This is a genomic window from Paraburkholderia sp. RL17-337-BIB-A (assembly GCF_046025895.1).
GTDB classification, from domain to species: Bacteria; Pseudomonadota; Gammaproteobacteria; order Burkholderiales; family Burkholderiaceae; genus Paraburkholderia; species Paraburkholderia fungorum_C.
In genome coordinates this window covers 3,560,776-3,618,446 of the sequence record NZ_JARESY010000001.1, presented here as the reverse complement: position 1 = coordinate 3,618,446, position 57,671 = coordinate 3,560,776, and the positions used below count along the sequence as shown (strand labels likewise).

Sequence of the window (57,671 nt, the reverse complement as noted above, 5' to 3'; positions counted from 1 at the left end):
TGGCAATTCGCACGCTCGCGTCAAAACATGACTGACGTTATGCGTTTCGGGCCGGATTTTCGCTCTCTGGATATCGAAGGGGTGACGGTCCTATTGAACGCCACAGTCTGTTCCGTGAACACGGACGCCGATGGGGTGACAGGGGTGGAAGTTGTATCGACGTTGTCGGCAAAAAGACGCTTCGTCATCAAAGCGACGACCGTCGTGCTGGCTGCCGGTGCAATAGAAAACGCTCGGCTGCTTCTCATATCGAAGAACAAGACAGGGCATGCGCTGGGCAATAGTCACGACACAGTCGGGCGATATCTTATGGATCATCCAAGCATGGCGATAGGTGCCTTTTCAACGGAGTCGCAAGAACGGGCCGCTGGCATCCTCGGCTTCTTTGCATTGCAACAGAACTATCGTGTGTATATGTATTCTCACGGCTTGTGTCTCCGACCGGAAATACAGAGAAAAGAGCGCTTGCCGAATATGGCGGTCTACACGAACATTCACTTCTCCGATGACGATCCGTTACTCTCGTTTCGGCGACTGGTGACGGGTCAGAGCAAACAGCATATTGCTGACTTCGTACGCGTGCTAAAAAGTTGGCGCTTGGTGATCAGTTACACGGGACGCAAAGTGCTGGGCTCGCCTAAACTGCCGACGCGCGTCAGACGTTTTATTGTCGATGCCACGGTGAAACTCAGCCCCAATTTTGCCGCGCGGGATTACGCAGCTAAAGGGACCGGCCGCAAAATCAAGAAAATCACCTTGAACGTGATTTGCGAGCAGCCGCCTTCTCCTGAGAACCGCGTGATCCTTTCGGACCAACGTGACCGGCTCGGGTTACCAATTGCACATGTGATCTTCGATGCTGGCGAGTCCCTGCGCCGGGACGTGTTGACGTTTGCGCGCCTGCTGGATGAAGACCTGCGCGCGGCGGGAATCGAAGGATTCTGCGTCGCGCCCGAAATCGTCGCCGGCAACACCTCCGCAATCGATCTGTACGACATGGCGCATACCGCGGGGACTACTCGCATGGGACGCGAACCTGTAACGAGCGTCGTGAATGAGAGGTGCCAGGTGCACGGCATTTCCGGCCTGTACATTGCGGGGGCATCCGTGTTTCCCACCGTTGGCCATGCAAATCCCACCATGGTAATAGTGGCCATGGCGATCCGTCTGGCTGACCATCTGAAGTCGAGGATGATGGCACAACGGCTGTCCGAGTTGGCGGACCCCGCGATGCGACAACCTGTTCAAGAGAAGGCCGAGAGTCCGCTTGTCCTTGTCACCGGTGGCACCGGCAATCTGGGAACGGCCGTTATCGAGAACCTGCTGAAAGGCGGTTTTCGCGTACGTGGGCATTTTCACAGGAAGATCCCGTCAGATCCGCGAGTTCAATGGGTCAACGCTGATTTCGCGGATGACAATCTGGCTGACGAGGTCCTCGACAAACTCGTTGAAGGCGTCACGGCTGTGATTCACTTGGCGGCGAGTCTTCCTGGCATGCCGCACATGCTTACCACCAATGTGACCAATCTCGAGCGCCTGGCCGCGGCCTGCGTTCGCAATGGCGTGAAGTATTTCGGACAGGCTAGCTCAATGGTAGTTTATGGGTCACCTTGTCGTCGGCTTGTGGCGGAAAGCACGCCGCTGATCGACGTGAATTTGCCGCTGCAGAAGCAGTATTTTGCAGCGCGTGCAATGCGAGAGTATGCGCGTAGCAAACGGCTGGGCGAAGAGATCCTCGGTAATTATTCCAACCGGATGCACGTCGATCTGTACCGCATCGCGCTGGCACAAAAATCTGGCTATCTCGAGCAGTCGCTGAACTGGAGCCGTAAGAAGCGCTTTTTCGTACTCTACAGAAACAGTCACTTCATTTCGACCGGCAATGTCGCCAGAGCCATCACGCACTTGCTTCGCGTCTCGGCAAAAAACGACTACCAGACCGGAGCAGAAGCATTCAATGTCGCCGATACGAATTCGCCTACCTACAGCGAATTTTACAGGCATGCCGGTCTGAATCCGGGTATTCATTTGCCATTACTGTTCGACGTATTGAAAGATTTCGCAGTGGGGCGATCTTTTTTCACCAGGTACCCAATGGGCTTTTTCCGTCTCGACAATAGCAAGCTTAGGTCGACAGGTTTCGATATTCGTGCGGATAACTAGCCAAGGTTACGCCTTTCGATGTCTGGCGTGGCGCTACCCGGGTTAGCATATCAATGCGAATTGCGTCTTATGGGCCGAACTCGCAAGCGAGGCAATTGCCCCGCGCGCAATCGTATCGAATAGCCCGTCATCGGCATGACTGATACTGTTATTTGACGCTGCGGAGCTGTGAGCAAACTCGGATCGACTGCTGGATTGTGACAATTCGTCCATGACCGTATAGACCCTGCATCCCTGACGCCATGCTTGCCCTTGGACACAAATGTCACTGTGTGCAGAAACGAAATCATGGACACAGTCGCCGAACTCACAGAAACTAGGGCCGTGCGCAAGTACTGTCGGCGCGCGACCGGGGAGAAACGTGGGATTGTCGAGGAGACGTTGTCCTGTGGGCGTTCAGTCGCGGAGATCGCCCGCGCACATGAGGTGAACGCCAACCCGGTCTTCGACTGGCGCCGACAGTATCACGTGGGTCGTCTCGGATCGGCTGTGCACGACTGTACATTGCTGCCGGTCATCGTGCACGATCCGGAGGACAGCGCCGTTGACGCAACTGGCGCGGCACGCCGAGCAAACCTCGAAAAGGACGATGCGCAGGCCGACCCGAACACCCTATCGGAAAAGGCTGATGCGACTGGGCGAATGAGCCGGCAGGATGCCCAGTCGCTGCGCCGTGGTGGTGGCGACGGCATGTACACAAGGAAAGCGAACGCAACACGGGAAGTCCCTTGGCGTGGCCAGGAATGACCAATCGGATGCCCGTGAGGGACAGGCCGGGCGTCTTGGGATGACGGAGAGGCCCGTAGTGCCGATGAAGTCGGGTATTCAGCGAGTCCATTTTTCTGCGGAGTGGGATGGCACAAGCAAGGAAAATCCTGTCGCGCACCACTTTTCCACTCCGCATAATATTGCGTGCGCCTACTCCGTCCTCAGAAGTTCAATGAGTTGATCGGGTGCGCGAAAGTGTCCCTTCCGGAGGGTCGGCGGGACAGTTGAGTTCATGGTTTCGAGCAGTGTCGTTGTATCGACCCGCAAATACTGATCCGTCGTTTGGGTACTGGCGTGCCCCAGCCACAACGCGACTTTGCGAATGTCACCCGTCGATTCCAGGATTGAAAGGGCGCATGAATGTCGAAGGCAATCGTCCGCCGATAAGTATTGAGAGTCGTGTCCCGCATCCCGTGATGCCGGCGCATCCACTCGCAAAACTGCAAGAACAGCGGTGGCATCGTCGATCCAGTCGCGGTTTGCTCCACCGCGGAGATCACGCTCGCCTCTCGGAGGTGTCGCAGAAATGCGCGTGCTCCGCGCAAATCACAGTCGCTTACACGCTTGAACCGTTTGCACTCACAGGCGTGCAAGTGTTCCTTAGAGGTCAGTTCAAAAACCCCTGAGGGGGCTGTTTACTTTCTCGGCAAGCTGTTAACCTTGGATGTCTGAACAAGGGAACCTAAGGGATGGAAGCGCCGATCATTGATGACGAGTTGTGGACACTGATCGAACCGTTACTGCCGCCGCCCAAGCATCGGCGCAAAGAGCATCCTGGTCGCCCACGCGTATCGGATCGGGCGGCGTTGAATGGCATCCTGTTCGTGTTGAAAACCGGTCTGCGATGGAACCACCTGCCGACCGTATTGGGCTTTGGCTCCGGCGCGACCTGCTGGCGACGACTGAACGACTGGCGCAAAGCAGGAGTATGGGATCGACTGTACGAACTGCTGCTCGACAAGTTGCGCGAGGCCGGGCAGATCGATCTTTCATACGCTGCCGTCGATTCCTCGTCGGTACGCGCTGTTGGGGCGGGCGAAAAACTGGCCCGAACCCCACGGATCGCTCGCGACCCGGTTCCAGGCACCACATGCAGGGCCTGGCGATATGCGCCAGATGCGGTGAGCGAATGACGGTGCGCTATCACGTCCAAGGCACCCGCAGGGTGCCGGACTACATGTGCCAGCGTCACGGCATCGAACATGGGCGGCCGGTATGCCAGCATGTTCACGGTGGCGAGCTTGACGATGCTGTTGGCAGGTTGCTCGCGGAGACAGTCACGCCGGTCACGCTTGAGGTCGCGCTGGCGGTACAGGAAGAACTTGACAGCCGTTCTGAAGAGCGCGACCGACTGCACCGCCAGGAGTTCGAGCGGGCACGCTACGAGGCCGATCTGGCGCGTCGCCGCTATATGCAGGTGGATCCAGCGATTCGATTGGTTGCGGACTCGCTTGAATCGGAATGGAACCATGCGCTTCGCGATCTCGCCGAAGCTCAGGATTGCTACGAAAAGAAGCGTGAGGCTGATCATGCCGGACTTGACGACAAACAGCGTGCGCGCATCATGGCACTAGCCAGAGACTTCCCTCGTCTGTGGAACGATCCGCGCACACCTGATCGCGAGCGAAAGCGCATGGCGCGACTGCTCATCGCTGACGTGACTTTGCTCAAGGGTGCAGACATCTGCGTTCAGATACGCTTTAACGGCGGCGCCACGCATACGCTACATGTGCCGCTATCCATGCCAGCGTGGATATTACGGCAGACCCCACGCGCAGTCGTTGCCGAAATGGACCGGCTTCTCGACGAGTACACCGAGGGTGAAACGGCGGAGCAGCTGAATCGTCAGCAGCTCATCTCCGGCTGGGGTAAGCGGTTTACTCATAAGTCAGGGATTTAGCGGACATATGGTCTATGCTTGAGCGAGGGCTACTGACAGGATCGCTCATGAAACGAGATGGCCGGAGCCTGGCTCACAACACGCTGGAGGAGATGCGCATCCTGGCAGTTCAACGCATGGCTGAGGGAGAACATCCAGGCGATGTTGCAGCCTCGTTTGGAATGCATCGCTCCTGGGCATACAAGATCCGGGCTCAGGCGCGCGGTCGCGGTCGTGGGGTGCGTGTGCTGCTCTCGACCAAAGGCACGGGCCGCCCTCGTAAGCTTACGCAAGCACAGGAACGACAGGTACTGCGCTGGATCAATGGCAAGAATCCAATGCAGTATGGATTTGACTTCGGCCTGTGGACGCGCAACCTGGTTCGCGAACTGGTGCAGCGGGATTTCGGTGTCACGTTGAGCCTTGCGTCGATTGGCGCGATGCTCGCGCGCTTAAACCTGACGCCGCAAAAGCCATTGCAGCGTGCTTACCAGCGAGATCCGGACGCAATCGAGCGCTGGCAGCGTGACACGTATCCGGCTATTGTCAGACAGGCTCGCGAGGAAAGTGCCGACATCTTCTTCTGGGACGAATCCGGCTTTCGGGCCGACTCGGTGCACGGCAGGACCTGGGCGCAACGCGGCGAAACGCCGGTCGTTGAACGCCCCGGCCAGAGGCAAAGCATGAGCGCGGCGTCCGCCGTCAACTCAAAAGGGGCGTTCTGGTTTGCAACTTACGAAGGTGGGCTCAGCGGTGAGTTGTTCGTGACGCTGCTCAGGAAGTTAATGTTCAATCGCAGGAAGGCTGTTCATCTGATTGTCGACGGATTGCCGGCGCATAAGAAAGCTGTCGTCAAGGACTACGTCGCAAGCACCCAGGGCAAGCTGACCTTGCACTTCCTGCCGGGTTATGCACCAGACCTCAATCCGGACGAACTGGTGCGGAGTCACGTCAAGCGCACCGGCGTTGCGCGACGTCCTCTGCAAAAAGGCGAAAAGCTGGGTCCGCGAATTCACGAGCAGCTTGCTCAAATTGGACGAGACCCAACTCTCGTGCGCTCCTTCTTCAGGCACCCATCTGTCCGCTATGTTTCTGACCTATGGTGCGACACGTGTCGCCGTCAGCCGCGCGTCAAGCGGCATGTAGTTGGCGGTAAAGCTCGTTTTTGTCTTGTCGCATTTGATCGTCGAATCATGGCGGTTGAAGCTGCGACCTGTTGTGCGACCAACAGTTGCCTAGTCGGGCATGCGCGATTGGCAACGATCGAGTGTGAAGCCCCGGGGACAAAGTACTCCGCAGAAGCAAGTCCTTCTCGGTGACGAGGGAGGTCCGACACTGCCAGCAGCCGCGCGGTGTGGGGGCAAGGCAAATTCCGTATGCACAACGTAAGTGAACTGCTGTTAAACCTCGTAAGAAACGAAGAGCCAAAGCTGCTGAAAGGCTCTAACCAAAAGGTGGGTGGCCGGTTGTGTTCCTCATGGTTGAACGCACGTTGCCAGAGCGCCACCGGGGGATAGGCAGGTGCTAACCGGATAGGCTCAGGTTGTTGCTGGGTCGGCAGAAACGGGAACGTGGTAAGCCCGACCCCTCGCCACTGACTCGGGACGTCGGGTCAGCGGCAGGTCACCCGCGAGGGAAGCTGTTGAGGGAGCGGGTAAGAGAACGCGGAGAAAGCGAATGGCATGCTGTAATGGTGTGTATAGGCGGGCGGATTCAACCGGTCAATGCAACACCCAACGTTTCCGCCAGTTTCTCGGCAGGGTTCATAAATTGCAAGGTCTGACGGGGTCGACCGTTCAGTTGCGCGGCGATCTTGTTCAGGTCTGCCTGCGAATAGCCGTCCACCGGCTTGCCTTTAGGGAAGTACTGACGCAGCAGGCCATTCGTATTCTCGTTGCTGCCTCGTTGCCATGGGCTTCGCGGATCGCAGAAATACACCTGTACGTCCGTGGCAATCGTGAAGTTCCTGTGGCTCGCCATCTCGGTGCCCCGGTCCCATGTCAGTGACCCACGCAGTTGTTTCGGCAGTTTGTTCACCTGTTTGATCAGCGCCGACACCACACTTGCAGTGTCCTTGCCTGCCACCTTGACCAGCATCACATAACGCGAGTGCCGCTCCACCAGGGTGGCAATGTAGGTGTTGTTCGAGCCCGCCAGCAGATCGCCTTCCCAATGGCCGGGTACCGCACGGTCCTCCACCTCGGCCGGCCTTTCGCTGATCGACACTGCCCCGACTATCGTGCCCCTGTTCTGTCCGCTTGCCGAGGCACTCTTCGCCTGGCGCATCGTACGGTTCGTACGAAGATGCTCGACGAGCTCCTTTTTGAGCACCCCGCGCGCCTGGATGAACAGGCTCCGGTAGATCGTCTCGTGTGATATCTGCATGTCCTTGTTGACCCGGAACTCGCGCCTGAGCCACCCTGCTATCTGTACATGAGCCCATTTTAATTTGAGTTTGGCTGCCACCAGCCGGCGCAGGCGCCCATTGCCGGACAACGCACACACCTTGGGCCGCCGCGCACGCTCCCAGGTGTCCGCATCGGCCTCGTGCGCCCGATACCTGTCGCTGCCGCCATTGCGCCCGATCTCCCGGCTGATGGTCGATTTCGAGCGCCCCAGTTGCAGTGCAATCTGCCCCATCGTTCTGCCTGCGACAAGGCCCCGCGAGATCTCCTCGCGTTCGGCCAGCGTCAGCGCTCGCGCAGATCGTGTGCGCGCGGGCGGGGAAATCCCGCCATTCCTGTGCACAACATGATAAACGCCACTCGGCTGGCGCTCGAGCATCCGCGCAATTGCACTAAGCGACTCGCCCTCGCGCCATAGCTTCCAGATTCCAGCCTTCTGCGCGGTGTTCAACCACGGTCTTCTTTGTCGTCCCATCGTGCTCCACTCTCCATTTCCGTATTGGAACAGAGGTGTTGCAACGACCGGTTGAATCCGCCGGTTCAAACTTTGCCCCAGCCTGAAAGGGCGCAGACTTTCGCGAGGTGTGGCTGTCGGGGGCGATTATTTGCGGTTCGACGTAGGGAAGCTTGGAAGAGGCTGCCTTGTTGCAGCTCAGCGCCCTCGGCCCAGCAATGGGATGAACCAACGTGTGGCGCGACAATCTGGATGAGAGACGCGCGACAATCAGGATGAGAATGTCGCGGCGGGGTTGATGATGCCGATGTTGATTGGCGCTGACAAGCGTTTATTGATTGACGCGCAGTTTTTGATTGACGCTGGCGCGCGTGTGCCGCGCGACAATCAGGATGAGAACGGCGCCCGAGCCGGTGAGGACGATTGCGTAATGCGTGGCGATGGCCTGGAGCACACGCTTTACGCTGTCGCGTTTGATCTCGATGAGCATCGTGGAATGTCGCCGGCGTCCAATGCCGCCAAGCCGTCGCCGGGCAGAGCCTGCAGCGCAACGCGTTACGCTGCAGGCATTCTGTGCCGCGCGACAATCAGGATGAGAACAGCGCGTCAGTCGGTGAGATCGATTGCGTAACGCGTGACGATGGCCTGGAGCACACGCCTTACGCAGTGGCGTTTGCTCTCAATGAGCCTTGTCGAAGTGTCGCTGTTATCCAATGCCGCCAAGCCTTCGCCGAGCAGGGCCAGCATCGTAACGCGTGACGCGCAGGCTTCCTCACCAATGGCGTCTATAACGGCCCGTTTGCGGCGTAAGCGGTATGCGCGTTGCCGTTGTGCGGCCGTGCGTGCGATGGGCTTCGTCGTCGAACTGTCGGATGTATCGTCACGCGTTACGAGCTGCAGATGTGCGTTGTGCTTCATTGCTGATCCTCCGGGCGCGGCGGCACGCCGACGTTGTTTGGTGTCGCGATACTGGCCGGGCGTCCCGGTCCCTGCTGCTTGCGCTCGAGGGCGGTACGCCTACGGTAGCTTTCGACGTTCAGTTCAAAGATCGTGGAGTGATGGACCAGCCGGTCGACGGCGGCTACCGTCATGGCCCGGTCGGGGAAGATACGGTCCCATTCGCCAAATGGTTGATTTGCAGTTAGCAAAAGAGAGCGGTGCTCATACCTGGCGCTGATGAGCTCGAACAGCACCGACGTCTCGGCCTGATCCTTGCTGACGTATGCAAAGTCGTCCAGAATAAGGAGATCGAATCGATCCAGCCGGTTGATGGCGGACTCCAGCGACAGCTCGCGGCGTGCGACCTGCAACCGCTGCACGAGATCGGTGGTACGGGCGAACAGGACCTTCCAGCCGTTCTCCAGCAGGCTCAGTCCAATGGCCGACGACAAGTGCGACTTGCCGCCTCCGGACGGCCCCAGAAGAATCAGGTTGGCGCCGTTGCGCAGCCGGCCGTCGCCAGCGCAAAGCGCCGAGACGTGCGCTCTCGACACCATCGGCACCGCGTCGAAATCGAAGTTCTCCAGCGTCTTGCCCGGCAGCAGCCTGGCGTCCCTGAGGTGACGTTCGATGCGACGTCGATCGCGCTCGGCGATCTCGTGTTCGGCCAGCGCCATGAGCAGGCGCGCCGCGGGCCAGCCTTCCGTGTCGGAACGCTCGGCAAAGCTCGACCAGATCTGCTTGATGGCGGGCAGCCGCAAATCGTTGAGCAGCAGCGACAGGCGGGTGGCGTCGAATTCGTGATTCATGCTGCCACCTCCATTTGCAGGCCAAGCAGGGCCTCGTAGTCGCGCAACGAAGGCAGCTGGACGTTCACCTGCGGCAGGCTCGCGGGTTTCGCTTCGAAACGGGAACTCAGCGCGTGCAGATCGGGCAGTTGCCCGTCGGCCAGGCACTGCTCGAGTGCCTGCGCCAGTTGTGCCTCGCAGTTGCGCTCGTGGGCCAGGCTGAGCAGTTCAACCATGGTCTTGCATGCCGCACGCTCAGGCAGTTGCTCGCACAGGCGTTCGAAGGTCAATCGATAGGCCTCACGCGGAAAGACCTGATCGCGGTAGACCAGGTTGAGCAGCGCCATGGGCTTGCGGCGCAGCGCGTGGATGATGTGCCGGTAGTTGACGATGTGGCCGTGCTTGCCACTGGGACCCGGACGGCCGCGCTGCAGCGTCATCAGGGCGGTGCTGCCCAGGAACAGTTCCCGGTCGGTCGTCATACAGCCGCACGCGCAGTCGATGACCGATCAGCCGGGACGGGACGGTATAGAACACCTTGCGCAGGACAAAGCCGCCGGTGGAGCTGACGTACACACGTTTGCTCGTAGTCCGTCGTGCGCTGCGGCGGCAGTGGCTGAAGCTGCGGGCGCTCGGCCTCAATGCGCTTGCCATTGCGCGCGTTGATGCGACAGACGTGCTCGTCGATGAAGCGGCGATAGGTATCGAGGTCGTCGAAGTCTTTACTGCCGCGCAAAAGCAACGCATCACGCACCGCGTTCTTGAGGTGGCCGTGAGGGCTCTCGATGGAGCCGTTCTCATGGGCAACGCCGCGGTTGTTGCGCGTAGGCTGCATTCCGTAGTGAGCACAGAGCGCTTCGTAACGCGTGGTGAGATCGTCGCGCGCTTCGCGTTCGAGATTGCGGAACGCCGCCGACAGGCTGTCGCTGCGGTGCTCGCGCGGTGCGCCACCGAGCACCCACAACGCGTTCTGCAGCCCTTCGGCCAGCGCGACATAGCTCTCGCCGCCGAGGATGACGTGAGCGTGCTCAAAGCCCGAGCAGGCCAGCCGGAAATGATACAGACGGTGGTCCAGCGCGACACCCGCCACGGTGACGCCCAGGCTGTCCATCTCGGTGAAGTCGGACAATCCGAGGCGACCGGGCTCGTGCACCTGGCGGAACATGACGTCACGCTCCTCGCCATGGAGTGCCCGCCAGTCGCGAATACGCCGCTCGAGCGTGCGACGCACGTTGCCCGGGAGGTCTGGATGGCGCCGAAGCATCTCGTCCAGTACGGCCACGGGCCGGATGCCGGGAGCGGACTGGAGCAGCGGGACGATCTCGGCGTCAAAGATTGCTGCCAGGGGATCAGCACGGCGACGCGTGCGTGGCGCTCATCTGGTGGTCGTTGACGTGACGCCCGGGCACCGTAGCCTCCCGTGAAATGGAAGGTTCCTTCATACCCGATCCACCGCGACCACCGACAAGGCTCCCCGACGACGGGGGGACTGTTCGGCGCGGCGTGGCGGCAGCGGTTTCCGGGCTACGCCCTCCACCGCTGCCGCCACGCCAGTTCTCATCCTGATTGACGCGCTGTTCTCATCTTGATTGACGCGCGATACCAACGATATGACGCTAGCGAAGGGCTTGCGCAGGTTGGCAAGACCGGTATCGGTTGCGGATGCTTTAGCCATGCCTGAGCCGTCTGCGGTGAAAGTCGCTTGGGCGGTTCTTTGGGGAGGGAGCAGCGGAGACGCTGCTCTCTTACCCGCTAGTAATTCCAGAATGATCACGCGGATTCGGCTGTCCCACGGGCTACCGAGTCATCATGACAGGCTGCGCGCACGTGGAATGCTTACACAAGACGAGATCGCAGAGCGGTTGGACGTGGCGCCGACGACCGTCAAGAGCTGGCGTCGTGCGGGCCTGCTTGTAGCGCACCGTTACGACGACAAGGGCGGATATCTCTTCGAACCCCCGGGCGCCGACGCACCAGTAAAGTTCCAGCACCAGGGAAAGACCCGTGGCCGACGCTCGGCCGCATAAACACCAACGCAACCGACATATGAGGTGCACTATGCAGCGTAGCCCTTCTCGTTGCCTCGCGCAACGGCCACAGGACGGGGCTCATAGCGATGATGGGCGGCGAACGCGAGGAGTTGGGGATTGAACCGGATTGCGTCACCGTGCCGCTCAAGGACGGCGCTCTTGAGGTTGTCATAGAGCAGGACCCTGGGCAGACCGGACCATGCCTCGAAGGCGCCTGCATGGCCGGCCAGAAAGCTGTCCATGCGGGCATCAAGGAAGAAGCGCAGGTAAATCTGCCGTGACCACGACAAGACCATCACGAACGCCATCAACGGTCGGCGTGCGCGACCAATCTGCAGGTGATCGAAATGGGCCCAGTCGACCTGTCCTTGCTCACCGGGCAGTGTTCGTAGGCGCAAATAGGCCTCGGTGATCGGCCTTGGACGGTGCACCGAGATCAAATGCCTGAAGTGGTGGTGATTGCCCCGGTAGCCGCGCTCGCACACCATCGCATAAAGACGGCTGGCCGTGAGTGACGGAAACTTCTTCAGCGTCTCGTGGATGAACGGCAGGTATGCGTCGATCTGTGAGGGTCGTTGCAGGCCACCGATCCTGGGAAGTCCAGCTTGCGCCAGCACCCGATGAACCGTTCCGTGGTGAACATGCAATTGGCGCGCGATGGTGCCGGCACGCCACTTCTCGACGTGGTAATAGCGCAGAATTTGCGCCTCAAGTTCTGCTCCGATGGTCATGGGTCGTGTCCTGTGTTGTGCATCGCACTGCGAACATTAAGGAAGACCCGGCCACGCAGCGGTCCGAGGCGCACCAACGCCGAGCAGGCACGGTGACAGAAGTGACAGTGGGCGGGCAAACGCCTGGCGATACCAGGCGTCGTTGCTTTGGCCGATGTTGTCGGGGTCGCTTGCAGTAGAGCATCGGCGGCAGGCGCCGCGGAACCCTGATGTGTCACTTTATTTAAGCGACCGCGATAGCGGCGCATCCGTTCGGCATGCGCCAGACGGCCATTGCGGCTGCGTTGGTATCGGCGCCCAGCCTCCCGAATGCTGCTCTGGCGAGCGACCAACGAGCAGTCGCCGTCGCAGTAGATCTGGCCACGGTCGCAACGGCGACAAACGATGACCTGCACCCGGCAACGCACGCACACGAAGAAGCGACCTGAGGCCGGCATCGAAGAATCCCGTCGTTGCCGAGGCGATATCGACAGAGCCGGCGGAGCGTGCAATACTCATTGCACACCCATGCTCCGTGCACGCGGTGGGGTCTGACATCGGTGTGAACTTGGCGGTTTGCGCCGGTGTCGGGCCGTTTCTTCGGCGGTGAACTGTTCTTCTATCCTATCTCGTATCCCTGCGTCACTCCCTGAGCAAAAACGAGTCTGCGCTGCGGCGCGTCTGCATTCGCCCTTCGGGGTCCTTACGACGCACCGCAGCGCAGTCCGATTACGCCTCAACAAGCGATTCCCGAGCAAACAGCAAATACGTCTCGTTCAAGATTGCAAGTCGCCGCCGCCGTCTAATTGCGCTTTCTGACCGCCGCTCACACCGTGCGAGCGCCGTACCGTCTTGCCGTCAATTGCCACCACCTGGCCCGCGACTGCAGGACAAATGCCGCTTACCCATCGCACAAAGCACGCCTCGAACTGCCGCGCATCAAGCGCCGCGAATACGCGCCCGAACGTGTCATGCGAGGCAATCCCGTTGCGCAGCGGCAGGTACCGGCGCAGCCACTCCAGTTGTCCATGCGCCCACAACGCAATCCCAACCCAGGTGTCGGCACCCGACAGGATCGCCGCCAGTGCAACCACCAGCATCTCCGTCAGATAATGCTCCGGAGTGCGTACACGCGGATCCGTCAGGTCCCCAAACGCGTCTTGCAAACTCAACGGCTCGTATTCGTCGTCCACACCACTCTCGGCTCTTGGCAAAACCAAGAGTTAACGCTTCTTCGCAGCAGTTTACAACCCCCATTCGTAACCCATTGTGTGTAAACAATTTTTCGTGCGATTGCCCTGCGTACCGATTGAGGAGAAGGAAAGCTACCCTTGGCTCGAGAACATGCGCGAGTCGAGCGCGCTGCTGGGCGAGCCCGGGCGCTGTATCCATGTGGGTGATCGGGAAATCGACATCTACGAGCTGTTCTGCACGGCGCGCGATCTCGGCACACACTTCCTCGTGCGCACATGTGTAGATCGCCTGGTAGGAGATGGTCGGCATACGATCGACGGCGAGATGCGCAACGGAAGGGTCAAGGGGCTAGATCGAGTTGAGCTTCGCGACGCGAAAAGGGGTTCCATTGGTGGCCGACCTTGAGCTTCGCTATCAGCGCATGACGGTGCTACCGCCCATCGCCATGCAGAGCCGATATCCGGCACTGCCGCTCTCAGTCATTCACGCTCGGGAGCGTGACGCTCCGGGCACACGCGCTCCAATAGAATGGAAGCTGATTACGGATCTGCCAGTCAGCTCGCGTGCACAGGCCGTAGAAAAGCTCGACTGGTATGCGATGCGCTGGAAGATCGAGACGTTCCACAAGATCCTGAAGTCGGGGTGCAAGGCCGAGGAAGCACGGCTACGTACGGCAGACCGGCTGGCCAACCTCATCTCCGTACTCTGTATCCTGAGCTGGCACATCTTTTGGCTCACGATGATCAGCCGCGCAGTTTCGCGATAGGGCCCCGCTCGAAGCTGTATTCACCCAAACGGAAATCGAGTTACTGGATCGCGTGGTACAGGAAGCAGCCCGCACCGCACCTGCGCTACCGCTCGTGCGCGACGTGTTCAAACTCGCGCAGCTTGGCGGCTATCTGGCTCGTGCCGGCGATCCTCCTCCTGGCAACACGGTGATGTGGCGAGGCATGAGAAGGCTGACGGACATTCAACTCGGTTACGAACTCGCAATGAAAAGAGGTGGGTAATTGCAAGGCAGCCATGACGATTGCGATAAACGTTCGTTATCCGGATGGTATTTTGGTGTGGTGGTTACGGAGGCCGAAATTGGCAGATAAGCCAGATGGTCGATTGCCGTTTGAGTTTGCATCGGTATGCAAACTAGGATGCAAAAACAGGCAAAACCTGCCTGGCGGTTTGAACGACTATGAACCTCGAGCGAATCACGGCACAGGTGCGTCCATGATGCCAAAGTGCGTGGAAAGACCTACTGCAAGGACACCATAAGCAAGAGAATCTAACCAATTGCGTCGCAAGTCCGCATCCCGAATTTAAGCCGTAGTCTGTCGACGAAGCCGGCGGCTCGGACTTGCATAATTCATCTTCAGTAAAGATCGTTGGCTTCGTGTTTTCGAACCGGAGCTTGTCCGCTCTGATCGGATGTCCGCTCGGCGGCACGGAGCATGTACGCTAATTCTGCCTTCATCGATGAAAGCCTTCAACGTGACCTGGGTTGGCGTGGACGACGCTCACTTTGAGCGTGAATTTGGCGACCTCCATCCGTTGAGTCGAATCCGTTGTGCGCGCAATCGGGTCGTTGTCTTATGGACCAACTGCCTCGTGAACAGGTCTCGCACCTTCAGATGGTTCGTTGAGATATCGCGGGCAGAGCCCCGATCAGGTGCCCTGTTTTACAAAAGCCTCAATCCTCCGGCCGACCCCACCGTATGGCGCAGATCGTGTCGAGGCACCAGCACGATGCGTGCCGCGTCGAAGGTTTTGTTAAGTAAGCATAACAAAGCATCGGGTTAACCCAAGCACGGAGCAATCGCTTAAAACGCCGTCCGACGTAGTAAAACTTTCATTAATCAGACAATTAAAAGGTGTCGTTTCTACGCTTTTGCACGGTCGGCTAGATGTCTTCTGTCACTATTTGAAGTAAGCGAGGGGAATGTTTCATTTTTCCGCTAAGAGAAGGATAAATTGTCTTATGACGATTGGATGCAGGGAGCTATCGCTTTTTTCCGCAAATTTCGGTCTGTTTCAAGATTGAAACATTTTTTTGCGAATATAATTCGTTCCCATGGAATCTCATGTAGAAAGGTCTACCGCACACTTCGATGCCGTTCGATTGAAGCGCGCGGTGTGAGTGCCCTTGTCTCTGTTCGCACGACTGGTGGTTGCGTAGCGCCAATGGTCGCGTGCATGTTCGTGGCAGGTCGCGGCGACGAATAAGTGAACAAGCTGTGCCGGCGCGCTCGCAATGCGCAACCTAGTTGCGGTACCGCTGCGTGACCGGCTAAGGTTGGTGGCATGCGCAGCGGGTCGAATCGCTCGACAAAGAATCGCAGTCCTTAGTGTCTGTGATTTGACTTCAGGTGCACCACACCTGTATTTCCGGTATTTTTTTGGCAACGAAAGAGGGCAGGAAATGTCTTTCGTATTAGTAATTCGCACTGCGAATAAATATATAGAGTCTTCCGGAAAATCGCTTGTGCGTTAGGGGCTAGCGAAGACGAGTGATGAGAATTGCGTTCGCTACATCAGGTGGCGAGCGGGCATGAACTCGTCTCGCACCTGGCCAAAGCGCGCACTGCGCCGCGTGTGCAGATATCGCCTGGTTCCAACGTCGAACAGACGCAGGATGAGCGGGCGTGAATCTGTAGCAGTGCGGTGTTAACGCAGGATTAATCGCAACTCGAAGGAGGGCTTTCAGCATGCGTATCGATCAGAACAACAAACTATTAAAGAAGTTCATATCGCCGACCACTATTGAGAAGCTTGCTCAAAGCCTTCCATGGTGCGCTGGCATACCCAATGTTTGCTAGCGCCGTCTGGCAAATACCTGCTTCAGCTCGGACTCAGCAGTCTGAAGACGTTTAAGGACACGCTTGCCGCGACGCAGCGCGGGGACTAGGTCATAGCTGCGCCGGGGATGCTCAATTCACAACGGGCAAATCAGGTCCGAGAACGAATCACTCGGTAGCGAAAGCTATGGAGTCCGGCGTCATGCCTGTCGCTGACGGCATCGCCTTAGTAATTCACTACAAGCATACGTTTCATTCCCATTAACTATAGCGCCTTCGGGCCGCTTTTCTTAATTTGAGATTTGTTATGAAGTTGAAGTCCAGTCTACCGGTTACGACGTTGGCCACCCTTCTTGTTTCCTCCGCTCTTCTCACAGCATGCGGCGGCGGCGGTGGCGGCAACGGCGCTGATCCCACCGCGACGGCAAATAGATATCGCAGGCCGACTTCGACGTCTTCATCGTCGGCCGCATCGTCGACGTCCGCCGCATCTGCACCTGCGGCTGCGTCGTCGGCAACGCCCGCTTCGAACGTGATCTCGATCACGCAAGCACCGTACAACGCGGATCCGACGGGCAACAGGGACAGCACGAACGCGATCCAGAACGCGCTGACTGTCGCAGCGCAGAATGGAAGTAGCGTGACCATCCCGGCAGGGACGTTTGTCTATTCGAACGTGCTGAAAGTCGATGGCATTGCACTCTCAGGTGTCGGCAAAACCTCGATCCTGAAGGCGACCAACGTCAACAACGAGGCTATCCATTTGACTGGCACGGGTGGCTCGCTTTCCAACTTTGCGATTACGAGTGCTGCCAGCACCCGTTTGGCCGCGTGGGAAACAGCCGCGGTCTGGATCGACGCCGCCAAGAACTTCACCGTTCAGGGTCTCACGATCACCGGCTCGGCCAGCGTTGGCATTTTTAACGCGGGCGGGCAGGGCGGCACGATCCAGAACAACACGGTGCAGAAGACGTTGGCCGACGGCATCACGAATACGGATGGCGCGAACGGCACCGTCATCAGCGGAAATCTAGTCAAAGGCACGGGCGATGATGGGATCTCGATCGTCAGCTATGCGGTCTCACCTATCGTCCAGAACATCACGGTCAAGAACAACACGGTCACCGGTCAGGTCGGTGGCCGCGGGCTGACGACGGTGGGTGGCAGCAATATTACCTATACCGGCAACGTCGTTGACAACACCGATCAATATGCCTCCCTGTACATCGCGTCGGAATCTGAATACAACACCTTGGGCGTATCCAACGTGACCGCGACCGGCAACACGTTTATCCACGGTGGTCCTTCTCAAGGCACCGTCACGGTCTACAACTCTCAAGGGTCGACGTACAACATCACCGGCGTGAATCTGACTAACAACCAGATCGTGAGCCCGCCCTTTGTTGCATTCCAGTTCGTGGGCAACGGCAGCGGGAGCGGTACTATCCAGAACAGCACCGTGTATTCGGCGCAGGGAGCATCGGCTCTGCAGAGTGCCGGCAATTCGAAAGAGAATATCCCTGTCACGGGTACGACCTTTTCCCCGGTGGCCGCTTATACCGCCTCGATCGCGCCGGGCGGCGCTGGCGCCATGCAGTAAGATCGTTAGCCTTTCAACCCCGCTTCGGCGGGGTTTTTTACGTGATCTGAAATCGTCAGGACCGTGGTCTTCAGTCGATATGTCGCAATCCAGAGTAATATGGAGAGCTGAACGATCCGCCAGTGCGCTAGCAGCACTGAGGCGGCTCTAACCCGACATTCACCCTGCTCGTTCTTTGGGCTGTAGTGTGCTTCGGGAGGCAATGCTGTGCGAGGCAGCTTGCCTGCGGCTTAATTGCGTTCGGGTGCCGCTCGAGCGCTCGAGTTAATGTGCGGCAGCTGCGACGCATCGACGCCGGTGATCGTGAGCTCGCCAATCGCGGAGGCGCCCCCCGGTTGCGGGAATACTTTGCCGTCAAGCGTGTTGTCGCTGGAGATGATCTGGCTCGATGCACAATTTCTACTCTGCAATGAAATCGGCAAGCCGCTTATTGAATCGAACGCGCTGTTAGCAACGCGGTATTGACAGACGTTGCCAAGTGCGCGAAAGCCGCCATAGTTCGCCCGGGATACGGTGTTGCCCGTCACCAGCACCCGCGACACCGAGCCCATGCCGGTGTTGATGTCGATCCCCGCATGCCGTGCTGCCGGCCAGAACTTGCGAGGGTTCGTCGCATTCTCGATGTCCGACACGGTGTTATTGCTGATGACGATGTTCGTGGCGTCGTAGGTCCGGTAACCATCTTCCTGCGCGACCAGGATGCCGGCCGCTTTCTGCACGCCCTGAACTGTGTTGGCCGACAGCGTCACGCTAGTCCCGCCGACCACCGACAAACCGCGGCCCCAGTAATTGCCCGAGACCGTGTTGTTCGTGACAAGTATGTTCCTGTTCAAGGCGCCGTCCTTTTCATAGCTGACGATCGCGATCATGTCGTCGCCGGTGCCGGTCACGGTATTACCCGACACAAGAACATTCTGCGATCCACCGGTGATGTGTATCCCGTCGGCGAGCGTCGCGCTGACGCTATTGCCCGCCAGCGCGATACTCGTCGCGCCGGACACGAAAATACCCGCGCTCGCGCCGCCCTCGATCCTGGTATCGAGAATCTGGATGCCTGTGCCGCGCACCACGACTTTCGCGGAAAGGTCGCTTTCAAGCCTCTTGCTGCCTGTGCCGCGCAGCGTCAGACCAGCGACCGTTGCGTTCGTCCCGGTGACGACGAGCGATTGATCGTCAGGGTTGGTCGCGACCAACGTGGCGCCATATCCATACACCACGACGCTCTGCGTCTTGACCGCCAGCGAATGGCTCACGACGTAAGTGCCCGGCGCGATCACGAGCCGTTGGCCGATACGCAGCGCGTTGAGCGCGGCCTGAATGATGCCGGCTTGATCGTTGCCGTCACGAGGCGAGCGGATCGTCGCGTCGGCGAGTGCCGCGGTCGCGGGCAAGTTCGTGTGGCGCGTCGTGCTTGGTCTTTCTTTCGCAGTCAGCGTCGACGACGTAATCGCTGTGTTCGGTTGCGCGTAAGCGAGCGTCGCACAACGCGACGCGATCGCAATGACCGACAGCAGGACGGCAATTTTCTTGATCATGTGGCCTTTCTTTTGCAGCCGCTTCGTCTTCCAGACGAAGCGGCAATGAGCGAACTGAACGTGGAGCGCGCTCTCTGCACGTCAGCATTGTCAGACTACTGCGCGAGAGGACCGGGCAGACTTCGTTCTACAGAAACGGAAAACGATGAACAGCACTGCGATCGATACAAAGTTTCTGCCGCTGAACAGGATGGGAATACGCAGAATCTCGCACAACGACACCAGAAACACTGAATGCGCGCAGCACCAGAACCCGTTGCCAGCGCGCCATCCTGAGTAGCTTCGGTTAAACACCCAGCCAATGAAGGCGGCGACGAACAGTGCAAACCAGCCCCATTCGTAGAAATGCACGAAGATACCGGACGGATTGTTGAATTCCGGGTCGGCGTTGTTGCTCAGAAAGGCGACGTAGTCCGCGGTGAAATCGCGCCCTGCCTGAAAAAAGTCGCCGAGCACCGGAAACCTGAACCACCAATCGAGTGTGAACACGGGGTCGCCTACACCCCAGCCGAGAATCTTCAGAACCCCGGCGCCGTTGTTGAGCGCAGTGGAGTAGTACAGCGCAAGCCGATCGAGCGCGAAGGTGAAGATGTTGCTGTAGATCTTGACGTAGTAGCTCTCCCACGAGCGGTTGTATTCGTTAGCGATGAAGAACGCGACCAGCGGCACGATGGCGGCATAGGGCCCGAGCGCGATAATCCTGGAAGGTCGATGCGAACGCCGGAATTTCAGATACATGACAGTGAGCGGAATCACAAGCTCGATCAGCGCCAGGCGTTCGGCGAAAACGAAGCTTCTCAGCAGCGCCAAACCGAGGAGGACAAGAAGGTAGATCTTGTACCGTGATATGCCTAGTGCCGGTTGCTGGAACACATAGAAGTACAGCGGCACGTAAGCAACGGCTACCTGCGTCAGTGTGCTTATCCCGGCAATCCGACCTTTTACCGCCATCAGGTCGTACGTGTTTGCGTCGCCGTTGAAGAACGACAGCATAAGCGTCGGATGAGTGATCACGCCACTCATCATGGTCAGATAGCCAATCAACGAGAGCACAAAGAGTACGTCGAGCACCCATCGCGATATTTCGACTGGCGCCTGCGTTACCGGCGGGGCCACTGTTCGACCTAAGTAGGACACCGCCGTGACGACAACGAGGAACAGCGCGCCTGCAAATGCATAGAAGCTGTTGAAATACAGTTGTGCAATTGCTTTCTGATCGCCTAGCAAGTCGATCGAAATCAGCGTGTAGAGCGGCATGATGAAGAACAGCATCAAGCGCGCCGGGTCTTCCCACCAGTAACCGTTGAATGCAAGTTGTTCGCGCGTCGGTACGCCGACATGCGCCTGGGGCGGCCTGGCCCAGTTGAAGCGGTCCACCGGCTCGCCAATGTTGTTTCGCATTATGTTTCTCCTGAGACTGGCTGCCCAACACGGCAAACCATTCCGCTCAACTGGCATCCTGCTGCAATTTGCCGGCACCGCCCCCTCTTGCCAGTGGATTGGCAATGTAGCGCACTGCGCGATCGCTGATCGATGCCAGCGGAATCAGACTAAGTGCCGTCAAACAGATTACGGCAAACTTCTTGCGGATGCCCCAGAACGGATTCGCCAGCACCGTATGAAAATAGCTTCCCGATTCGCGTGTGAACCATCGCCATCGGCGCGTGAGCGGCGCTTGATACACCAGGTTGGCAAAGTGTGCCTTCTCGATTGAGAAGTCGAAAAACGCCACGGGGAGCGCTTCACCAAGCCTTTGTTGCACGACGTCGCGCAGCATCGACCAGCGGAACGCAGCCTTTCTTGCTCCGGCCAGCGGATCTTCGGAATTGGCAAATGCGAGCCCCGCCGCAGAACCGTTCGCGCCGCTGGCGGCGGACCGGTGAACCCGATATCCGCCTAAGGGTAGATCGAGCATGTACACGTGGCCCAACAGCGCAATACCGTAGATCGCATAGAAATCCGCGCCGTAGAAATTGTCGGTCGTGACGGGAATAGGAAATACCCGCTTCAGCGCCGCAACCCGGTAAGCGTTGCCTGAACCGGGTGGCGACGGATAGAGCCAACCCGCGCGCAGCAGCTTGCCGCAGTCGGCGACCGTCATGGTTTGGGGCACGATGACACCCGTTCTGGCGCCTTCGTGAGTCACCACATCCAGCGGAAATTGCACCTTGACGTAGTCACCGGATTCGAATGCTGCAGTGACGCGATTCACCGCGTCCGCATACAGTAGGTCGTCAGCGTCGAGAAAAATCACGTAAGTGCTATCGACCTGCACCAGCGCGCGATTGTAGGCAGCCACCTGGCCGCCGTTTTCCTGAAAGATCGCGGTAATGCGCTCGCCGTACGAAAGGATGATGTCGCGTGAATCGTCGGTCGACCCGTCGTCGATGACCAGCACCTGAGGTGCGCCGACCGTCTGCTTCAGCGCGGAATCGATCGCGCAGCGTAGATACTCACCGTAGTTGTAGTTACAGATCACCACTGTCAAATTCGACATGGTCCCCTCGTGGAACTATGGTCGGATAGACGCTTCATGCGAAGCGCTGTCACAACAAGTAGTCAAACTGCAGGCCCGCCCGAAATACCTCGCTTGTCTGCAAGCGCGCTCCGGTGACGTGATGCTCGCCGCTGCATGCTTGCGCTCGTCGGCGAGACGGGCGCATGTCGCGTGCAGCGACCACGCATAGACAGGTCGGTGCGAGATCAATGTTGTTCTGCTGGCTGCCCTGTAGAGCCCCCGCGTCTGTCACCACCCTGGGCGCCGTACCCGTAACCCGAATAACCATATCTGCCCGGCAATGCCTTGAAGTCGTTGAGCACCACGCCGCGAATCGGCACGCCCGCCTGCGCCAGTCTGCGAGCGCTCTCACGGATATCAGGCAGAGTGGTCACGCCATGGCGAGCCACCATGAAGACCGCACCTGCGGCGTGCCCCAGCACCATTGCGTCGGAGACCATCAACAGTGGAGGCCCGTCGATTACCACCATGTCGTATTGCAAGCTGACCTGCCCAATCAGGTCCGCCAATTCCGGTCGCAACAGCATCTCGCTCGGACCGGATTGCACTTCGCCAGTGGACAAAAAGTCGAGCCCCGGCGACACATTGCGCTGCACTACTGCCTCAAAGCTGGAAGTGCCCGCCACGACTTCTGACAGCCCCTGAGCGCGTCTGACCTTGAAGTACTGATGCAAACTGCCCTTGCGTAGATCGGCGTCGATCAGCAGCACGCGTTTGCTCGATGCACCGGCCAGCGTCGCAAGATTTGCCGAAACGAACGACTTGCCAATGCCGGCAGTCGGCCCGGTGATCAGCACAACCCGATTACGCGCCTCTGGGAGCCTGAACTGCAGTATGGTGCAGAAGCTGCGCAGGCTTTCAATAGTGGGGCTATTGCTAAAGGCATGCGTGAGCATGAGCGCTTCGGCCGGCTTCGGTGGCGCCTCGCGGCGCGAGTAATCGGGCAGACGGCCGTGCGGTGGCACCGTTGCGTACACGGGCAGACCGATAGATGCTTCGATTTCCTGCGGATCCTCCACCAAGGCGTTCACGCGCCGCCGGAACAGCACAAGACCCACGCCGACCAGCAGACCAGAAAGGAGCGAGCCGCCAATCACGACGCCGACGCGTGGCTGAATCGGCTCCTCCGACGGCGTGGCGTTGTCGATCAGCCGAACGTTACTCGCCTTGGCAGCACCCACGAGCGTGAGTTGCTGACGCGTGTCGAGCATAATCTTGTACAGGTCGGTGTCGACCTGTACGTCACGCTTCAGTTGCAAGACTTCCTGTTCGAGAGCCGGCAACGACTGGGTGGCCTGCAGCACCGCTGCAAGCGCCGTCTGCGCATCCTGCAACTGGTGGTCGATTGCCTGCACCTCCGGATGCCCCTCGGTGAAGCGCGCCATGAGATCGTCGCGGCGCTGCTTCAGGTCAAACACCTTCACCTGATCCGCCACCGACTGTTGCAGCAGGGCCGCGCCGTACTGACTAGTATCGATCGTACCGTGCTCCGCGCGGAACGCGTTGAACCGGGTTTCGGCTTGATCCAGTTGCGCCTTCAGCACCGGCAGTTGCGTGTCCAGAAAGTGCATCGACTTGTCCGCCTGTGCAGCTTTGCGCTGCACGTTCTGTTCGATATATGCGCGACCGATCTCATTCAGAATCCGGCTGTCTTCCTTCGGATTTATACCGTCGAACGTTGCGCCGATGATGTTGGATTGTTTGCCTCTCTCCAGAATCGAAACGGTGTTCTGCAACCACTCGGTTGTACCGCCTTCCGAATAACGTTTCAGATTGAAGGTTGCTCCCGGCTTACCGTCCAGGTGCTTGACCAGCAGTTCGATCAAGCCATAACTGGTCTCCTCATGCAGCATCTGACCGACACGGCCCTGAAGCTGAACCTTCTCCCCGAACAAGGATCCCCTGCCCACAAGCGCGTAGGTTCCGCCCGGTCCCAGCGTCAGCCTGAAGGACTTCTCATACAACCGCTCGGGGACGTTGAAAGTTGCGACTTCGATGCTTTCCGTGCCGCTCACATAGCCGCCAACCAGCGGAGTCGACAACTCGTCCGAACGCGCGGAGAGCCACCAGCCGACGATTGGGATATAGCGCGGTGCGGCGTCGATATAGAGCTTCAGGTTATTGACCGCCTGCGATGTGACCAACCGCGACTTCAATACCTCGATCTCGGATGACACGTCGGTTTTCACGTCGAACATCGCCGACACATCGGCTAGCGTGCTCTTTTGCAATTCCGGGGTCTGCTCGACCTGAATCAGAATATCGGAGCGATACACCGGCTGCTTGAACGTCGTATAGCCAATGCCAGCCAGCAGAAACAAAGCCGTAGAGCCGATGATGATCCAGCGTCCGTTATAGAGGGCGCCGAGAGAGTAGTTTGACGGCACTGGCTGCTGAAGTGCCGGCTCGAAGCTCGATGTTGACCAATTCACGTGGTTCACTGTCATACACTCCTTAACCCCTGGATTTCTCGGTCAGCGCGCAAGCACCGCGCGGAAAAGCAGATCTCATTGCGTTACTACCTTCCTCGCCGAGTCTGCCTGCACTCGTTACCGTCTTGGGAAGTCCGCAGTTCAACAATGCGTCTCCAGCAGGAACGTTCCCGTAGCAGTCAACGCGACAACGTGAGGAAGGTTCATGGGCGCTGTTTATAGATTGTTTTGATTCCACTGGGCGCATGTCAGTACGCCCCGCATCCGTCTAAGACAACTTTGAACGTTCTCAGCAGAATGCTGATGTCGCGCAGGGTTGAACGCTCTTTCACGTAGGTGACGTCCAGTGCGACTCTCGTTGCATAGTCGACATCGTTTCGCCCGCTTACCTGCCACAATCCTGTCAACCCGGGTCTGACCGCTAAATAGTAGTGGGCGTCGACGCCATACCGTTCCAGTTCCTCGGTGATGATGGGGCGAGGGCCAACCAGGCTCATATCGCCGCGAAGAACGTTCCAGAGCTGAGGCAGTTCATCGAGGCTCGTCTTGCGCAAAAACCGGCCGACGGGAGTGATACGCACATCGTTCTTAAGCTTGAAATCGCAGTTCCATTCCTCACGCGCTTTGGCGTCGGTGGCAAGGAGCTCTGCGAGAACGAGATCGGCTTTCGGTACCATCGAGCGGAACTTCAAACAGCGAAACGGCCGTCCGCCCTTTCCAACCCGGCGATGACCAAAGAAAGCTGGACCGCCGTCGCTCAGTACGACGCACCCGATCACGAGGAAAATCGGGATTAGCACGAGGAGTAAGGCGGATGCACCAACGATATCAAGGGCGCGCTTTGTGAAGACGCCTTTCCTGACCGGCGTGTCAGCATCGTTCGCCGCAGGCAAGGTGTGGCACACCATAGGGCTTGCCGCTGTCTCCGTTGACGCTTCCGAAGGAAACGATTCTTCGCTGCGACCGAATTCCACGGTGCCATCCATGTGAGAAGCTGAAAAGTCGCGGCCGCCGAGATCCGCATGTTCGGTATGCGAACGACTTACGTGACGGCTATCGAAAGGTTTGACTTCGTTTGTCACTGATTCCGACATCTTGCCGAATAAAGCCATTGCTGCCCCCGATCGAGGTTCGTTGACGGATACATCAGTGTTTGGATATTTCAAGCTGTACCCGTTATTTCAGCAAAAAATCAGAATGAAAAGCCTTTCCATATGCATGAGAAATGTATTCCGCGCATGCAAGGCGCCGTAATACATGGCAAATTGGATCCCAATTATTTCCGTATGAAGTATGTCTTTGAGATTCGGCGTCTATCTGCGTGAAAGTCTTAAAATTCTGATGTCCTGGCTGACTGCGAATACGCAAAAAAATAGGTTATTTCTAATCGTCAGGCGTTAATTATTGGCAATGCGAAATGTTCGTCGGCAGTACCTTTCAGCTATCATGTCGCGAAGTTAATTGGTGACGAACCCGATAGATAAGTCGACATCAGTCGGCTTCTGTCCCTTGCATTTTCGTATCTGGTCAACATGGCCTTTAATGCAAAGACACACTGTATCTGCTCTGCCATTTGCCGAGCTTGTGTAGACGTAGCGTATCCGTACGAATATGGCTATACCGTTCGCTACAGCACATAACGCGTGATTAGGAAGCGCGCCCATGACCGCGCCCATATGTGTGTTGAAAGAGGCTCGCCGCGTCGATGTCGGGCGTGGTTTGGATGATAGCGGAACGCCTTCCCGTGGTCGTTTCGCGATTGCGAAAGGAGGTCGGCAGATTCCTACGGATTGGTCGATTTCCGTCACCTTCGCGCCAACGACATGTTGCGTGATGTTCGTGGAGTAGACATCCTTTGGACATAATGCCCGTTGGCCCGCAGAACGGTATGCGCCTAATCGTGCTTTTTTTCCGGATTGCAATCAAGCAGTGGCAATGTCGCGAGTCACATGATCCTCGGCCGGTAGCGCCGCGTACGCAGTGGCGAGATGGTAGGGCGTGGTTGACGGCATGTCGGCGCGCGACACATCGCCCGCGGCCGTCTTTTATTCGAACCAGCCTCGCGGGTGCAAAAAGCGCTGGCCGAAGCGCTCCATTTGCCCGGGCAACGCGCGGTGCGCCGCATCATCCTCAATGGTGGCGAGCGCGCGCAGATATTCGCTTTGCGCCCAGATCCGCTTGATCCTGCCGGCTTCATCGAGCGAGGCGCACACGCCGCCTGTGAGCGGGTCCACGCCATGTCGCTGCGCAAATCCAAACGCGCGAGAGAGCCCCTCGTGGAGCCCCGATCCGTCCAGTAGCATGCCCGCCTGCTTGACCAGCCAGAACCATTCGAACTGACGGCCAGGCTCCGGGCGATTGTCGTCGGCACCCAAAGGCAGTTCCGCGATGCAACCGGTCGGCGCATACACAAAGGTGCGTTCGATAGCGTCAGCCAGTTTGCGCAGGCGGAATCGAACGCGCTGTCCTGGGTCGCTTCGCGCGCGGCGAGCCAGGCTTGGGTGAGATGCATCAGCGGGTTCTGCACAGGCGTGCCGGTCAGAGTCGCGAAATCCGCGTCGAGCGATGCGTTGAACAACCCGTGTTGCGCGGAGAAACGCGCTTCGATCAGCGCCGACGTGCTATGGACGAGGTCAAGCGCATCGCGATTACCGAAACGTGCGGGATACTCGGAGCACGCGAAGATCAGGAATGCGTGCGTATAGTGATCCTTGGTGATATCGAGCGGCGCACCTTGTGCATCGACACTGTAGAACCAGCCGCCGCGTTGCTTGTCCTGGAAGAAATGCAGCAGTGCCTCGAACAGAATATGGGCATGAACGGCTTCGCCTGCCTGCGAAAAACGAACAACTGGCGCGCGCACGCCATGGCGCGATAGCGCTCAACCGGCATCGGACGATGGCTCGCGTCGGCGCTGACGGCTTCGTAGGGCAGATGTATCGCGGTATTGAAGCCAGGTCAGCGCCAGATCGGCAGGACGACTCGAGCGAAGTGATCTGGTAGTGTGGCGGCGAGGGCGATCGCAGATGCTGCGAATCTCCTTTGATGTCGCGAAAATGGGGGTGGCGGGTTTCATGGCAGCAAGGCTTGCAGCGAGGGGAAGCTGAACGACGCGTGAAGTCCCGACCAGTTTGCCAGGTCGCAGTCCCTCAGCGCGATGCAAGCGACAACGAGAAAAACGTGCAATTCTTCGTCGCTGTTCCAATTGTGATGACTGAAGCCGGATGCGACGGTTCAATCGGTTTCACCCGCCGGGCCGCTGCTCGCAATTTCCGCATTGATCCGAGAGGCGATCAATGCAATAAGTACGCAACTGTTTCGTCTTGAGTCGACCAAGTACAGGCGTAGCAAATTCGTACGAATGGCGCTACTCTGTTCGGTACAGCACACAAAGCTCGCTTGGCGCGGCGATAGTCGTCATGCTCATGTGTATGATGAAAGGCTTGCCGCGCACGCGCGTGATGTCCTCGCGATGGCAGTGGATTGCCGTTTCAATACTTGGCGCGTGTGCAGATCAAGCGTGCAGCGAAAATCCCATCGGCTTGAGTGCGCCGGCTGAGTCCGCAGTATGCATGTTCCATTTCACACGGGAAGGCCAGATCGGCGAAATGAGTTGCATTGGACCGAACGGGCCGTTCGCCGGCGGTGGAGCCCCTGCCTGGCAGCCCCTTTGCCCGCCGTCGAGCGCGCTTTAACTCACGCGAATCCGTGCGGATTCGTCGACTGCCAGCGCCAGTGGTCCGCGCACATCCGCTCAATGCCGAACTGCGCGCGCCAGCCGATAATCTTCTCGGCCGCGGCTGGATCGGCGAAGCACGAAGCGACGTCGCCGGGACGGCGAGCGACGATTTCATAAGGCACCGGCCTGCTGGACGCCTTTTCGAACGAACGCACCACGTCCAGCACGCTATAACCCTGGCCGGTGCCGAGGTTCACCACGAAACTGGCGTCGCGCTTGACCAATGCGTCGAGCGCGGCGAGGTGCCCGCGCGCCAGATCCACCACGTGGATATAGTCGCGCACGCCGGTGCCGTCGGGCGTTTCGTAATCGCCGCCGAACACGCGCAGTTTCTCGAGCTTGCCGACGGCCACCTGCGCGACATAAGGCATCAGGTTGTTGGGAATGCCGGCGGGATCTTCGCCGATCAGGCCGCTCTCGTGCGCGCCGACCGGATTGAAGTAGCGCAGCGTGGCAATGCGCCACGACGGATCGGCCACTTCCAGATCGCGCAGGACCTGCTCGGCGATCAGCTTCGACTGGCCGTAGGGATTGGTGGCCGACAGCGGAAACGATTCATCGATCGGCGAACTCTTCGGCACGCCATACACCGTTGCCGAGGAACTGAACACGAACTGCTTGACGTTGCGATCGCGCATCACGCCGAGCAGCGTCAGCAAGCTGCCGACGTTATTGTTGTAGTACTCGATCGGTTTGGCGACCGATTCGCCCACCGCCTTCAGTGCGGCAAAGTGAATCGCGCCGGTGATCGGGTGGGCGTCGAAAATACGGTTGAGCGCTGCTTCGTCGCGCACGTCGGCTTCGTAGAAGGTCACAGGCTTGCTGGTGATTTCCTCCACGCGCCGCAGCGACTCGCGGCTGCTGTTCACGAGATTGTCGATTACCACGACGTCGTAACCGCCGTTCAGCAGTTCGACACAGGTGTGCGAGCCGATAAATCCTGCACCACCTGTTACCAGAATCGTACCCTTCGTGGTCATGCTGTTGCTCCCTTAAAGTAAAACGCCCGTCATTTTCTGCACCAGGTCTTTATACGTTTCGACGACGATGCGTTCGTCGAACTCTTGCGCGACTTTCTGTCGACCGCGTTCGGCCATTGCGCGGCGCTCGGCGCCGCTCATGTCGAGCATCTGCGCCAGTTTCTGAGCAAGACTTTCTGCATTGCGGACTTCGCACAGCAATCCATTGACGCCGTCCGCCACCACCTCACGGCAGCCGGGCACATCCGTCGTCACGATCGGCCGGCCCATCGCCGATGCTTCCATCAGCGTGCGCGGCACGCCTTCCCGATATGACGGCAGGACGACGCAGTCCGCCTCGGCGATGAAGGGCCGTACGTCGTGCGCCTCTCCAAGATACTCGATGATGCCATCACGCTCCCACACGGCCACCTCTTCGCGTGTGATCGCGCTCGGGTTGTCGACGCCGACCGGACCGAGCAGCTGGAACCGCGCCTGCGGGTAACGTTCACGCACACGCCGTGCGGCTTCGACATATTCGCCGACGCCCTTGTCCCACAAGAGCCGCCCGATCAGCACGAACCTGAATTCCGCCTGCTCCGGCAGCGGCGTGAAGGCGAACTGTTCGAGATCGACGCCTTCGCCATGCAACAGCCGCGCACGCTCAGGATGCACCAACAAATTCTGCTCGACAAACGCGGCCTGGTCGTCGCGGTTCAAAAACCAGACTTCACGCGGGAAGCGGAAGGCGAAACGGTACAGCTTTTTGGCGACAAGCGCCGCGCGGCTCTGCTGGATGAACACGTAACCGAGCCCGGTAGTCACCGCCACCGACTGCACGCCCGCCAGTTTCGCGGCGACCGAGCCGTAGATGTTCGGCTTGATCGTGTAGTGGAACACGACATGCGGGCGGATGCTTCGATACAAACGATACAACGACAAAAGCGTGCGCAGGTCGTCGCGCGGACTGGTGCCTTTGGACGCCACCGGCAATTCGATGCAGCGGCACCCCATCGCGGTGAGCAGGTCGAAGGTGCGGTCGCGCGGCGCGAGCACTGTCACGTCGACGCCGCGTCCAACCAGCATGCGAATCAGCCCTTGCCGATACGTATAGATTGCCCAGGCGGTATTACAGACGAGTGTAATGCGTAGCGCGGGCGTCGACTTCAAGGCAGGCTTCATGCGGGAACGGGCTCGGCGGTGAATGACGGGGTGAAATGACCGGTTGAGTGACGCAATGGAATCATTGGCTGGCACGCGGCGCAAGCAACGTGCGTTTGACCCGCTGCAAGGCGCGGTAAGGCATCACCAGATGCAGCAGATTCTTGGCGAGACCCAGCCAGTCGTACAGATTGGCGGCGTTGAAGTAGCGCAGTTGCAGCCGCAGCGTCGAATTGACCTGGCGGCGCCGTTTGGTCGCGCTAATGCCGCCTTCGTTCAGCTCGTAATAGAGCCCGAGCTCCGGCAGATTCGCGCAGTCGTGGCGCTCCATCAAACGCAGGAACAGGTCGAGGTCTTCGGCGGAAGGATACGCCGCGCGATAGTTGCCGGCCGCGCGCACGGCGTCGATGCGCAACATCATCGAAGGGTGCGCGAGGCATGAACGGAAGAAGCGCAGACGCCGAATCTGGTTCGGTTCGGCGGGCGGCGTCAGCATGAAAAGCGGTTTCCCTTCACGCGTGACGACCTGCGTCCACATGCCGAGGCCGGCCACTTGCGGATGCAGTTCCATGAACATGCGTTGTTTGGTGAGCCGTTGCGGCACGCTGCGGTCGCCCGCGTCGATCCGGGCCGCGTAGCGAAAACCGCGCTGCGCAAGGGCGTCGATGCCGGTTTGCAGCGCGCGTTCGATCCCGCTGTTGCGCGACATACGCAACACTTCGATCTTCATGTTCGGGATCGCCGGCGCGACGATCGGTGTCGCGCTGCCGTCGTCGACGATCAGTACGTGGACCAGCGCGCTTTCGCTGAACGAGGCCAGCGTGAGATCGACGTCGGCCTGGCCGTTGTACGCGGGCATCAGGACGGCGACGTCGTCGAGGGAATGCGCTGCGGCGGATGAATTCGTCATGGGCGCAATTTAAAGCGAATGTAATAAAGATTAACCGACGCGGCGGCGAGATAGCCGGCCGCGAGTCCCACCAGCGCGCCGTAAGCGCCGAGCCGGGGAATCGCCAGCAGATTGACGGCGAACGCGACCGCCAGCGCCAACAGCCACTTGGAAAGCAAGACGAACTTGGCCTGATATTTCAGCACGATCAGATTGCCGATCGCTTCGATCCCTGCCGGCACCGAAAGCCACACGGCCCAACGGAAAATGTCGATGGCGCCTTCAAAGCCGGGCCCGAACACGCGGCGGATGATGAAGCCAGCCAGCAGATCCAGCACGATCGCGCCGCTGACCATCAGCGCGGCGGTCATCGCCGTGAGCCGCCACACGTTGCGGCGCAATTGCGCCGCATCCTGCACGCGATAGACGAAGGCAGGCGCAATGGTCTGCGCGAGCATCAGCGCGAGCGTGATCCAGTTTTCGTTCAACTGCTGCGCGGCGGAATAGCGGCCGAGGTCGGCGAAGGAAATCGCCCGCTCCAGCATCAGTCTGTCCAGTTTCAGGAACAGATACATACAGATCAAGCCGAGCCAGAACACCGTGCCCGCGGTCGCGAAGTGCTTGAAGAGCGAACGGTCCAGATGCCAGCCGAGCTTGCCGCCATGGCGGCGGATGTAATAGATCAGCAGAACCGCGCCGATCAACGCCGATTCAGCGGCCCACAGCCAGCCAAAGCGCGCGGGCGTGGCCATCGCGCGTACCAGCAGATAGACGAAACCTGCCTTCACCACCGCGGTGCTCATGCTGGTGAGCAACTGCGGCTTGCTATAAGTCATGCTTTGCAGCCACGCGTTGATCACGCCGACGAACGGCTCGCGAAACAGCATCGTCACCGCGAGACCGGCGAGCATCGCGCCCACCAGCGGATCGAAGAAGTGCAACGCGATGCCGAGCCACGTGATCAGCAGCGCCACGGCGGAAACCGAAAAGCGCAGCGTGAAGGCGCTGCCGAGCACGGTGCCCAACTGGGTTGGCGCCCGACCGACGATGGTGGGCACCAGAATTTCGGCGCCGCACACCCAGGTGATCGGCGAAAGCACCAGCAGCAGCGTGTTCGCGTACTGCCATTTGCCGAAGGTGTCGGGCCCGAAGTAGCGCGCCAGCATGCCGCTGATCACGATCGCCACGCCGATCTGCGTGAGCCGTTCCAGCCCGAGCCAGACGATATTGGTGAAGGCGCGCGTGACGTCGGGGTTGGCGAAGCGTTTGAGCGTCAGCATCCGCCGGCCGCTCGCCAGTGCAACGGCGCCCGTTGAGCGGCTTGCGCCAATTGCGCCAATTGCATGGGCGGCACCTGCGACGCGAGGAGCGCACTGTGAGTACCGTGCGCAATCGCCCACCCGGCCGTCTGTCGCGGCAACTTTACAAAAGGAGGGCGTCTAAGCATTAGAATGGCGGTTATAAGACTGGTCCGAGAAGCGTAATTATAAGTTGGAACCGGATCCCTTCCGGTATAGGCGCTTCGCAATGTCTTATCTGTCGGTGAATAGCGAATTCGCTGCTCAATTTACCGATCCCCCAGCGACGCGCCGGTCAAAATTTTCTATTGCACGCAAGTGAGCCAACATGATCTCCAAATCTATTTTCAAGGCGTATGACATTCGCGGTGTGATCGGCAAGACGCTCGATGCCGATGCAGCGCGTTCGATCGGCCGCGCCTTCGGCAGCGAAGTGCGGGCGCAAGGCGGCGACGCCGTGGTGGTCGCGCGTGACGGGCGCCTGTCGGGTCCCGAACTGATCCAGGCGCTGTCGGACGGTCTGCGGGCAGCCGGCGTCGACGTGGTCAACGTCGGCATGGTACCCACGCCGGTCGGCTACTTCGCGGCCAGCGTACCGTTGCAGCTCGACGGCGGCGAACGCCGCGTCGATTCGTGCATCGTCGTGACGGGCAGTCACAATCCGCCTGACTACAACGGCTTCAAGATGGTCCTGCGCAGCGCGGCTATTTATGGCGAGCAGATTCTGGCGTTGCATCAGCGCATCGTCGACGAAAACTTCTCTGAAGGTAGTGGCACATACACTGAATACGATATCGCCGACGCCTATCTCGATCGTATTACCAGCGACGTCAAGCTGGCGCGCCCGATCAAGATCGTGGTGGACACGGGCAATGGTGTCGCAGGCGGCCTCGCGCCGAAGCTCTTCAAGAAGCTCGGTTGCGAACTGGTCGAACTGTTCACCGAGATCGACGGTAACTTCCCGAATCACCACCCGGACCCGGCTCACCCGGAAAACCTCCAGGACGTGATCCGCGCGCTGAAGGAAACCGACGCTGAAATCGGCTTCGCATTCGACGGCGACGGCGACCGTCTCGGCGTCGTCACCAAAGACGGCCAGATCATCTATCCGGACCGTCAACTGATGCTGTTCGCCGAAGAAGTGCTGTCGCGCAACAAGGGCGCGCAGATCATTTACGACGTGAAGTGCACGCGCAATCTGGCCAAGTGGATCAAGGACAAGGGCGGCGAACCGCTGATGTGGAAGACCGGCCACTCGCTGGTGAAGGCGAAGTTGCGCGAAACCGGCGCGCCGCTGGCAGGCGAAATGAGCGGCCACGTGTTCTTCAAGGACCGCTGGTACGGTTTCGACGACGGCCTTTACACCGGCGCGCGTCTTCTGGAAATCCTCACGCGTGTGGCCGATCCGAGCAAGCTGCTGAACTCGCTGCCGAACTCGAACTCCACGCCGGAACTGCAATTGAAGCTCGAAGAAGGCGAAAACTTCGAACTGATCGCGCGCTTGCAGCAAAACGCGAAGTTCACCGGCGCGGACGACATCGTGAAGATCGACGGTCTGCGTGTCGAGTATCCGGACGGCTTTGGCCTCGCGCGTTCGTCGAACACCACACCGGTGGTGGTGATGCGTTTCGAAGCCGATAGCGACGAAGCACTCAGGCGCATCCAGGAAGATTTCCGCCGCGTGATCATGGCGGAGAAGCCTGACGCGAAGCTGCCGTTCTAATAGCTTGAGCGGCGCCGTGGTTCATCATGAGCTGCGGCAGCCGTCGAACGCGGCGCGGGTTTCACTTACCGCGCCGCGTTTTTTCATGTCATTTACCCGTGGCGCGCTAGAATTGCGGTCCTCTCCTCGTGAGAATCCCCTCCGGGGGGGCTTGTCGCGAAGCGACAGGTTCGGGGGCTCTTTCACCGCATCTTCGGGCCGGATAGCCGGTTTTCCCACACTTGAGCGTGCAAAAGATACTGATCGTGAGGGTGTCGTCCTTGGGCGACGTGGTTCACAACATGCCGGTGATCGCCGACATCCGCCGCCGCCATCCCAATGCCCAGATCGACTGGCTGGTCGAAGAAAGTTTCGTGGGGCTCGTGGAGCTGGTTAGCGGCGTGCGGCGGGCGATCCCCGTGTCGCTGCGCCGTTGGCGCAAGCGCATCCTTTCGATCGACAACTGGCGCGAGATCGGCGCGTTTCGCCGCGCGCTCGCCGCCGAGAATTACGACCTCGTGATTGACTGCCAGGGGCTCATCAAGACCGCGTGGGTTGCGAGCATGGCGCGCGGGCCGGTGGTCGGCCTCGCGAACCGCACCGACGGCGCGGGCTTCGAATGGCCGGTGCGCTTCTTCTACGACAAGCGCGTGCCGATCGAGGCGCGCACCCATGTGGTCGAGCGTACCCGCCAACTGGTGGCCGCGGCGCTGAACGACCCGCCGCCGCAACCCACCGACGATATCGACTTCGGCCTCGACACCGGGCGCGCGGCGCTGGCTTTGTCGGAGGCGAATCTGAACCTGCCGGTGCCGTACGTGGTGTTCGTGCACGCCACCTCGCGCGCCGACAAGCAGTGGCCCGCTACCGCGTGGATCGAACTCGGTCAGTCTTTGGTGCGGCGCGGCGCGTCGATCGTGTTGCCGTGGGGCAGCGAGGAAGAGCGCGTCACCAGCGAACGTCTGGCGAAGGAATTCGGCGCTGCGGCCATCGTGCCGCCCAGGTTGGCCTTGCCGGCGGTGGTCGGCCTGATCGAAGGCGCCGCCGCGACGGTCGGCGTTGACACAGGTCTAGTTCACATTGCGGCGGCGCTGAAGCGGCCCACGGTCGAGTTGTACAATTTCGCCACCGCATGGCGTACCGGCGGCTACTGGTCACCGAACGTCATCAATCTCGGCACGGCCGGCAAGCCGCCCACGCTGCAGGAAGTCAAGTCCGCGCTGGCCGGTTTCGGCCTGCTCTAATGTTGTAGCGCCGTAATGCGGCGTGCTTCGCCTTACGCTCCATCCGTTTTCAAGGGCGACCATGAACGAAACCCAGATCATCGAAGTAGCGAACGCTGACTGGCACGGACGCAATCTGTCCGTGCCGCGCGAGATGCTGCTGGCCGGCGTCGAACGCGGCAAAGTGCTGTATTTCCCGAACCTGCGCTTTGCGATCGAAGGCGGCGAACAGGCGCTGCTCGATCCCGCGCTCGCCGATCCGAACCGCAAGAACATCAGCCTTGAACCGAATGGCGGCGCGCTGCATGGCGTGGCCGGCGACGCCGTCACGCAATCGGCGGTGCGCGCGTTGATCGCGCGTTATCAGGCCAATGCGCGCACGCTCGTCGATGGGCTGTTCCCTGAATACAACGGCAGGTTGCGCGTCGCGCCCACGAGCCTGCGGCTGCATCAGGTGGAAGGGCGCGAGACGTCGTGGCGTAAGGACGATAGCCGTTTGCATGTGGATGCATTCCCGTCGCGGCCGAACTATGGCGAGCGCATTCTGCGCGTGTTCACCAACGTCAATCCGCATGGTGCGCCGCGCGTGTGGCGCGTCGGCGAACCGTTCGAGGATATGGCGAGGCGCTTCCTGCCGCGCATCAAACCGCAAATGCCGGGTTCGGCCTGGCTGCTGAACTTGCTGCATGTCACCAAATCGCCGCGCAGCGAATACGACCATCTGATGCTGAATCTGCACGACGGCATGAAGGCCGATCTCGACTATCAGAAGTCGAGCCCGCAGGAAACCATGCCGTTTCCGCCGGGCAGCGTGTGGGTGTGTTTTTCCGATCAGACTTCGCATGCGGTGATGTCCGGCCAGTTCATGCTGGAGCAGACCTTCTTCCTGCCGGTCAAGGCGATGGCGCAGCCCGACTGCGCGCCGCTCGGCATTCTCGAGCGCCTGAAGGGCAGGGCGCTGGTTTGAGCGCCGCGTTCGCTTTGGATTGCGCGCGCCCGCTCGACGCGAAGCTCACGACGAAAGTCACATTGGCACACGCGCTGAAGCCCAGCTTGAAACGCGCGGAGTCTCGATGCTGAGGGCGATCTATAACGCCCTCTGGTGGATCATCGCGCCGCTTGCCGTGTTGCGTTTGCTGATCCGTTCGCGCAAGGAGCGTGGTTATCGTGAGCATATCGGCGAGCGGTTCGGTTACTCGCGCGACCGCTTGCCGGAAGACAATGCGCCGCTGATCTGGGTGCATGCGGTGTCGGTGGGCGAGACGCGGGCCGCGCAACCGCTGATCGACGCGCTGATGAAAGCGCGTCCCGATGCGCGCATTCTATTGACGCACATGACGCCGAGCGGCCGCGCAACCGGCGAGCAGATTTTCGGCGACCGCGTGTTGCGCAGTTATCTGCCGTACGACATGCCGCATGCGGTGCGGCGGTTTTTGCGGGCATGGCGGCCGTCGCTCGGCCTGGTGATGGAAACTGAAGTATGGCCGACCTTGATCGACGAATGCCGTCGTGCGGATGTGCCGCTGGTACTGACCAATGCGCGCATGTCGGCACGCTCGTTCAAGCGCGCGGCCAAATTCGGCCATGCGACCAAGGACGTGTTCGGTGGGTTTGCGCGCGTGCTGGCGCAGAGTCCGTCGGATGCGGAGCGGCTCACTGCACTCGGTGCGCGTAATGTCGCGGTGCTCGGGAATCTGAAGTTCGATATGAGCACGCCCGCGGAACTGGCGGCGCGCGGTCATGCGTGGCGCGCGGCGATCGGTACACGGCCCGTGTGGGTCGCGGCGAGTACGCGCGAAGGTGAAGAGGAATTGGTGTTGCAGGCGTTCGCGGCGCTTGGCGTCGACGATGCGTTGCTGATTCTGGTGCCGCGTCATCCGCAACGGTTTAACGAAGTGGCGGCGTTGGCGGAGAAGGCGCGTTTGCGTCTTGAGCGGCGCTCGACGTGGGCGCCTGCCGCGGCGGTGGCATCGGCGGCTGCTGTAGCTGCGGGCGGCGGCGTGCCGGCCTTGCCTTCAGATGTGAAGGTCCTGCTCGGTGATTCGATGGGCGAGTTGGGTGCTTACTATGCCGCTTCGGATCTGGCGTTTATCGGTGGGAGCTTGCTGCCGCTGGGGGGGCAGAATCTGATTGAGGCATGCGCGGTCGGTGTGCCGGTATTGATTGGGCCGCATGTGTTCAATTTCACGCAAGCCACCGCGGATGCGGTTGCGGCGGGGGCTGCGGTGCAGGTGCAAGACCCGGCTGACCTGGCGCGTGTGCTGCGCGAACTGTTCAGCGACAAAGCCCGCAGGCTGGCAATGGGCGGCGCGGCCTCGGCGTTTGCCGCGCGCCATCGCGGCGCGACGGCACGCACGGTGGATGTGTTGATGGCGGTGTTGCCGGAGTAGGGATTCGAGCGGCGCTGTGTGGTGCTCGCGTTATCGCTTCGCGTGCCGATAAATCGTATATTCTGCCAACACTGGGCTTAAGCATTGATGGCCCTGTGATCCAAAACGCCTTTTTCCAACTTGCCATGACGCTTTTCACCGACCTCGGCTTTCAATGGAATCGCGCCGCGATTCCCCAAGACCTGCCGACCCATTCGATCAAACGGGTGTGTTTTCGTTTTCATCGGATGCTGCCGGAATTCGTGTGGGATGCGAGCGTGCTCGAAGGCAATCCCTTTACTTTCCCCGAGGTGAAAACGCTGCTCGACGGCGTGACGGTTGGCGGTCGGAAGATATCGGACCAGGAGCAGATCCTGAATCTGGCGGAGAGTTCAAAACACTTGCTGGCGATCGTGCAGAGCGGACGGTTCGCGCTCGACAAGGCCACGTTTTGCGACCTGCATCGCCTTGTTGCACGTAACGAGGCGCTCGAATGGGGCGTCTTCCGGGGGGAAGGCGAGGAAACGCGATATACACCCGACGTAGCACTGGGCGAGGCGGGGCGACATACGCCACTACCGACCTTGCCCGGTGCTCCTGAACTCAACCGCGTTTTCGCTGCGGGCACACGTGCACTGACCGATCAGGTCTCCAACGCCTTTGAGAGAGGTTGCGCCTTCTTCCTGTTCGGTGCATTGCAGCAGTTCTTCTTCGACGGCAATAAGCGCACTTCACGCTTCATGATGAACGGCGTGCTGATGTCGAACGGAATCGACGCCATCAGTGTGCCGGCGCAGCGCGCCGGCGACTTCAACGAGAAGATGGTGCGCTTCTATCTATCGAAAGATGGGTCGGAAATGATGGCATTCCTGCTTGAATGCCATCCGGGCGAGTAAGGCCTCAAACCTTCAACAACCCCTTCTCCTCGATAAACTTCACCACCACATCCAATCCGTCGAGCGCTTTCAGATTGCACATCACGAAGGGTCGCGCGCCGCGCATCTTCTTCGCGTCCGACGCCATTACCTCCAGGTTTGCGCCGACCATCGGCGCGAGGTCGGTCTTGTTGATCACCAACAGATCCGACTTTGTAATCCCCGGCCCGCCTTTACGCGGAATCTTCTCGCCGCCGGCCACATCGATCACGTAGATCGTCAGGTCAGACAACTCCGGGCTGAAGGTCGCCGCCAGGTTATCGCCGCCCGATTCGATGAACACGATGTCCGCATCGGGGAACCGCGTCAGCATGCGGTCGACGGCTTCGAGGTTGATCGATGCGTCTTCACGAATCGCCGTATGCGGGCAGCCGCCCGTTTCCACGCCCATGATCCGTTCGGCCGGCAACGCGCCCGCCACCGTCAAGAGACGCTGGTCTTCTTTCGTATAGATGTCGTTGGTGATCGCGACGAGGTCGTACTGTTCGCGCATCGCCTTGCAGAGCATTTCGAGCAGCGTGGTCTTGCCCGAACCAACCGGGCCGCCGACGCCCACGCGCAGCGGCGGCAGTTTCTTCGTGCGGACAGACGAGTGAGTGGCTTGATGAGGTGCGTTCATGATGGATCTTTTTACGAGCGGAAGAGCCGCGAATACTGCGACTCGTGACGCGCCGACAGAATGCCGAGTTGCGGCGCGAAGGTGTTGATATTGTCGGGCGAGGTGGCCAAGGCTCGTGTGACGGCGGCATCGATCGGCTCGCGTAGCGCGACGATGATGCGCTGGCCGGCGAGTTGGCCGAGCGGCACGGCCTTCAAGGCGGCGGCGGCCTGATTCTCCACCCAGCTGAATGCATAGGCGGCGAGCGCGGCGTCGGGCGCTGCGTCGTGAGCGAAAGCGGCGAAGGCGAAAGCCGTGGGTTGGGCCAAGGGCTTGAGGGAGGACAGCGTGGCGCGTCGATCGGCGTCGCCCCACTCCAGTGAGACGCACAATTGTCGCAGTGACCAGCCCATTTGCTCCGTCTCACGCCTTAGTTCAGCGGACTCACGGCTTGCCAGGAATTCGCTGTTCGCTTCCTTTAAGCCATCTGCGTCGTGCGCACGCCAGCGTTCCATCTGATGGGCGAGAAACGGCAACTCGCCGCGCGCGAGCACATCGGTCAAGCCGCTCGCGATCCAATCGCGTGCGGAATCGGCGTCGGTGATGAGTTGCGCTTCGATCGCGGCTTCGAGACCTTGCGAGTAGCTGAACGCGCCGATCGGCAATGCCGGCGACGCCAGATGCAGCAGCGCCGTGAGCTCAGCGATGCGCATGGTGGTGATGATGCCCGTGGCCGCACGATTCGTCGTGGACGTGATCGTTAGCGTTGTGGCCGTGTGAGTGGTCGTGCTCATGCGCGTGACCCTGCGCGTGGCTATGGCCATGCTCATGATCCGGCTGGTCATGCCCATGACCCTGCGCATGGCTATGACCGTGCTCATGATCCGAATGATCATGTCCATGCTCGTGATCATGCGAGTGACCGTGTGCATCGCCATGCTCATGATCATGCGAATGCTCATGCCCATGATGTTCACCGAACACCTGCTGAGCTAACGCATAGTCTTCAGCGAAGGTCTCATCGTGACCATGCTTATGACCGCCGCCGTACGCGCCGGATTCCGGCTGGAACGGCATCGATACCTGATCGACACTCGCGCCGATGCGCTTGAGCATATCGCCCAGCACCGGATCGTATTCGAGCTTCAGATAATCCGCGCCGACTTCGACCGGCGTGTGACGATTGCCGAGGTGGTAAGCGGCACGCGTCAACGTCAACGCGTCTTTCGCACGCACATACAGCACCGTTTCCGGCGCGGCGACCACGCGCACCAGGCCGCCATCGTCGGCGACCAGTACATCGCCGTCGCGCAGCACCGTGCCGCGCGGCAACAGCAGCGCAACGTCCTCGCCGTTATCGAGCGTCGCCGCGAGGCGGCTCTTGCGGCGGTCATCGAAAGCGAGCGTCAAGGTCGGCGCGCGCTTCACCAGAACGGGTGCGAGCTTCAGATGCGGTGCGATCAGTTTGTCGATGGTGCGCATGGTTAGAACAGGAAGTAGCGTTGCGCCATCGGCAGCACGGTGGCAGGCTCGCAGGTCAGCAACTGGCCGTCGGCGATCACCTGATAGGTTTCCGGATCGACGCTGATCGCCGGACGCCACGCGTTGTGAATCATGTCGGCCTTCGTGATGTTGCGGCAGTTCTTCACGGCAACGATACGCTTGTTCAGCCCATAGCGTTCGCCGACGCCTGCATCGGCAGCCATTTGCGAAACGAAGGTCAGGGACGTGCGTCCCAGCGCACCGCCACGCGTCGCGAACATCTCGCGATAATGGACCGGTTGCGGCGTCGGAATCGACGCATTCGGGTCGCCCATCTGCGCCATCGCGATCATCCCGCCCTTCAGGATCAACGACGGCTTGATGCCGAAAAACGCCGGCTCCCAGAACACCAGGTCGGCCCATTTACCCGGTTCGATCGAGCCGACTTCGTGTGAGATGCCGTGCGTGATCGCCGGGTTGATCGTGTACTTCGCGACATAGCGTTTCGCGCGGAAATTGTCGTGACGCGCGTTGTCTTCCGGCAGCGCGCCGCGTTGCACTTTCATCTTGTGCGCGGTTTGCCATGTGCGGATGATGACTTCACCCACGCGCCCCATCGCCTGCGAATCCGACGACAGCATCGACAACGCGCCGAGGTCGTGCAGGATATCTTCAGCCGCGATGGTCTCGCGACGAATCCGCGACTCCGCGAACGCGATATCTTCCGCAATCGACGGGTCCAGGTGATGGCACACCATCAGCATGTCGAGATGCTCTTCGAGCGTATTGACGGTGTACGGGCGTGTCGGATTGGTGGACGAAGGCAGCACGTTCGCTTCGCCGCATACCTTGATGATGTCCGGTGCGTGGCCGCCGCCTGCGCCTTCCGTGTGATACGTATGGATCGTGCGGCCCTTGAATGCAGCCACGGTCGCTTCGACAAATCCCGCTTCGTTCAGCGTGTCCGTGTGAATCGCGACCTGCGTGTCGGTATCGTCGGCGACGGAGAGACAGTTGTCGATTGCGGCCGGCGTCGTGCCCCAGTCTTCGTGCAGCTTCAAACCGATCGCACCCGCGGCGATCTGTTCAAGCGCCGGTTGCGGCTGGCTCACGTTGCCCTTGCCGAGAAAGCCGAGATTCATCGGATAACCATCGGCGGCTTGCAGCATCCGTTCGAGATGCCACGGCCCTGGCGTGCAAGTGGTCGCATTCGTGCCGGTTGCCGGACCCGTGCCGCCGCCGAGCATCGTCGTGACGCCGCTCGCGAGTGCTTCTTCGATCTGCTGCGGGCTGATGAAGTGGATGTGCGTATCGATGCCGCCCGCCGTCACGATCAAGCCCTCGCCGGCGATCACTTCAGTGGATGCACCGATCGCGATCGTCACGTCCGGTTGAATATCGGGGTTGCCCGCTTTGCCGATCGCGAAGATGCGGCCGTTCTTGATGCCGATGTCGGCCTTGACGATGCCCCAGTGATCGAGAATCACCGCATTCGTCACGACCGTATCGACGACGTCGGCATGCACGCGTTGCGACTGGCCCATGCCGTCGCGAATCACTTTGCCGCCGCCGAATTTGACTTCTTCGCCGTAGGTCGTGAAGTCGCGTTCGACTTCGATCAGCAGCTCGGTATCGGCGAGGCGTATGCGGTCGCCAGTGGTGGGGCCGAACATTTCCGCGTATGCGCGGCGGCCAATGCGTAAGGTCATGGTGTGGATCCGGAAATGAGCAGGGCGGTCGGTGCAAGCGTGCGCGGGTCGCGCATCAGAGCTTGCCCATCACCTTGCCGTTGAAGCCGTAGACGACGCGCTCGCCCGCCAGTTCGACCAGCTCGACGGTGCGTTCCTGGCCCGGCTCGAAACGCACGGCGGTGCCCGCCGCGATGTTCAGCCGGAAGCCGCGCGCCGCTTCGCGATCGAAGGAGAGTGCTTCATTCACTTCATAGAAGTGATAGTGCGAGCCGATCTGCACCGGACGGTCGCCGGTATTCGACACGACCACCGTGACGGTGGCGCGGCCCGCGTTGAGTTCGTGTTCGCCGTCGTCGATGAGGAGTTCGCCGGGAATCATGGGGCGTGCCTTACGTGATTAAAGCGTGATTAGGGAATCGGGTGATGAACGGTGACGAGCTTGGTGCCGTCGGGGAACGTGGCTTCGACCTGGATGTCGGGAATCATTTCCGGCACGCCTTCCATCACGTCGGCGCGCGTCAGCAGCGTGGTGCCGTAGTGCATGACCTCGGCGACGGTCTTGCCGTCGCGGGCGGCTTCCATCAGCGCGGCGGTAATGAAGGCGATCGCTTCCGGGTAGTTCAGTTTGAGGCCGCGAGCGCGGCGCCGTTCAGCGAGCAGCGCGGCGGTAAAGATCAGCAGCTTGTCCTTCTCGCGAGGTGTCAGCTTCATTGAATGTGTGCGTTGGTGTGCGTTGGGTTGCGCCGGACCTGAGGGCCGGCTGCGAAATGATAGGCGCTGCCTGTCATGGCCGCGATCGCGTGCGGCGCACGGGATGAGTCCATGACGAGTGCAATGCCGGATAAGCCAGCCACGGTATCAAGTTCCGCTAACGAAGCGCTTACAAATCGGTCGGCAGCGGCGCGCCGAACCATTTCTTCGACATCGTGTTGAGCGTGCCGTCCTGTTTGGCCGCCGCGATCGCGGCATTGACCTTCTGTTGCAGGCGAGGCTCGTTCTTGTTCATGCCGACGAAACACGGCGAATTCTTGATGACGAACTTCGGTTCCGGCCGACGCGGCGGATTTTTTGCGAGGATCGCTGCGGCGACGATATTGCCCGCGGCGATCAACTGCACCTGGCCGGACAGGAACGCGGCGATGGTCGCGTTGTTGTCTTCGAAGCGCTTGATGGTGGCGTTCGGCGCCATTTGCGTGAGACCGATTTCCTCGAGCGCGCCGCGCGTGGCGCCGACCGTCTTGCCGGTCAGATCGGCGGGGCCGGTGACCTTGATGTCGGCGGGACCGAACACGCCCTGGTAATACGGCGCATAGGCCGTCGAAAAATCGATGACCTTGTCGCGCTCAGGCGTTTTGCCGAGCGACGAGATCACCAGATCGACCTTACCGGTTTGCAGATACGGGATGCGGTTCGCGCTGTTGACCGGCACGAGTTCGAGCTTCACATTCATCGACTTCGCGAGCAGGGCGGCCGTGTCGATGTCGTAGCCTTGCGGCTTCATATCCGCGCCGACCGAGCCGAACGGCGGATAGTCTTCGGGAACCGCGACTTTCAGCACGCCTGCCTTGGCGATGTTGTCGAGCGTATCGGCGTGAGCCGTGGGCGCTGTCACGGCGAGGACGGGCGAAAGCAGCAATGCGGCAAGCCAGGCGCGGCGCGCGGGGCGAAGTGTCGATCGGGTCATGTTATGTGAGCGGTGATGGCGAGAAGCGGTCGGCTGCCGTCAGGACGCGGCAACATCGTGGGGAGATTGCGATGCAAGGTATGTGCCATGGCGGTGCGACGTGGGCTGGCGCGACGCGAGAGAAGGCTGTGCACCGAATTGGCGCGTCGCGGTGCTTCAGACTGGTGCACGCGGAGGCTTACGAAGGTGAAAGGCTCAACGACTGACGTCGTAACGCGACAGGAGGAATGACCACGGCGCGCAGCGCTGCCGGAATGTGATCGATCTTTGGCGGTCATACAAAACTGTGAAACGCGTTAGAGCAATGTCGATGCTGCGTCAGCCAACCGCTGCAGACGCAGCAACCACTAAGCTTTACTTCGCCCAGCTATCAGATATAAAAGCCGTAGTCGGAGCTGTATCCCGTGCCGCCCAGGTCCAGCGTGAAGCCCCAGTCGGTTCCAGAGCCGTACCCGTCATCCAGCGTGAAGTTGTACGCGCCACCACTCGATGAAATCTGCGTCCCCGTGGAACCGTAGTCTGCCCAGCCGGTTTCAAAACCGGTAGGCCCGTACGCGACCGCGTCATAGCCGCCGCCCACGGTGTAGGTGAAGTCGGTGAAGCCGGTCAGTTGTCCCTGACTGTTGTACGCCTGGTACTCCGTCTCCAGGCCCGACGCGTTGTAAATGATCTGGTCCTGGCTGTTATCGCTATGGAAGATGTTAGCGACCATGCTTCCGTCACTGCCGTAGTGATCGTATTCGGTTTCCCGACCGGTCGGGCCGTTGAAAAAGTAGTCGTCGGTTTTATGTCCGCTGGAATCAAACCGCGCAAATTCGGTTTCCTGGTTGGCGCTGTTGTACACCGTTGCGGTCTGGGTATTGTCCGTGTTGATGATGTGGACAGTTGTCTGGTTGCCAGACAAAGAGCCACGGCAAGTCCAGAAGTGCGATTACAGCCGCGCCGGAAAGGAAGGAACGCAGGGCGGCAACGTCCTGCGATGTAGCAAGGTCTGGGCGAGGTGATCGCCTTGCGAACGTCTCGACTCGGGCCGCCAGCGCCAGCCGGTCGAGACGGTCGGCCAACTGGCGGCCAAGATCAGCGAGCAGAAGACTTCGCACGACGTCAACGGCAAACATCATGAACAGGGCGATTGCCATGAAGATCACCAGCATGGCGAGCGTTTCCAGGCTGCGGCTTGGCAGGACGCGGTCGTAGACCTGAAGCAGATAAAGCGTGGGAGTCAGCACCAGCAGATTGCTGGCGATGCCGAAAAGTGCGGCGAACACCAGGTGTCGCCTGATTGCCTGATACATCGTCATGTCTATTTCTGGGAGAGCGCGGCTGGGGAAGTGTCCGCCGCATCAAGGTGTGCGAGTGTCGATTCGTCAAGCTGTGCGACGCTCGCCTTCAAATGAAGAAACTGCATCAGCGCGTCGTAGCGCGCCTTGGCCAGATCGCGCCGCGTGCGGAAGAGTTTGTCCTCGGCGTCAAGCACATCCGCATTGATCCGCACGCCTACTCGAAATCCTTTGCGGTTGGAATTCAGGGCGGTTTCAGCGGATTGCTGCGCGATGCGTAGTGCGGCGATCTGCGCAAGTCCTTCACGCACGCCGAGAAACGCCTGCTGGGCATCAAGCGCGGCCGAACGGCGCGCATCCTCCAGATCGTCTTCGGCCTTATCCCGAAGCGCCAGGGCTTCGCGCTTTTTGCTCAACGTTGAAAGGCCGTCGAACAGCGGAATGCTGATCTGGATACCGATCTCACCGGATGAAGCCCGATGCGCGCCGGTGTAGAAGTTGGTCTGTCCGTTGATGAACGCAGCGTTGCCGTTACTCGCATTTCCAACTATCGACACGCTCGGCATATAGCCAGCATTGACCTTGCTGACCTCCCGCTTTGCGACCTCCAGCGCGATCTGCTGCTGCCTGACCTCAAACCCCGACGTCTGCGCATCCGATTCCCACGTCTCGGAGGAACTGTCAATTAACGACGCCAGCGTGGCGTCTGCATCGACCGGTTCAACCGCATCGATAGGATGACCGACTATCTTTTGCAGCGCGGCGTAGCGCCTCGCAACTTCGCCCTGCGCCTTGACGAGATCAGCGTGCGCTGAATCGGATGCAGCCCGCGCCTCGTCCATGTCAACGATCGTTGCTGCGCCTAGCGTAAAGCTTCGGCGAGTCAGCCCCAACTGTTCGTCAACCGAGCGCAGATGCTCCTGCGCGAGCAGGAAGGCATCTTTCGCTGCGAGCGCGTCAAAATACGCCTGCGCCACGCGAAGCAGAAGGTCCTGCGTCGCGCTGGCGAACGCGAAGCCCGCACCGATGACCGAGAGCCGGCTTTCCTGATAGGCCTGCCAGTCGTCCCACCTGAAGAGCGACTGGTTGAACGACAGGGACGTCCCTACCGTGGAATACGGAGCGGCGGCCTGTCCCGGTACATGGATAGCATTCTTGAAATCGGACTGCGTAAGGCCGATGTGTGGAAGAAGCGCGGCACGCGCCTCGGGCTCTTTCTCGAGACCTGCCCGATATGACGCTTCGGCGCTGGCGAACGTGGCATCGTGCGCGAGGGCGTCGTCAGCAAGTTGGGACAGGCTGGCGGCGTGTGCGGTCGCATGGAGCATGGAGAGCGCAAGCGCTCCAGCGGAAAGTAACCGCGCTGTCTGACGCCGCGCGCCTGAAGGATAGGTGTAAGACCAGTTGTGGCTCCATCTCATCGCTATCGTTTTCGCATCTGGTTCGGCAGTGCGGCCACGGATTCGACCGCCCTCGATTCTTGGCGCGGTATTTATTCGCCTTCCCGATTGTGGAAAGTTGTTTGAGCGCCACCTGGAAGGCTGAATGCTGGCGCCTGCAAGAATTCTGGGCAATCGGCCATATCGACAGCGCAGTCGGACCCCGCCGCGGCATACGTAGGAGACTGTGAGGGGATGCCGGGGGAAATTTCAGCGCGGGTGCGCCGGTGGGGAATTCGATGATGCAAGGCGCATCTGTCAAATTTGGTTACCGCGCGGACGCGAAGCGGTCCGATGCGGTGGAATGTGCCGCCGATCTGCTAACGAGGCAGTCAGAAGCCAAGTGCGGAGTTTACCGGCACCTTGCGGAATCTGAATTGCCGTAGACCGGGTCCTCCGAATGCAAATGAAAAGGCGTGACCTCGAGGAAAGGCCAGCACCATTCAGAGCACAGCCGGTGTCAAAACAGAACCGATGAACCTCAAGTACTCCAGATCCGCAAAGGCGCAGCCTCAACCCCATGCACAACCGGCCGCAACTGCAACCAGCACTGAGTCATCGCGCGCTGCAACTGCTCCATAGACCGCGAAACAGCGCGCACGAGCAGCACCCCCGGAGTCACGCAAGAAGCCCCAGCCCGTACTGCATCATCAAACGGAAGCTGAGCGGTCAGCGACTCGGCAAGCGCATCATCACAAGCCGCCCCAACAGCCCAAAGCGTCCCATAAGCGGGAAACCCAGCCAACCCTTGCGCGGCATCGCGTAAAGAGTCACTCGCTGCGAGAACCGAGCGTTCGAACCACAGCAACTCACCATTAGCGCCGACGATCCGCAACACAGCACCTAAGCTACCCTCTGACCACCGCTCCCCCGCAGCCTGCCGCCCAAGCTGGGTTGCATCCCACCCAATCGCAGTCGCACCTTCAGCAAGCGTCAAACAAAAATCGAGCTTCGCATTCGCATGATCGAAAACGATATTGTTCTGCGGCAGCCAATCGAGCCTGGCTCGCTCGCCGACGCGCACGTCGATCTGCTGCTGCGCTTCCCGCCCATTGGATTTGTACCATTTGGTTGCCCCAGGCGTCGTAATAACGGCATGCGCGCCCGCACCAACGTCAACATCAATGGCAAGCCGATCCCCACCCGCGACCCCACCCGGCGGATGCACGATCACCGCATGACAGATACCGTGACCTTCGGGATAAAGCGGCCTTTGAACCCGCAACGGCCCATCATGGAGCCGATGCTTGAGCGTGGTCCGCTCACCATCCTTGACGAATCCAAGTTCAAGACGCGCGCGCCATTGCGAATGAGTACTGGCTTGCGCGGTAGCGAGCGTGAGGTGATTTTCGTGAAGCGACATGCGAATGGAATGCGACCGGACGAAGAGAAGCAAAGCGTGCCTGCGCACGTCAGACAACGCTCAACTGCGCTGCCACAGGATACGGCGAGAATAGCACGCCCGCTTGCGCGGGCCGCTCACACGGCGATCAATGTCCGCACGCCATCTGCATCCATGTTGGCGCCTTCGCCGCCCGCAATGATTTCGCCACGGCTCATCACCCAATACCGGTCGGCGATCTCCTTGGCGAAGTCGTAATACTGCTCGACGAGCAGCACGGTCATGCCCATTTCCTCGACCAGTTGACGCAGCGTGCGGCCAATGTCCTGAATGATCGACGGCTGAATGCCCTCGGTTGGTTCGTCGAGAATCAGCAGTTGCGGGTCGCTCATCAACGCGCGGCCAATCGCAAGCTGCTGCTGTTGACCGCCCGAGAGATCGCCGCCTCGGCGGCTGCGCATATCCTTTAGCACCGGGAACAGTTCGTAGATACGAGCGGGGATCTTCTTGGGTGCCTTCTTGCTGGCGGCGCCCACCATCAGATTTTCTTCGACGGTCAGCCGCGGAAAAATATCGCGGCCCTGCGGCACATACGCGAGGCCCTTTTCCACGCGCGAGTAGGTCGGCAGTTTGGTGATCGGCGCGCCGCGCCAGGCGATCGAGCCGCTCTTCGTTTGCACGACGCCCATGAGGCACCGCAGCAGCGTGGTCTTGCCCACGCCGTTGCGGCCCAGCAGAACGGTGAGCTTGCCGTCGGGCACGGTCAGTCTCACATCCCGCAAAATGTGGCTGCCGCCGTAGTACTGGTTGAGATTTTCTACTTCTAGCATGTGCGTTCGACCTTTTCGTTCTTCGGCCCGCTTCATTGGCCCGCTTTACCGGTCTGCTTTACCGGCCCAGATACGACTCGATGACCGTCTCGTCGCGCTTCACTTCGTCGAGCGTGCCGTGAGCGAGCACGCGCCCCTCGGCCATCACCGTGACCTTGCCTGTCTCGCCTGACAACGCCGCCACGAACTCCATATCGTGCTCGACGACCATCATCGAACACGTGCCGCGCAGATGATTGAGCAATTCGGCGAGCTGCATGGTTTCGTCGTCGGTCATGCCGGCGGCAGGTTCATCGAGCAGCAGCAGCGCCGGTTGCTGCATCAGCAGCATGCCGATTTCAAGCCGTTGTTTCTGACCGTGCGAGAGTTCGCCGGCAAGCCGCCGTGCTTCACTCTCCAAACCGATAAGCGCTAACGTTTCTTCGATACGCGCTTGCGCCTCGCGATCCAGACGCGCGCGCAACGAGGCCCACCAGCCCTTGTCGGCCTTCATCGCCAGTTCGAGGTTTTCCCACACGGGATGCTGCTCGAACACCGTCGGCTTCTGGAACTTGCGGCCAATGCCCGCGCGAGCAATAGACGGCTCGTTCATCCGCGTCAGGTCGATCGACTGCCCGAGATACACCTTGCCGGAATCCGGCTCGGTCTTCCCGGTGATGACGTCCATCATCGTCGTCTTGCCCGCGCCGTTCGGCCCGATGATGCAGCGCAATTCCCCGGCGTCGATAGTCAGCGTCAGTGCATTCAACGCACGAAAACCGTCGAAACTCACGGTCACGTCTTCGAGGTACAGGATCGTGCCGTGCGACACGTCGATCTCGCCGGGCACGACCGCACGGCCCATGCTCGCGACGCCGCTCAACGAGGTTTCAGCGGGTTCTTCAAGCAACGCAAGATCTGGGACTATCGGGTTTCCGTTCATGTGCGGTTCCTCTTGCGCGTCACGAGTTCGATCAGCCCCATGATGCCGTTCGGCAACAACAGCGGGACCAGCACGAAAATCAGACCCAGAAAGAACAGCCAGTATTCAGGGAAGTTCGCCGTGAAAAAGCTCTTCGCGCCATTCACCGCGAACGCGCCGATAATCGGGCCAATCAACGTGCCGCGTCCGCCCACCGCAACCCAGATCGCCATCTCGATCGAGTTGCCCGGCGACATCTCGCCCGGGTTGATGATGCCGACCTGCGGCACGTACAACGCGCCGGCAATCCCGCACAAAATAGCGGACACCGTCCACACGAACAGCTTGTACGCGAGCGGACTGTAGCCAAGGAACATCAGACGCGTTTCGCCGTCGCGCACCGCGGTGACCACGCGGCCGAGCTTCGAGGTGACGATTGCCCGCGCGCCAATGAAGGCCAGAATCAACACGGCGAACGTGATTAGCAGCAGAGCAGTGCGCGTACCTGGATGCGTGATGGGAAAACCGCCGATGCGCTTGAAGTCGGTGAAGCCGTTATTGCCGCCGAATCCGGTTTCGTTGCGGTAGAACAGCAGCATGGCCGCGAACGTCATCGCCTGCGTGATGATCGACAGATAGACGCCTTTCACTCGCGAGCGGAACGTGAAGAAGCCGAACACCCACGCGACAACGGCGGGCACCAGCACCACCAGCAGCAGCGCGTAACCGAGATGCTGCGTGCCTTGCCAATACCACGGCAATTGATGCCAGTCGAGAAACACCATGAAGTCGGGCAGATCGCTGCCGTACTTGCCGTCGTGCCCGATCGATCGCATCAGGTACATGCCGATCGCGTAGCCACCCAACGCAAAGAACAACGCGTGTCCCAGGCTGAGAATGCCGCAGTAGCCCCACACCAGATCGAGTGCCAGCGCGGCGATCGCGTAGCACATGAACTTGCCGGTGATCGTCGTCGCATAAGCCGACAGATGCAGCGCGCTCGTCTCGGGCACCACGAGGGTGGCGAACGGCACGCCGAGACCGAACACGATGATCAGTGCGATCAGCGCGAGCCACGCACGGCGCGACAGCAGCGCAGGACGCGGCGGCAAGCCGAGCGCGAAACCGGGCTGCGTGTCGCGTCCGACAGCGCCGCCACCGCCCGTTGCGCCGACATGAGCCGATGAGGTTGCCGATGTCATCTCATACCTCCGCGCTACGGCCCTTGAGGGCGAACATACCCTGCGGACGCTTCTGGATGAACAGCACGATCAGCACGAGCACTGCGATCTTCGCGAGCACCGCGCCCCAGAACGGCTCGATCGCCTTGCTGACGAGCCCGAGACCGAAGCCGCCGATCACTGTGCCGGCCAGTTGACCCACGCCGCCGAGCACCACGGCCATGAACGAATCAATGATGTAGCTCTGGCCGAGGTCGGGTCCGACATTGCCAATCTGCGACAACGCACAGCCGCCCAAACCCGCAATGCCCGCGCCAAACGCGAACGCGTATGAATCGACGCGCGCGGTCTTCACGCCGACGCACGCTGCCATGCGCCGATTCTGCGTGACGGCACGCACGAATAGCCCCAGGCGTGTTTTAGTCAGCACAGCCCAGGCGATCCCGACGACGATCAACGAGAACGCGAGAATTGCCAGCCGGTTGTACGGCAGGATCAGATTGGGCAGCACGGTCACGCCGCCGCTCATCCACGCCGGGTTGATCACTTGCACGTTTTGCGCGCCGAACAGCATGCGCGTCGCCTGAATCAGGATCAGGCTGACGCCGAAGGTGGTCAGCAGCGTTTCGAGCGGACGGCCATACAGATGCTTCAACACCAGCCGTTCGAGCACAATGCCGACTAACCCGGCTGCAGCGAATGATGCCGGCACGGCAAGCAGCGGATACCAGTCGAACGCACCAGGCGCAAAACGCTGGAACAGGTTCTGCACGACGTAGGTGGCGTAGGCGCCGATCATCAGGAATTCACCGTGCGCCATGTTGATGACGCCGATCAGCCCATAGGTGATCGCGAGGCCGAGTGCGGCGAGCAGCAGCACGCTGCCGAGCGACAAGCCCGCGAACAGCGTGCCGGCAATCTGGCTGCGACGCTGGATCGAATCGAGCTCGTCGATGCCGCTTTGCGCGGCGGCGCGTACGCGTTCATCCGCTTCGTTGAAGCTGCCGTCCGGTTTCTTCGCGACCAGCGGGCGGAGCAGTTCGTTCATGTCGAGATCGTGGCGCGCGGCGACCAGTTGTACCGCCTCGAGCCGCTTGGCCGGATCGGCGTCATGCAACGCCGTCATGGCCCATAGCGTGTCGAGACGTTTCTTCAACGCGGGGTCGGTTTCTCTCGCACGAGCCGCATCGACGAGCGGTTTGATCGACGGATCGGGGTTTTGCAACAGCGCGGTGATGGCGGCGTCGCGTGTGGCGGTGTCGGGCGAATCGAGTTGCAGGCCTGACAGTGCGCCTGCTACTTTCGAGCGCAGCAGGTTGTTCAGCGTCACGGGTTGCGCGTCGCCCGCGGCGACCGTTTTGCCGGTGACGGCATCGCGCGCGGTGTCGCCGTCTTGCAGCAGGATGCCGCCGGAATCGGTAGCGAGCGCGCTGTCCTCGGAGAGTGCTTTGAGGATTGCGAGCGATTCTTTGTCGTGGTTGGCAATCAGCTTGTCGATGGCCGCGGATTTTGCGTCGAAGTCATCGCCGGCGAGCGGCGCGACATCGGCCGGGGTGAGCGCGAAGGCGGTAAGCGGCGCGCTGATGATAAGCGCGAGCGTGAGACCGCCGATGCAGCTTCGTGCGAATTTCGGAAATGAAAACGCCATGGTGGCCTTTGAAGAAAACCGGCAGGGCGGCGCGGCATCGTGCTAACGAGCCGCTTGCCGCACCGCCGGGTTACTGCGCGCGGAGGGCGCGCCGTCGTCGCGATCCGTCCTGTCAGGCAACGCGCGAACGCTTCAGGAATGCGGGAATCGAACTGACCACATCCGGCTTGCTCGAATTGCCGGCGATGAACGGACTCCAAGGTTGCGCGCGAATCGCGGTCTTGGTCCGCCACACCACATTGAATTGGCCGTCGGCGCGCACTTCGCCGATCATCACCGGCTTGTGCAGATGGTGATTGCCGTCCATTTCGAGGGTGAAGCCCGACGGCGCCGCAAACGTCTGGCCGATCATCGCCACGCGCACCTTGTCCACCTCCGTACTCTTTGCTTTCTCGACGGCCTGCTTCCACATATGGATGCCGACGAACGTCGCTTCCATCGGGTCATTGGTCACGCGCTTGGTGCCGCCCGGCAGGTTGTTCTGCGCGACCCATGCCGCCCATTGCTTCTTGAACTTCTCGTTGGCCGGGTTGCGCAGCGACATGAAGTAGTTCCATGCCGCGAGATTGCCGACCAGCGGCTTCGTATCGATGCCGCGCAGTTCTTCTTCGCCGACCGAGAACGCGACGACCGGTACGTCGGACGCCTTCAGCCCCTGGTTGCCTAGTTCCTTGTAGAACGGCACGTTCGAGTCGCCGTTGACGGTCGAGATCACCGCGGTTTTGCCGCCCTGCGAGAAGGTCTTGATGTTCGCGACGATGGTCTGATAGTCGCTATGGCCGAACGGCGTGTAGACCTCCTGGATATCGGCTTCCTGCACGCCTTTCGACTTGAGGAACGCGCGCAGGATCTTGTTGGTCGTGCGGGGATACACATAGTCGGTGCCCAGCAGGAAGAAGCGCTTGGCGCCGCCGCCTTCCGTGCTCATCAGATATTCGGTGGCCGGAATTGCTTGTTGATTCGGCGCGGCGCCCGTGTAGAACACGTTGCGCGACATTTCTTCGCCTTCGTATTGCACCGGATAGAACAGCAGGCCGTTCAGCTCTTCGAACACCGGCAGCACCGACTTGCGCGACACGGAAGTCCAGCAACCGAACACGACGGCGCACTTTTCCTGAGTGATCAGCTGGCGCGCTTTTTCGGCGAAGAGCGGCCAGTTCGACGCCGGGTCCACGACCACCGGCTGCAACTGGCGGCCCATGACGCCGCCGTTCTTGTTGATGTCGGCGATGGTCATCAACGCAGTGTCTTTGAGCGACGTCTCGGAGATCGCCATCGTGCCAGACAGGGAATGTAGAACGCCTACTTTGATCGGACCGCTGCCCGATTGCGCCTGAGCAAACGGAACCTGACCTGCAAGCGCCAATGCGCCCGACATGGAGCCGAACTTCAACAGACTACGACGTTTCATGTGTTTCCCCTTGCCATTGATGGTGACTGTTTATGGGCGTCGATTTCAGCCAGCAGGGCTTGTCCCGCATGACTTGCCGCTTGTGTACTGCAAGGCACATGCCATGCAGTAATTTCGACTTGAAGTCCGCGTCTTGCGTGCTGCGACGCGGCGATGCGGTGCCTCGCTTATGCGGAACGCAGCGCGAAATTGGTGCAGCAACGGGGTATGCGCCTCGTTCAGGTGCGTGTCGCGCCGCAACGAAGCGTGTTCATCGGCCAGCGGGCCTGAGCGGTGCATGACCGCCGCGCCTTTGTGCATAGCCGGGCTCTGCCTACACTGAAAGACCACTCGCACGAGGAGACACGATATGAATGAGCGCGCCAGCGTCAACCCACCCGACATGTCCGCTTTCTGGATGCCCTTTACCGCGAACCGTCAGTTCAAGAGCGCGCCGCGATGGGTGCGGTCGCGGCTAGCGGCAAGATTCACGATTCGATCGTGAATGGGGCGCCGGGTGGGATTGAGCTGTTTCATGGGTATACGTATTCAGGACATCCGATTGCGGCGGCTGCGGCTTGCGCGACGATTGATCTTTACGAGCGCGAACAGCTGTTTGAACGCGCTGCGCGGATGGCGCCGATCTTCGAGAATGCGATTCATAAGCTGCGCGGCGAAAAGCATGTGATTGACGTGCGTAATCTTGGACTGATTGGCGGGGTGGAGTTGGCGCCACGCGCTGGAGCCCCTGGGGCACGTGCTTATGATGTGTTCGTGCGGTGTTTTGAGAAGGGGGTGTTGACGCGTTATACCGGGGATATTCTGGCGTTCTCGCCGCCTCTCATCATCGAGGAAGCTCAGATCGACGAGCTCTTTGCGACTGTGGCGGAGGTGTTGAGGGAGACAGATTAAAGGCCTACATCTGCGGCAGGGTGGTTGCATGCTGCCTTGCTCGCGAGTGAGGCAGGATAATCCGATCACTATTGAGCGGTCGGGCGTTGGAAAAATCGAACTCATCCCACCTCGCGCTGAAGTTCGGGGGCTGACCTTCAGCGCAAGTCCTATATCCGTGTTCGCCTCTTCGATAGCATTTACACGCAAACTCGCGAGAGCCAGGCGGTACATCGCGTGCGCTTCTTTAGGGCGTACGGCTAATCTCCTTGATAACAGGTATGCGCAGCGCAGAGAGGGGGCGTTGGCGCGATCAATCATCGCGCCAACGTCAGCGGGGCCAACATCCGTATTTGACATTCTGACGGGCCGATCAACCACCCAATTTGGTCATACTTCTGAACCCGCGATTGATCGTAGGGGTGTCATTATCAGATGGCGCTAACAGGGTTTCGACCCTGGGCCACAAAAGCCACCAGATGTATCGGGTTCAGTATTAAACGCGCGGATTGTGGCGTCGGCCACTGCTGTCTTGCCTGTCACCCTGGCGTACCAGGTTTGTCCACCGGCCACTTTGTAACCCACACAGGTAGCAGCCACCCCGCCTGTCACGCTCGACGTGCAATCAGGTGACACCATTGATGCAGTACCGCCCTTGAGTTCCAGCGTCGCGACATCCTTCGATGAAGCCGACTTGAGGTTAAAAGTTGTAGTCCATATGCTGTTGACATGTAAGCTGCGCGGCCCTTGTGGAACATCGATCGAAAAATATTGAACCTCATCCTTGGCTAGCGCAAACCTCAACCCATACTGCGTGACGTAATCGCCGCCAAGATCGGTGACTAAAAGTGCTTCGACATGAACGGGGAGCGACGTAGTGCTCACTGCTCCATTCCCGTCAGTCGTGGTCAATGTAATCTGATACGTGCCAGGGAAGTCGTAATCCACAACGGGGTTGGTGGATCGTGTAACGATCGTGTCAGGCTTACCATCGCCGAAATTCCAACTCCATGACCGGATCGGGACGCCTCCCCGCGCTGTAGACAAGTCCTTACAGGTTAATTGCATAAGGTTTGGGCTTTGCGTGCAAGTGAAGTCCGCAGCCGCCGGTATTTTTCCAGACTTCGCAGCCTGTACCGCCGCCGTCGCATCGACAATGCCTGGACCAATCGGTTGATCCGGTCTTTGGGGCATAAATGACTGTGCGGTTTGCTGTATGAGCGTCCGTACTTCCGCAACGGTTAGCGGTTTAGGGGCGATGGATTGCACCAGTGCAGCTACGCCGCTGACCATCGGGGCGGCCTGCGACGTACCACCCAACAGGCCGTAGCCTTCCGCGCCTGGCGCTGTCTTCCCATCGTTATAGGTGGACCATATGTTATTGCCTGGCGCAGCGATATCAACGGTCGGGCCGAAGTCTGAACTCACCCATTTTGTCGAATCGGAGTTGATGGCTCCGACCGTAATAACGTTACGACAGTTAGCGGGTTGAACCTTCGAGGCGTCGGTCGAGTAGTTGCCAGCGATCACAACAACAACTGTCCCTTTACTGGTTGCATAGTCGATGGCATCTTGCAGCGGTGTTTGGCACGCTCCCCATCCATAAAGACTTATGTTTATCACCTTCGCGGGGTTCGAATTGACAGGTGCGTCTGGGACAGTTCCGCCCGCAGCCCATGTAATACCGTCTGCCATGTCGGACATATAGCCTCCGTCGCAGTTCCTGACCGTCCGTACGGAGACGATCTTGGCGGCTGGTGCAATTCCGGCAATACCAATACTGTTGTTTGTCACTGCGGCCATGATGCCCGCGACGTGCGTTCCATGCCACATCACATTGCAGTTCTCTCCGGGCTTATTGGCCGGTTGCGTGCCGTCCCCTCCTCGATTGCTACAGGTACCACCGGTGAATTCGTAGCCTGGCAGAACGTTCGCGTTCAGATCGCTGTGGCTTGTAATACCGCTATCTACCACTCCGATTACTACCCCTGCACCGTTCGCTGTCTCCCATGCGCCTTCTGCGCGTATCCCTGCCGTGGTTGTTCCCGGTGTCTTATTCGAACTTAGGGCCCACTGCTTGGCATACAAGGGATCATTCGGTGCCGACCCTGTGTTCATCACGGCGTCCGGTTCAACGAACTCAACGTCGGGGTCCGAAGCGATAGCGCGCATGAATGCTTTGGCTTCAATGGCGTTCAGCGCGCGGTCGGTTTTCACCACGTCCGAGCCGAGTCCCAGACGACGCAAGTGGCGTGCTTTCGAGGGAAAAGCACTTCCCAACTTGTCAAGCCTCGCCTGCACCGATGACGTCGATCTGCGTTCGGGAGTACCCGTTTTGTATTTGACAATGAAGCGGTCGACAGATGCATCCGCCGCCAAGCTGCTCGTATTCATCTTCATCGACATTGCTAAGGAAGGTCTGCACAACCCGTTTTCTGTGCATTGATTGTTTGCAGCGCATGCTGTTTCATACTGCAAACCTGCTGGCACCTTGATCACAGGGTTCTGATTCGGCTTTGTGATTCGCGTTTGGCTGAGCGCAGGGTGCCGACACCTTCCCCGTTTCATGCTTTGAGCAATTGCCTACGCGCCATCCACAGGTTACCCAGCGCGAACAGCGTCGTGATCTGGGCAGTGTTTTTCGCCAGGCCCCGGTATCGGGTCTTTGTATAACCAAACTGCTGCTTCAGCACGCGGAATGGATGCTCGACCTTGGCCCGGATTCCGGCTTTAAGACGCTCAATCCGATCGAATATCGCGTCCAGACGGTCTTTCAGATTCAGTTGTTTTCGCCTGGATGGTCTCATCGCGACATGCCAGCGCGCCGAGCCCTCC

48 protein-coding genes and 5 pseudogenes (2 of these 53 only partly in view) are annotated in these 57,671 nt (G+C 60.0%); 16 read left to right on the top strand and 37 right to left on the bottom strand.

The genetic code is table 11. The annotated features are described in order from the left end of the window. Positions 1-2,163, top strand: the 3' portion of a protein-coding gene (locus P0D84_RS16195) for a GMC oxidoreductase (protein ID WP_408337962.1). The gene continues 558 nt to the left of window position 1, outside the view; only the last 2,163 of its 2,721 coding nucleotides appear in the window; the start codon falls outside the window, past its left edge; it ends in the stop codon at positions 2,161-2,163. Positions 2,164-2,451: 288 nt separating this feature from the next. Then, on the top strand, positions 2,452-2,910 hold the full coding sequence (locus P0D84_RS16190) for a transposase (RefSeq protein ID WP_408337960.1): 459 nt from the start codon (positions 2,452-2,454) through the stop codon (positions 2,908-2,910). A 171-nt stretch (positions 2,911-3,081) separates the two neighbouring features. Here P0D84_RS16190 and P0D84_RS16185 read toward each other — a convergent pair whose 3' ends face one another. Next, positions 3,082-3,363 (bottom strand): tyrosine-type recombinase/integrase, encoded by a 282-nt coding sequence (locus tag P0D84_RS16185; RefSeq protein WP_408337958.1) that lies wholly within the window; start codon positions 3,361-3,363, stop codon positions 3,082-3,084. A gap of 257 nt (positions 3,364-3,620) precedes the next feature. On the opposite strand from P0D84_RS16185, the pseudogene P0D84_RS16180 reads away from it, so the two are divergent. From P0D84_RS16180 to P0D84_RS16170, 3 genes and pseudogenes are all read left to right on the top strand, one after another. Then, positions 3,621-4,024 (top strand): annotated as a pseudogene (locus tag P0D84_RS16180) (IS5 family transposase); the annotation flags it as partial. Between the two features lie 36 nt (positions 4,025-4,060). Next, positions 4,061-4,831, top strand: a complete 771-nt coding sequence (locus tag P0D84_RS16175; RefSeq protein ID WP_408339856.1) for a hypothetical protein — start codon at positions 4,061-4,063, stop codon at positions 4,829-4,831. A 47-nt stretch (positions 4,832-4,878) separates the two neighbouring features. Continuing rightward, positions 4,879-5,904 (top strand): annotated as a pseudogene (locus P0D84_RS16170) (IS630 family transposase); the annotation flags it as partial. 619 nt (positions 5,905-6,523) lie between these two features. Here P0D84_RS16170 and P0D84_RS16165 read toward each other — a convergent pair. The 5 genes and pseudogenes from P0D84_RS16165 to istA (P0D84_RS16145) all read right to left on the bottom strand — a co-directional run. Next, a complete protein-coding gene (locus P0D84_RS16165; RefSeq protein ID WP_408337956.1) occupies positions 6,524-7,690 on the bottom strand; it encodes an IS30 family transposase in 1,167 nt (388 codons plus the stop codon). 310 nt (positions 7,691-8,000) lie between these two features. Then, positions 8,001-8,159 carry a hypothetical protein gene (locus P0D84_RS16160; RefSeq protein WP_162826291.1) on the bottom strand — a complete coding sequence of 53 codons (159 nt, stop codon included), beginning with the start codon at positions 8,157-8,159 and terminating at the stop codon, positions 8,001-8,003. A 116-nt stretch (positions 8,160-8,275) separates the two neighbouring features. After that, positions 8,276-8,587 (bottom strand): hypothetical protein, encoded by a 312-nt coding sequence (locus P0D84_RS16155; RefSeq protein ID WP_096509064.1) that lies wholly within the window; start codon positions 8,585-8,587, stop codon positions 8,276-8,278. Beyond that, the gene (gene istB, locus P0D84_RS16150) at positions 8,584-9,417 is read right to left on the bottom strand and encodes an IS21-like element helper ATPase IstB (RefSeq protein ID WP_408337954.1); all 834 of its coding nucleotides are present in this window, start codon (positions 9,415-9,417) and stop codon (positions 8,584-8,586) included. The genes P0D84_RS16155 and istB overlap by 4 nt, the downstream gene beginning before the upstream one ends. Next, positions 9,414-10,771 (bottom strand): annotated as a pseudogene (istA, locus tag P0D84_RS16145) (IS21 family transposase); the annotation flags it as partial. The gene istB and the pseudogene istA (P0D84_RS16145), both read right to left, overlap by 4 nt. Before the next feature lie 235 nt (positions 10,772-11,006). On the opposite strand from istA (P0D84_RS16145), the gene P0D84_RS16140 reads away from it, so the two are divergent. Beyond that, complete coding sequence (locus P0D84_RS16140; protein ID WP_408337952.1) at positions 11,007-11,423, top strand: helix-turn-helix domain-containing protein; 417 nt, start codon at positions 11,007-11,009, stop codon at positions 11,421-11,423. A gap of 29 nt (positions 11,424-11,452) precedes the next feature. Here the strand turns inward: P0D84_RS16140 and istA (P0D84_RS16135) are convergent, their stop codons facing one another. After that, positions 11,453-12,157, bottom strand: coding sequence for an IS21 family transposase (gene istA, locus P0D84_RS16135; RefSeq protein WP_459252204.1), 705 nt, complete (start codon positions 12,155-12,157; stop codon positions 11,453-11,455). 755 nt (positions 12,158-12,912) lie between these two features. Beyond that, on the bottom strand, positions 12,913-13,329 hold the full coding sequence (locus tag P0D84_RS16130; protein WP_408337950.1) for an ISAs1 family transposase: 417 nt from the start codon (positions 13,327-13,329) through the stop codon (positions 12,913-12,915). A gap of 151 nt (positions 13,330-13,480) precedes the next feature. Between P0D84_RS16130 and P0D84_RS16125 the strand changes: the two genes are divergently transcribed. The 3 genes from P0D84_RS16125 to P0D84_RS16115 are packed head-to-tail and all read left to right on the top strand — an operon-like array spanning position 13,481 to position 14,340. After that, the gene (locus tag P0D84_RS16125; RefSeq protein ID WP_408337948.1) at positions 13,481-13,735 is read left to right on the top strand and encodes a hypothetical protein; all 255 of its coding nucleotides are present in this window, start codon (positions 13,481-13,483) and stop codon (positions 13,733-13,735) included. Then, the gene (locus tag P0D84_RS16120; protein WP_408337946.1) at positions 13,722-14,096 is read left to right on the top strand and encodes a transposase; all 375 of its coding nucleotides are present in this window, start codon (positions 13,722-13,724) and stop codon (positions 14,094-14,096) included. Before P0D84_RS16125 ends, P0D84_RS16120 begins: the two co-directional genes overlap by 14 nt. A 52-nt stretch (positions 14,097-14,148) precedes the next feature. After that, positions 14,149-14,340: a hypothetical protein gene (locus P0D84_RS16115; RefSeq protein ID WP_408337944.1), complete on the top strand. Its 192-nt coding sequence runs from the start codon at positions 14,149-14,151 to the stop codon at positions 14,338-14,340. A 2,040-nt stretch (positions 14,341-16,380) separates the two neighbouring features. Here P0D84_RS16115 and P0D84_RS16110 read toward each other — a convergent pair. Next, positions 16,381-16,665, bottom strand: a complete 285-nt coding sequence (locus P0D84_RS16110) for a hypothetical protein (RefSeq protein ID WP_408337942.1) — start codon at positions 16,663-16,665, stop codon at positions 16,381-16,383. Positions 16,666-16,795: 130 nt separating this feature from the next. On the opposite strand from P0D84_RS16110, the gene P0D84_RS16105 reads away from it, so the two are divergent. Further along, entirely contained in the window at positions 16,796-17,719 is a 924-nt protein-coding gene (locus tag P0D84_RS16105; protein WP_494478245.1) for a right-handed parallel beta-helix repeat-containing protein, read from the top strand. Positions 17,720-17,949: 230 nt separating this feature from the next. Here P0D84_RS16105 and P0D84_RS16100 read toward each other — a convergent pair whose 3' ends face one another. From P0D84_RS16100 to P0D84_RS16055, 10 genes and pseudogenes are all read right to left on the bottom strand, one after another. Further along, complete coding sequence (locus P0D84_RS16100) at positions 17,950-19,254, bottom strand: right-handed parallel beta-helix repeat-containing protein (RefSeq protein WP_408337938.1); 1,305 nt, start codon at positions 19,252-19,254, stop codon at positions 17,950-17,952. Positions 19,255-19,344: 90 nt separating this feature from the next. Further along, a complete protein-coding gene (locus P0D84_RS16095; RefSeq protein WP_408337936.1) occupies positions 19,345-20,655 on the bottom strand; it encodes an oligosaccharide repeat unit polymerase in 1,311 nt (436 codons plus the stop codon). A 46-nt stretch (positions 20,656-20,701) separates the two neighbouring features. Continuing rightward, on the bottom strand, positions 20,702-21,751 hold the full coding sequence (locus P0D84_RS16090) for a glycosyltransferase family 2 protein (protein ID WP_408337934.1): 1,050 nt from the start codon (positions 21,749-21,751) through the stop codon (positions 20,702-20,704). A 206-nt stretch (positions 21,752-21,957) separates the two neighbouring features. Then, positions 21,958-24,213, bottom strand: coding sequence for a polysaccharide biosynthesis tyrosine autokinase (locus tag P0D84_RS16085; protein ID WP_408337932.1), 2,256 nt, complete (start codon positions 24,211-24,213; stop codon positions 21,958-21,960). A 239-nt stretch (positions 24,214-24,452) separates the two neighbouring features. Then, entirely contained in the window at positions 24,453-25,370 is a 918-nt protein-coding gene (locus P0D84_RS16080; RefSeq protein WP_408337930.1) for a sugar transferase, read from the bottom strand. 756 nt (positions 25,371-26,126) lie between these two features. Continuing rightward, positions 26,127-27,225 (bottom strand): annotated as a pseudogene (locus P0D84_RS16075) (AGE family epimerase/isomerase). Positions 27,226-27,900: 675 nt separating this feature from the next. Next, on the bottom strand, positions 27,901-28,923 hold the full coding sequence (gene galE / locus P0D84_RS16070) for a UDP-glucose 4-epimerase GalE (protein WP_408337928.1): 1,023 nt from the start codon (positions 28,921-28,923) through the stop codon (positions 27,901-27,903). 12 nt (positions 28,924-28,935) lie between these two features. Then, positions 28,936-30,084 (bottom strand): glycosyltransferase family 4 protein, encoded by a 1,149-nt coding sequence (locus tag P0D84_RS16065; protein ID WP_408337926.1) that lies wholly within the window; start codon positions 30,082-30,084, stop codon positions 28,936-28,938. A gap of 61 nt (positions 30,085-30,145) precedes the next feature. Next, positions 30,146-30,973 carry a glycosyltransferase gene (locus P0D84_RS16060; protein ID WP_408337924.1) on the bottom strand — a complete coding sequence of 276 codons (828 nt, stop codon included), beginning with the start codon at positions 30,971-30,973 and terminating at the stop codon, positions 30,146-30,148. Continuing rightward, positions 30,970-32,232, bottom strand: a complete 1,263-nt coding sequence (locus P0D84_RS16055) for an oligosaccharide flippase family protein (protein ID WP_408337922.1) — start codon at positions 32,230-32,232, stop codon at positions 30,970-30,972. Before P0D84_RS16055 ends, P0D84_RS16060 begins: the two co-directional genes overlap by 4 nt. 346 nt (positions 32,233-32,578) lie before the next feature. Between P0D84_RS16055 and P0D84_RS16050 the strand changes: the two genes are divergently transcribed. From P0D84_RS16050 to P0D84_RS16030, 5 genes are all read left to right on the top strand, one after another. Beyond that, the gene (locus P0D84_RS16050) at positions 32,579-33,973 is read left to right on the top strand and encodes a phosphomannomutase/phosphoglucomutase (protein WP_408337920.1); all 1,395 of its coding nucleotides are present in this window, start codon (positions 32,579-32,581) and stop codon (positions 33,971-33,973) included. A gap of 221 nt (positions 33,974-34,194) precedes the next feature. Beyond that, a complete protein-coding gene (gene waaC / locus P0D84_RS16045; protein ID WP_408337919.1) occupies positions 34,195-35,196 on the top strand; it encodes a lipopolysaccharide heptosyltransferase I in 1,002 nt (333 codons plus the stop codon). 61 nt (positions 35,197-35,257) lie between these two features. Beyond that, positions 35,258-36,142, top strand: coding sequence for a Kdo hydroxylase KdoO (kdoO, locus tag P0D84_RS16040; protein WP_408337917.1), 885 nt, complete (start codon positions 35,258-35,260; stop codon positions 36,140-36,142). Between the two features lie 106 nt (positions 36,143-36,248). Beyond that, positions 36,249-37,565, top strand: coding sequence for a lipid IV(A) 3-deoxy-D-manno-octulosonic acid transferase (gene waaA, locus P0D84_RS16035; protein ID WP_408337915.1), 1,317 nt, complete (start codon positions 36,249-36,251; stop codon positions 37,563-37,565). 125 nt (positions 37,566-37,690) lie between these two features. Continuing rightward, positions 37,691-38,440, top strand: a complete 750-nt coding sequence (locus P0D84_RS16030) for a Fic family protein (protein WP_408337913.1) — start codon at positions 37,691-37,693, stop codon at positions 38,438-38,440. A gap of 4 nt (positions 38,441-38,444) precedes the next feature. Here P0D84_RS16030 and ureG read toward each other — a convergent pair whose 3' ends face one another. From ureG to urtA, 16 genes are all read right to left on the bottom strand, one after another. Continuing rightward, positions 38,445-39,098, bottom strand: coding sequence for an urease accessory protein UreG (gene ureG, locus P0D84_RS16025; RefSeq protein WP_408337911.1), 654 nt, complete (start codon positions 39,096-39,098; stop codon positions 38,445-38,447). An 11-nt stretch (positions 39,099-39,109) separates the two neighbouring features. Next, the gene (locus P0D84_RS16020; RefSeq protein ID WP_408339854.1) at positions 39,110-39,790 is read right to left on the bottom strand and encodes an urease accessory protein UreF; all 681 of its coding nucleotides are present in this window, start codon (positions 39,788-39,790) and stop codon (positions 39,110-39,112) included. Continuing rightward, positions 39,777-40,559: an urease accessory protein UreE gene (gene ureE, locus P0D84_RS16015; RefSeq protein WP_408337909.1), complete on the bottom strand. Its 783-nt coding sequence runs from the start codon at positions 40,557-40,559 to the stop codon at positions 39,777-39,779. Before ureE ends, P0D84_RS16020 begins: the two co-directional genes overlap by 14 nt. 2 nt (positions 40,560-40,561) lie before the next feature. Next, entirely contained in the window at positions 40,562-42,268 is a 1,707-nt protein-coding gene (ureC, locus tag P0D84_RS16010) for an urease subunit alpha (protein ID WP_408337907.1), read from the bottom strand. 55 nt (positions 42,269-42,323) lie between these two features. Next, positions 42,324-42,629: an urease subunit beta gene (locus P0D84_RS16005; protein ID WP_106305795.1), complete on the bottom strand. Its 306-nt coding sequence runs from the start codon at positions 42,627-42,629 to the stop codon at positions 42,324-42,326. Between the two features lie 29 nt (positions 42,630-42,658). Beyond that, a complete protein-coding gene (gene ureA, locus P0D84_RS16000) occupies positions 42,659-42,961 on the bottom strand; it encodes an urease subunit gamma (protein WP_054041799.1) in 303 nt (100 codons plus the stop codon). Between the two features lie 169 nt (positions 42,962-43,130). Continuing rightward, a complete protein-coding gene (locus P0D84_RS15995) occupies positions 43,131-43,934 on the bottom strand; it encodes a transporter substrate-binding domain-containing protein (protein ID WP_408337904.1) in 804 nt (267 codons plus the stop codon). 370 nt (positions 43,935-44,304) lie between these two features. Next, entirely contained in the window at positions 44,305-44,646 is a 342-nt protein-coding gene (locus P0D84_RS15990; RefSeq protein WP_408337902.1) for a hypothetical protein, read from the bottom strand. Positions 44,647-44,734: 88 nt separating this feature from the next. After that, on the bottom strand, positions 44,735-45,235 hold the full coding sequence (locus P0D84_RS15985; protein WP_408337900.1) for a type I secretion system permease/ATPase: 501 nt from the start codon (positions 45,233-45,235) through the stop codon (positions 44,735-44,737). A 2-nt stretch (positions 45,236-45,237) separates the two neighbouring features. Then, on the bottom strand, positions 45,238-46,542 hold the full coding sequence (locus P0D84_RS15980) for a TolC family outer membrane protein (RefSeq protein ID WP_408337898.1): 1,305 nt from the start codon (positions 46,540-46,542) through the stop codon (positions 45,238-45,240). A 592-nt stretch (positions 46,543-47,134) separates the two neighbouring features. Further along, positions 47,135-48,016, bottom strand: a complete 882-nt coding sequence (locus tag P0D84_RS15975; RefSeq protein ID WP_408337896.1) for an urease accessory protein UreD — start codon at positions 48,014-48,016, stop codon at positions 47,135-47,137. Between the two features lie 116 nt (positions 48,017-48,132). After that, the gene (urtE, locus tag P0D84_RS15970; protein ID WP_408337894.1) at positions 48,133-48,825 is read right to left on the bottom strand and encodes an urea ABC transporter ATP-binding subunit UrtE; all 693 of its coding nucleotides are present in this window, start codon (positions 48,823-48,825) and stop codon (positions 48,133-48,135) included. 58 nt (positions 48,826-48,883) lie between these two features. Beyond that, the gene (urtD, locus tag P0D84_RS15965; RefSeq protein ID WP_408337892.1) at positions 48,884-49,747 is read right to left on the bottom strand and encodes an urea ABC transporter ATP-binding protein UrtD; all 864 of its coding nucleotides are present in this window, start codon (positions 49,745-49,747) and stop codon (positions 48,884-48,886) included. Beyond that, positions 49,744-50,928: an urea ABC transporter permease subunit UrtC gene (urtC, locus tag P0D84_RS15960; protein ID WP_408337890.1), complete on the bottom strand. Its 1,185-nt coding sequence runs from the start codon at positions 50,926-50,928 to the stop codon at positions 49,744-49,746. The genes urtD and urtC overlap by 4 nt, the downstream gene beginning before the upstream one ends. 1 nt (position 50,929) lies before the next feature. Further along, the gene (urtB, locus tag P0D84_RS15955) at positions 50,930-52,555 is read right to left on the bottom strand and encodes an urea ABC transporter permease subunit UrtB (RefSeq protein ID WP_408337888.1); all 1,626 of its coding nucleotides are present in this window, start codon (positions 52,553-52,555) and stop codon (positions 50,930-50,932) included. Positions 52,556-52,667: 112 nt separating this feature from the next. Then, complete coding sequence (gene urtA / locus P0D84_RS15950; protein ID WP_408337886.1) at positions 52,668-53,966, bottom strand: urea ABC transporter substrate-binding protein; 1,299 nt, start codon at positions 53,964-53,966, stop codon at positions 52,668-52,670. A 438-nt stretch (positions 53,967-54,404) separates the two neighbouring features. Here urtA and P0D84_RS15945 point away from each other — a divergent pair. Beyond that, positions 54,405-54,857, top strand: a pseudogene (locus tag P0D84_RS15945) (aminotransferase class III-fold pyridoxal phosphate-dependent enzyme); the annotation flags it as partial. A 420-nt stretch (positions 54,858-55,277) separates the two neighbouring features. On the opposite strand, the gene P0D84_RS15940 reads toward P0D84_RS15945, so the two are convergent. Both P0D84_RS15940 and P0D84_RS15935 read right to left on the bottom strand, forming a co-directional pair. Then, entirely contained in the window at positions 55,278-57,335 is a 2,058-nt protein-coding gene (locus tag P0D84_RS15940; protein ID WP_408337884.1) for a S8 family serine peptidase, read from the bottom strand. Between the two features lie 65 nt (positions 57,336-57,400). Then, positions 57,401-57,671: the final stretch of an IS5 family transposase gene (locus P0D84_RS15935; protein ID WP_408337882.1), read on the bottom strand. The gene runs 680 nt beyond the window's last position; the window shows 271 of its 951 coding nt (coding positions 681-951); the start codon falls outside the window, past its right edge — the gene reads right to left on this strand; its stop codon occupies positions 57,401-57,403.

What these genes read in the sequence shown, in the direction of transcription:
- P0D84_RS16190 (WP_408337960.1), top strand. Translation starts at nt 2,452, where the DNA reads ATGGACACAGTCGCCGAACTCACAGAAACTAGGGCCGTGCGCAAGTAC.
- P0D84_RS16005 (WP_106305795.1), bottom strand. Translation starts at nt 42,629, where the DNA reads ATGATTCCCGGCGAACTCCTCATCGACGACGGCGAACACGAACTCAAC.
- istB (WP_408337954.1), bottom strand. Translation starts at nt 9,417, where the DNA reads ATGAATCACGAATTCGACGCCACCCGCCTGTCGCTGCTGCTCAACGAT.
- P0D84_RS15975 (WP_408337896.1), bottom strand. Translation starts at nt 48,016, where the DNA reads ATGTCGCTTCACGAAAATCACCTCACGCTCGCTACCGCGCAAGCCAGT.
- P0D84_RS16165 (WP_408337956.1), bottom strand. Translation starts at nt 7,690, where the DNA reads ATGGGACGACAAAGAAGACCGTGGTTGAACACCGCGCAGAAGGCTGGA.
- urtE (WP_408337894.1), bottom strand. Translation starts at nt 48,825, where the DNA reads ATGCTAGAAGTAGAAAATCTCAACCAGTACTACGGCGGCAGCCACATT.
- P0D84_RS16055 (WP_408337922.1), bottom strand. Translation starts at nt 32,232, where the DNA reads ATGCTGACGCTCAAACGCTTCGCCAACCCCGACGTCACGCGCGCCTTC.
- P0D84_RS16020 (WP_408339854.1), bottom strand. Translation starts at nt 39,790, where the DNA reads ATGCGCATCGCTGAGCTCACGGCGCTGCTGCATCTGGCGTCGCCGGCA.
- P0D84_RS15985 (WP_408337900.1), bottom strand. Translation starts at nt 45,235, where the DNA reads ATGACGATGTATCAGGCAATCAGGCGACACCTGGTGTTCGCCGCACTT.
- ureC (WP_408337907.1), bottom strand. Translation starts at nt 42,268, where the DNA reads ATGACCTTACGCATTGGCCGCCGCGCATACGCGGAAATGTTCGGCCCC.
- P0D84_RS16095 (WP_408337936.1), bottom strand. Translation starts at nt 20,655, where the DNA reads ATGCGAAACAACATTGGCGAGCCGGTGGACCGCTTCAACTGGGCCAGG.
- galE (WP_408337928.1), bottom strand. Translation starts at nt 28,923, where the DNA reads ATGACCACGAAGGGTACGATTCTGGTAACAGGTGGTGCAGGATTTATC.
- P0D84_RS15980 (WP_408337898.1), bottom strand. Translation starts at nt 46,542, where the DNA reads ATGCTCCATGCGACCGCACACGCCGCCAGCCTGTCCCAACTTGCTGAC.
- P0D84_RS16090 (WP_408337934.1), bottom strand. Translation starts at nt 21,751, where the DNA reads ATGTCGAATTTGACAGTGGTGATCTGTAACTACAACTACGGTGAGTAT.
- P0D84_RS16175 (WP_408339856.1), top strand. Translation starts at nt 4,061, where the DNA reads ATGACGGTGCGCTATCACGTCCAAGGCACCCGCAGGGTGCCGGACTAC.
- P0D84_RS15995 (WP_408337904.1), bottom strand. Translation starts at nt 43,934, where the DNA reads ATGACCCGATCGACACTTCGCCCCGCGCGCCGCGCCTGGCTTGCCGCA.
- urtC (WP_408337890.1), bottom strand. Translation starts at nt 50,928, where the DNA reads ATGACATCGGCAACCTCATCGGCTCATGTCGGCGCAACGGGCGGTGGC.
- P0D84_RS16155 (WP_096509064.1), bottom strand. Translation starts at nt 8,587, where the DNA reads ATGAAGCACAACGCACATCTGCAGCTCGTAACGCGTGACGATACATCC.
- urtA (WP_408337886.1), bottom strand. Translation starts at nt 53,966, where the DNA reads ATGAAACGTCGTAGTCTGTTGAAGTTCGGCTCCATGTCGGGCGCATTG.
- urtB (WP_408337888.1), bottom strand. Translation starts at nt 52,555, where the DNA reads ATGGCGTTTTCATTTCCGAAATTCGCACGAAGCTGCATCGGCGGTCTC.
- P0D84_RS16125 (WP_408337948.1), top strand. Translation starts at nt 13,481, where the DNA reads ATGCGCGAGTCGAGCGCGCTGCTGGGCGAGCCCGGGCGCTGTATCCAT.
- waaA (WP_408337915.1), top strand. Translation starts at nt 36,249, where the DNA reads ATGCTGAGGGCGATCTATAACGCCCTCTGGTGGATCATCGCGCCGCTT.
- P0D84_RS16060 (WP_408337924.1), bottom strand. Translation starts at nt 30,973, where the DNA reads ATGACGAATTCATCCGCCGCAGCGCATTCCCTCGACGACGTCGCCGTC.
- kdoO (WP_408337917.1), top strand. Translation starts at nt 35,258, where the DNA reads ATGAACGAAACCCAGATCATCGAAGTAGCGAACGCTGACTGGCACGGA.
- P0D84_RS15990 (WP_408337902.1), bottom strand. Translation starts at nt 44,646, where the DNA reads ATGGTCGCTAACATCTTCCATAGCGATAACAGCCAGGACCAGATCATT.
- P0D84_RS16100 (WP_408337938.1), bottom strand. Translation starts at nt 19,254, where the DNA reads ATGATCAAGAAAATTGCCGTCCTGCTGTCGGTCATTGCGATCGCGTCG.
- P0D84_RS16160 (WP_162826291.1), bottom strand. Translation starts at nt 8,159, where the DNA reads ATGCTCATCGAGATCAAACGCGACAGCGTAAAGCGTGTGCTCCAGGCC.
- P0D84_RS16030 (WP_408337913.1), top strand. Translation starts at nt 37,691, where the DNA reads ATGACGCTTTTCACCGACCTCGGCTTTCAATGGAATCGCGCCGCGATT.
- urtD (WP_408337892.1), bottom strand. Translation starts at nt 49,747, where the DNA reads ATGAACGGAAACCCGATAGTCCCAGATCTTGCGTTGCTTGAAGAACCC.
- P0D84_RS16140 (WP_408337952.1), top strand. Translation starts at nt 11,007, where the DNA reads ATGACGCTAGCGAAGGGCTTGCGCAGGTTGGCAAGACCGGTATCGGTT.
- P0D84_RS16050 (WP_408337920.1), top strand. Translation starts at nt 32,579, where the DNA reads ATGATCTCCAAATCTATTTTCAAGGCGTATGACATTCGCGGTGTGATC.
- P0D84_RS16065 (WP_408337926.1), bottom strand. Translation starts at nt 30,084, where the DNA reads ATGAAGCCTGCCTTGAAGTCGACGCCCGCGCTACGCATTACACTCGTC.
- ureE (WP_408337909.1), bottom strand. Translation starts at nt 40,559, where the DNA reads ATGCGCACCATCGACAAACTGATCGCACCGCATCTGAAGCTCGCACCC.
- istA (WP_459252204.1), bottom strand. Translation starts at nt 12,157, where the DNA reads ATGACCATCGGAGCAGAACTTGAGGCGCAAATTCTGCGCTATTACCAC.
- ureA (WP_054041799.1), bottom strand. Translation starts at nt 42,961, where the DNA reads ATGAAGCTGACACCTCGCGAGAAGGACAAGCTGCTGATCTTTACCGCC.
- ureG (WP_408337911.1), bottom strand. Translation starts at nt 39,098, where the DNA reads ATGAACGCACCTCATCAAGCCACTCACTCGTCTGTCCGCACGAAGAAA.